The sequence below is a fragment of the Leisingera sp. SA32 genome (assembly GCF_056033425.1).
In genome coordinates, this window is record NZ_JBVYHB010000011.1 from 111,429 (window position 1) to 151,808 (window position 40,380).

Annotated in this window: 34 protein-coding genes, 1 pseudogene and 1 riboswitch (1 of these 36 cut by a window edge); of the genes and pseudogenes, 24 read left to right on the forward strand and 11 right to left on the reverse strand. The window is 63.2% G+C overall.

All coding sequences use genetic code 11. From position 1 onward, the window contains the following. A protein-coding gene (locus AC0IPL_RS15690; RefSeq protein WP_474275470.1) for a trypsin-like serine peptidase crosses the window boundary here: on the forward strand, positions 1-155 show its end. Its footprint begins 619 nt before the window's first position; the window shows 155 of its 774 coding nt (coding positions 620-774); the start codon falls outside the window, past its left edge; it ends in the stop codon at positions 153-155. Positions 156-288: 133 nt separating this feature from the next. Continuing rightward, positions 289-756 (forward strand): Hsp20 family protein, encoded by a 468-nt coding sequence (locus tag AC0IPL_RS15695; protein ID WP_474275471.1) that lies wholly within the window; start codon positions 289-291, stop codon positions 754-756. Positions 757-828: 72 nt separating this feature from the next. Here AC0IPL_RS15695 and AC0IPL_RS15700 read toward each other — a convergent pair whose 3' ends face one another. Together AC0IPL_RS15700 and AC0IPL_RS15705 are read right to left on the reverse strand one after the other, a co-directional pair. Next, the gene (locus AC0IPL_RS15700) at positions 829-3,012 is read right to left on the reverse strand and encodes an esterase-like activity of phytase family protein (protein WP_474275472.1); all 2,184 of its coding nucleotides are present in this window, start codon (positions 3,010-3,012) and stop codon (positions 829-831) included. Between the two features lie 120 nt (positions 3,013-3,132). Next, positions 3,133-4,605 carry an NAD-dependent succinate-semialdehyde dehydrogenase gene (locus tag AC0IPL_RS15705; RefSeq protein ID WP_474275473.1) on the reverse strand — a complete coding sequence of 491 codons (1,473 nt, stop codon included), beginning with the start codon at positions 4,603-4,605 and terminating at the stop codon, positions 3,133-3,135. Between the two features lie 192 nt (positions 4,606-4,797). On the opposite strand from AC0IPL_RS15705, the gene AC0IPL_RS15710 reads away from it, so the two are divergent. Further along, positions 4,798-5,583, forward strand: coding sequence for an alpha/beta hydrolase (locus tag AC0IPL_RS15710; protein WP_474275474.1), 786 nt, complete (start codon positions 4,798-4,800; stop codon positions 5,581-5,583). A gap of 190 nt (positions 5,584-5,773) precedes the next feature. Beyond that, complete coding sequence (locus AC0IPL_RS15715) at positions 5,774-6,982, forward strand: M24 family metallopeptidase (protein ID WP_474275475.1); 1,209 nt, start codon at positions 5,774-5,776, stop codon at positions 6,980-6,982. 96 nt (positions 6,983-7,078) lie between these two features. On the opposite strand, the gene AC0IPL_RS15720 is transcribed toward AC0IPL_RS15715, so the two are convergent. Continuing rightward, positions 7,079-8,296, reverse strand: coding sequence for a class I SAM-dependent methyltransferase (locus AC0IPL_RS15720; protein WP_474275476.1), 1,218 nt, complete (start codon positions 8,294-8,296; stop codon positions 7,079-7,081). Between the two features lie 222 nt (positions 8,297-8,518). Here AC0IPL_RS15720 and AC0IPL_RS15725 point away from each other — a divergent pair, with 222 nt between their 5' ends. The 11 genes from AC0IPL_RS15725 (at position 8,519) to AC0IPL_RS15775 (ending at position 20,117) form a co-directional block, all read left to right on the forward strand. Further along, complete coding sequence (locus AC0IPL_RS15725; protein WP_474275478.1) at positions 8,519-9,259, forward strand: CDP-alcohol phosphatidyltransferase family protein; 741 nt, start codon at positions 8,519-8,521, stop codon at positions 9,257-9,259. Between the two features lie 23 nt (positions 9,260-9,282). Further along, positions 9,283-9,906: a class I SAM-dependent methyltransferase gene (locus tag AC0IPL_RS15730; protein WP_474275479.1), complete on the forward strand. Its 624-nt coding sequence runs from the start codon at positions 9,283-9,285 to the stop codon at positions 9,904-9,906. Between the two features lie 173 nt (positions 9,907-10,079). Beyond that, entirely contained in the window at positions 10,080-11,162 is a 1,083-nt protein-coding gene (locus AC0IPL_RS15735) for a hypothetical protein (protein ID WP_474275480.1), read from the forward strand. A gap of 102 nt (positions 11,163-11,264) precedes the next feature. Further along, positions 11,265-12,386: a hypothetical protein gene (locus AC0IPL_RS15740; protein WP_474275481.1), complete on the forward strand. Its 1,122-nt coding sequence runs from the start codon at positions 11,265-11,267 to the stop codon at positions 12,384-12,386. A gap of 104 nt (positions 12,387-12,490) precedes the next feature. Next, entirely contained in the window at positions 12,491-14,425 is a 1,935-nt protein-coding gene (locus AC0IPL_RS15745; protein WP_474275482.1) for an AAA family ATPase, read from the forward strand. Between the two features lie 3 nt (positions 14,426-14,428). Continuing rightward, positions 14,429-14,788 (forward strand): hypothetical protein, encoded by a 360-nt coding sequence (locus tag AC0IPL_RS15750; RefSeq protein WP_474275483.1) that lies wholly within the window; start codon positions 14,429-14,431, stop codon positions 14,786-14,788. Between the two features lie 169 nt (positions 14,789-14,957). Then, positions 14,958-16,319 carry a DUF6638 family protein gene (locus AC0IPL_RS15755; protein ID WP_474275485.1) on the forward strand — a complete coding sequence of 454 codons (1,362 nt, stop codon included), beginning with the start codon at positions 14,958-14,960 and terminating at the stop codon, positions 16,317-16,319. 2 nt (positions 16,320-16,321) lie between these two features. Continuing rightward, complete coding sequence (locus AC0IPL_RS15760) at positions 16,322-16,588, forward strand: hypothetical protein (protein WP_474275486.1); 267 nt, start codon at positions 16,322-16,324, stop codon at positions 16,586-16,588. A gap of 9 nt (positions 16,589-16,597) precedes the next feature. Then, positions 16,598-17,242, forward strand: a complete 645-nt coding sequence (locus tag AC0IPL_RS15765) for a DUF1523 family protein (protein WP_474275487.1) — start codon at positions 16,598-16,600, stop codon at positions 17,240-17,242. 248 nt (positions 17,243-17,490) lie between these two features. Continuing rightward, a riboswitch (cobalamin riboswitch) is annotated at positions 17,491-17,687 on the forward strand. A 104-nt stretch (positions 17,688-17,791) separates the two neighbouring features. Continuing rightward, entirely contained in the window at positions 17,792-19,027 is a 1,236-nt protein-coding gene (locus AC0IPL_RS15770) for an aromatic ring-hydroxylating oxygenase subunit alpha (RefSeq protein WP_474275488.1), read from the forward strand. Positions 19,028-19,031: 4 nt separating this feature from the next. Further along, positions 19,032-20,117 carry an FAD-binding oxidoreductase gene (locus AC0IPL_RS15775; protein ID WP_474275489.1) on the forward strand — a complete coding sequence of 362 codons (1,086 nt, stop codon included), beginning with the start codon at positions 19,032-19,034 and terminating at the stop codon, positions 20,115-20,117. A gap of 67 nt (positions 20,118-20,184) precedes the next feature. Here AC0IPL_RS15775 and AC0IPL_RS15780 read toward each other — a convergent pair whose 3' ends face one another. Further along, positions 20,185-21,762 carry a DUF5928 domain-containing protein gene (locus tag AC0IPL_RS15780; RefSeq protein ID WP_474275490.1) on the reverse strand — a complete coding sequence of 526 codons (1,578 nt, stop codon included), beginning with the start codon at positions 21,760-21,762 and terminating at the stop codon, positions 20,185-20,187. A 142-nt stretch (positions 21,763-21,904) separates the two neighbouring features. Between AC0IPL_RS15780 and AC0IPL_RS15785 the strand changes: the two genes are divergently transcribed. Continuing rightward, positions 21,905-22,723 carry a sulfotransferase family protein gene (locus AC0IPL_RS15785; protein WP_474275491.1) on the forward strand — a complete coding sequence of 273 codons (819 nt, stop codon included), beginning with the start codon at positions 21,905-21,907 and terminating at the stop codon, positions 22,721-22,723. 417 nt (positions 22,724-23,140) lie between these two features. On the opposite strand, the gene ilvD is transcribed toward AC0IPL_RS15785, so the two are convergent. Together ilvD and AC0IPL_RS15795 are read right to left on the reverse strand one after the other, a co-directional pair. Next, a complete protein-coding gene (gene ilvD, locus AC0IPL_RS15790; protein ID WP_474275492.1) occupies positions 23,141-24,985 on the reverse strand; it encodes a dihydroxy-acid dehydratase in 1,845 nt (614 codons plus the stop codon). A gap of 80 nt (positions 24,986-25,065) precedes the next feature. Next, positions 25,066-26,298 carry a benzoate/H(+) symporter BenE family transporter gene (locus AC0IPL_RS15795; protein ID WP_474275494.1) on the reverse strand — a complete coding sequence of 411 codons (1,233 nt, stop codon included), beginning with the start codon at positions 26,296-26,298 and terminating at the stop codon, positions 25,066-25,068. Positions 26,299-26,420: 122 nt separating this feature from the next. Here AC0IPL_RS15795 and AC0IPL_RS15800 point away from each other — a divergent pair, with 122 nt between their 5' ends. The 3 genes from AC0IPL_RS15800 to smpB all read left to right on the forward strand — a co-directional run bounded on the left by AC0IPL_RS15800 (position 26,421) and on the right by smpB (position 28,449). Beyond that, complete coding sequence (locus tag AC0IPL_RS15800) at positions 26,421-26,981, forward strand: helix-turn-helix domain-containing protein (protein WP_474275495.1); 561 nt, start codon at positions 26,421-26,423, stop codon at positions 26,979-26,981. A gap of 84 nt (positions 26,982-27,065) precedes the next feature. Continuing rightward, positions 27,066-27,920, forward strand: coding sequence for a DMT family transporter (locus AC0IPL_RS15805; protein ID WP_474275496.1), 855 nt, complete (start codon positions 27,066-27,068; stop codon positions 27,918-27,920). A gap of 46 nt (positions 27,921-27,966) precedes the next feature. Next, positions 27,967-28,449 carry an SsrA-binding protein SmpB gene (gene smpB / locus AC0IPL_RS15810; protein WP_474275497.1) on the forward strand — a complete coding sequence of 161 codons (483 nt, stop codon included), beginning with the start codon at positions 27,967-27,969 and terminating at the stop codon, positions 28,447-28,449. 125 nt (positions 28,450-28,574) lie between these two features. Here the strand turns inward: smpB and AC0IPL_RS15815 are convergent, their stop codons facing one another. Continuing rightward, on the reverse strand, positions 28,575-29,783 hold the full coding sequence (locus AC0IPL_RS15815; RefSeq protein ID WP_474275498.1) for a leucine-rich repeat domain-containing protein: 1,209 nt from the start codon (positions 29,781-29,783) through the stop codon (positions 28,575-28,577). A 177-nt stretch (positions 29,784-29,960) separates the two neighbouring features. Here AC0IPL_RS15815 and sseA point away from each other — a divergent pair, with 177 nt between their 5' ends. Beyond that, a complete protein-coding gene (gene sseA / locus AC0IPL_RS15820) occupies positions 29,961-30,815 on the forward strand; it encodes a 3-mercaptopyruvate sulfurtransferase (RefSeq protein ID WP_474275499.1) in 855 nt (284 codons plus the stop codon). Next, complete coding sequence (locus AC0IPL_RS15825) at positions 30,815-31,999, forward strand: amino acid aminotransferase (RefSeq protein WP_474275500.1); 1,185 nt, start codon at positions 30,815-30,817, stop codon at positions 31,997-31,999. Before sseA ends, AC0IPL_RS15825 begins: the two co-directional genes overlap by 1 nt. 199 nt (positions 32,000-32,198) lie before the next feature. Here the strand turns inward: AC0IPL_RS15825 and AC0IPL_RS15830 are convergent, their stop codons facing one another. Together AC0IPL_RS15830 and AC0IPL_RS15835 are read right to left on the reverse strand one after the other, a co-directional pair. Beyond that, positions 32,199-33,533, reverse strand: a complete 1,335-nt coding sequence (locus AC0IPL_RS15830) for an ammonium transporter (protein ID WP_474275502.1) — start codon at positions 33,531-33,533, stop codon at positions 32,199-32,201. Between the two features lie 24 nt (positions 33,534-33,557). Next, the gene (locus AC0IPL_RS15835) at positions 33,558-33,896 is read right to left on the reverse strand and encodes a P-II family nitrogen regulator (RefSeq protein ID WP_474275504.1); all 339 of its coding nucleotides are present in this window, start codon (positions 33,894-33,896) and stop codon (positions 33,558-33,560) included. 303 nt (positions 33,897-34,199) lie between these two features. Between AC0IPL_RS15835 and AC0IPL_RS15840 the strand changes: the two genes are divergently transcribed. Beyond that, on the forward strand, positions 34,200-36,416 hold the full coding sequence (locus tag AC0IPL_RS15840) for a transglycosylase domain-containing protein (RefSeq protein WP_474275505.1): 2,217 nt from the start codon (positions 34,200-34,202) through the stop codon (positions 36,414-36,416). 295 nt (positions 36,417-36,711) lie between these two features. Here AC0IPL_RS15840 and AC0IPL_RS15845 read toward each other — a convergent pair whose 3' ends face one another. Together AC0IPL_RS15845 and AC0IPL_RS15850 are read right to left on the reverse strand one after the other, a co-directional pair. Next, entirely contained in the window at positions 36,712-37,308 is a 597-nt protein-coding gene (locus tag AC0IPL_RS15845; RefSeq protein WP_474275516.1) for an MlaC/ttg2D family ABC transporter substrate-binding protein, read from the reverse strand. 3 nt (positions 37,309-37,311) lie between these two features. Next, positions 37,312-38,073, reverse strand: coding sequence for an MlaA family lipoprotein (locus tag AC0IPL_RS15850; protein WP_474275507.1), 762 nt, complete (start codon positions 38,071-38,073; stop codon positions 37,312-37,314). A gap of 160 nt (positions 38,074-38,233) precedes the next feature. Between AC0IPL_RS15850 and AC0IPL_RS15855 the strand changes: the two genes are divergently transcribed. Continuing rightward, positions 38,234-39,967 carry a type I secretion system permease/ATPase gene (locus AC0IPL_RS15855; protein WP_474275508.1) on the forward strand — a complete coding sequence of 578 codons (1,734 nt, stop codon included), beginning with the start codon at positions 38,234-38,236 and terminating at the stop codon, positions 39,965-39,967. Next, positions 39,964-40,380, forward strand: a pseudogene (locus AC0IPL_RS15860) (HlyD family type I secretion periplasmic adaptor subunit); the annotation flags it as partial. The gene AC0IPL_RS15855 and the pseudogene AC0IPL_RS15860, both read left to right, overlap by 4 nt.

The following is a 40,380-nucleotide window of genomic DNA, read 5'->3' on the forward strand; positions in this document are numbered from 1 at the left end:
GCATGAAGCTGCCTGCCCGCGTGGTAGAGCTGAAAGCACAGTTGCGCCGCAATCCGGTGGCGCCGCCGGACCGGCGGATCAAGCGGATCCGGGTGGGGGGCGGAAGCGGTGCATCTTCTGCGGGCGGCGCAAAATTTGTGCGCCCTGGCGGCTGAAAACCCTCTTGAAGCGGCAATTTGCCTTCCTATCTCTGCAGCATCGGGCCGCCGCTGATCGGGGCCCGGTCGTGACCCGCCTGTCCCAAATGGGAAGGCACCCTTGAAATCGCTCAACTGATGAGGATGACACATGCGTACCTTTGATTTTACCCCGCTGCACCGGGCCACTATCGGTTTCGACCAGATCGCCAACCTGATGGATCGCGCGCTGAGCGCCGACGCCGCCCAACCCAGCTATCCGCCTTATAACATTGAGAAAACAGACGGCGACAGCTACCGCATATCGGTCGCGGTTGCCGGTTTCTCCGAAGACGACCTGAGCGTTGAGCTCAAGGAAAACGCGCTGGTGGTTGCGGCCAAGAAGGCCGACACCGATGACGAAGAGCGCACGTTCCTGCATCGCGGCATCGCCACCCGCGCCTTTGAACGCCGGTTCACCCTGGCGGATCACGTGCGCGTGACGGGCGCCACCCATGAAAACGGCATGCTGCATATCGACCTGCACCGCGAAGTCCCCGAAGCGCTGAAACCGCGGCGCATCGAAATCTCCTCCTCGCGTGCAAAGCACCCGGAGATCGAGGCCAAATCGGTCAACTGACCCCGCCGGAGCCACACGGAAAAGCCCGCCAGGAATGGCGGGCTTTGTTGTTCTCAGGTTTCTTCTGCGGGGTCAGCTCGGCTGGCCTGCGGTGCCGATCGCAAAAAACATGGTCTCGCCCGAGCTGTCATCCACACCGTCATTGTCGGTGGAGACATAGATCTCACCCGTAGGCAGGACCGCCAGACCTTCGACCTTGTCCAGCACATAGCCGCCAGTTGATTTCAGATCCGGCAGCAGATCGCGGACCAGCTCCTTGGAAACCACGGGCAGTGCACCGCCCAGCGGCGCAGGCACCATTTCCGACAGGGGGATGCGGTAGACCTTCTTGGTTACCGCGCGCATGTCATGCTGGTTGTCGCGTTCGATCACGTAGGCATAGCCATCATGGGCGGTGATCTCCGACAGGCCGACCCAGCCGGTCTGCGGCTCTGCCTTCTGGTAATGCACCGCGCCCCATTCCTTGGTGTCGAGGTTGTAGGCCACCAGTTTGACGTGGTTCTTGGGATCATCTTTCCATTCCCGCTGGACGGCCATCCAAAGGGTGTTGCCGACCTTGGTGATGCCCTCGAAGCCAAAGCGCCGCTCCACCGCCTGCAGTTCCGGCGGCAGGGCAATTTCGCCCGATTTCGCCTTGATCAGGCCATTCGCGTCCACGTGGTAGATGGCATGCGGGACGAGCCGGTCACTGCGCCCTTCCGAGGCCACGTAGAAACCGCCTTCGCCATCGAGGGTGATGCCTTCCAGGTCCAGTTTCTGCGCCGGGTTACCATCCGCGCGGTGGATGCGGATTACATCCACAATGCGGGCCGGTGCCTGGCTAGGATCAATTTTGAAGATAGAGGGCTGGAAGCCGTAAAAGCTGTCGTTCACCGCCCAGATCATGCCGTCCTGATCCGCCACCATGCCGGAGATCGCGCCCCAGCCGATCAGCTCCTCCGCGCCGGCGGAGGTCAGATGCGGATAGGCGGCCGGTGCGTTTTGCAGCTCGAACAGGCTGACATGCGCCCGCGCGCCGCCGTCTCCGATCAGGTCCTTTTCATTGGCAGACACCAGCAGGTTGCGTTCGGGGATGACGGCGTAACCTTCGGGACCAACGCCAGAGGGCAGCAGCTGTTTCAGCACCGGCGCGGCAGGGTTGCTCACGTCATAGACGCCCACAACAGATGCGCGCTCCGCCCCGACAAAGACATAAGGCGTGCCGCCAAATTCGCCAAAGGTGACGGATTCCGGCTCCACCCCCTTGGCGTCGGAGCGCTTGTCCGGGTAGTGGCCGATCTGCACGATGGCCTGTTCAAAGCTGGTGCCGCTGTCATAGACCACGGTGCCGTCCTTGTGGAAGATCGTCCAGCCGCGCGAGCCGCCCTGGTAGTCGCCCTCGTTGGCGGTGGCGAAATGGGTGTCGTCAATCCAGGTCACTGCATCGGGTTCACGCAGGCGGCCTTTCTGGGTCTCATTGAAGATCAGCGCGCCGCGTTCATCCGTGGCGTCGATGCCCTCCAGATCCACCGAACCGGCAGAGAAATGGCTGACGATGCTGCCATCACGCGCCACCACAACCATGTGGTTGTTTTCCTGCAGGGTGACGACAGTCTCGCCAAGGCCGTTGATCGAGACATATTCCGGCTCCGGGTCGCTGCCTGCGATCTCGGCCAGTCCGGTCAGATCGACCACCTTCATCGACGCGCAGTCCAGGCCGTCCTCGGCCAGATCCACCATCACCAGATTGCCTGCGGGCATCTGCGGGATCTGGCCGCCGTTCAGGTCCTCGTCGCGCTCGTTCTCGATCGCCACGGAGATAAAGCTGCCGTCGGGCGATTGGGCGACGCTGTCCGGCTGGCCGCCCAGATCGCAGGCGCCCAGCGTGTCGCCGCTGTCTAGATCGATGGCCATCAGCTGGCCCGAAGGCGCGGTGTAGCTTTCGGAGGTGTTCACCCCGACAAAAGCGGTCTGGCCCTTGATGGTCACCGACGTCGGCTCCCCCGGCAGGGCGATATTGCCCAGCGGTTTGGGATTGGCCGGATCGGTGATGTCGATGCGCCCCAGCACCTTCAGCGGGCTGTCGGTATAGGCCAGCGTCAGCCCATCCGCGGTCGCGGCGATGATCTCGGGCGAGGTCTCGCGGCTGGTGTCCTCGCCAGCCGCCATGTTGCTGACCACAGGAAAAGAGGCGATACGGTTGAAATTCATTTCGGCCAAGGCCTGCCCCGCGCTCAAGGCGAGAGCAGAGGTCAGGCAGATCATGCGCAGCGGCATCGGGTGTCTCCCAGTCAAAATTGATGGGCGGAGCAAGACCCGATGCGGATCACAGGCGCGTGACGTCGGCGTTGCGGTTTTGTGACATCGGAGGCGGCGGACCGCCCCCGTCCCGCACGGTCAGACGGACATGCAGATGTATTTCATCTCCAGATAGTCCTCGATGCCGTGGTGGCTGCCTTCGCGGCCCAGGCCCGATTGCTTGACCCCACCAAATGGTGCCAGCTCGGTGGAGATGATGCCGGTGTTGACCCCGACGATCCCGTATTCCAGCGCCTCGGCCACCTTGTAGACGCGGCTCAGATCCTTGGCATAGAAGTAGGACGCAAGGCCAAAGATGGTGTCATTGGCCATCGCAATCACCTCATCCTCGTTTTCGAACTTGAACAGCGGTGCCATTGGGCCGAAGGTTTCATCGGTGGCAAAGACCATATCTGTGGTGGCGCCGGTGATGATGGTAGGTTCAAAGAAGGTGCCGCCCAGCTCGGAGGGATTGCCGCCCAGAATGACCTCGCCGCCTTTGTCTTTTGCGTCGGCAATGTGCGCCTGCACCTTTTCAACAGCTTTCTCGTTGATCAGCGGGCCGAACTGCACGCCTTCCTTCAGGCCGTCGCCCAGGGTCATTTTCTCTACCGCGTCTTTCAGCTTGGCGGCGAAGGCGTCATAGACGCCGACCTGCACGTAGATCCGGTTGGCGCAGACGCAGGTCTGGCCGTTGTTGCGGAACTTGCACATGATCGCGCCCTCGACCGCAGCGTCCAGGTCGGCGTCGTCGAACACGATGAAGGGCGCGTTGCCGCCCAGCTCCATCGAGCATTTGGTGACGGTGTCCGCAGCTTGCCGCATAAGGATCCGGCCCACTTCGGTGGAGCCGGTGAAGGTCAGCTTGCGCACGGCGTTGTTTTCGCAGAACTCCTTGCCGACCTCCGACGCATTGGAAGACGGCACCACGTTGAACACGCCTGCGGGAATGCCCGCGCGGTCCGCCAGAACCGCCAGTGCGGTGGCCGACAGCGGTGTCAGCTCTGCTGGCCGGGCGACAAAGGCGCAGCCCGCCGCCAACGCCGGTCCGGCCTTGCGGGTAATCATCGCGTTAGGAAAGTTCCACGGTGTGATCGAGGCCGCCACACCAATGGGTTGCTTCAGCACGGTGATGCGCTTGTCGCGCTGGTGGCCGGGTATGGTTTCGCCGTAGACACGCTTGGCCTCTTCGGCAAAGAACTCGATAAAGGAAGCGCCATAGGAAATCTCGCCGCGCGCCTCGGCCAGCGGCTTGCCCATCTCGGCGGTCAGGATCACCGCCAGATCCTCTTGGTTCTCCATCATCAGGTCGAACCACTTGCGCAGCACGCCCGCGCGCTCCTTGCCGGTCCATTTGGCCCAGTCTTTCTGCGCGGTCTCGGCCTGGGCGATGGCACCGGCCACCGCGCTGCGGTCCAGATCCGCGACCTGTGCGATCACGTCGCCGCGGGCCGGGTTGGTGACGTCAAAGGTGCAGTCGCCCTCGACAAATTTTCCACCGACATAGGCGCGGGTCTCCAACAGGCTGGGGTCGTTCAGCAGCGTTTTCAGGTCTGTGGTTGCGTCAAGCATGGCGGGCCTCCCGGTTTCAATGTTGCTGGCATGCAAAGCAGCTGCGCCCAGTTATGTCCAGAAGCTTCGATAAGTCCAGAATTTGATCAAATTCAACCGTGCAGGTCGCCCTCTGGAAAACGCCGGGTCATTTGACACGGGCTGTGCGACACTGTCAGGTAGCCGCAAACAAGAACAGCAGGGAGACAAGGCATGGAATTGGATGATGCCTATGCCAATGGGGCGTATATTGAGAATGCGGCGGATTATCCGCCACGCTGGGCCGCGTCAGCCGAGGATTTTCGCAACAGCCTGCATGAACGCGCCCGGCTGGACATTCCCTATGGGGAGGGCGACCGGCACCGGTTTGATCTGTTTTTGCCAGAGGACACGCCCAAAGGGGTGCTGATTTTTGTGCACGGCGGCTATTGGCTGGCGTTTGACAAAAGCACCTGGTCGCATCTGGCCCGCGGTGCCCTGGCGCATGGCTGGGCCGTGGCGATGCCGTCCTATGATCTGTGTCCGCAGGTGCGGATTGCCGACATCACCCGTCAGATCGCCACTGCCGTGTCCCGGATCGCGGCAGAGGTCGACGGCCCCATCTCGCTGGCGGGTCACTCGGCCGGCGGCCACCTGGTGGCGCGGATGCTGGACAAGAACCTCTTGCCGGAAGAGGTCGGTGCGCGGATCAAGACGGTGATCCCGATCTCACCGCTGGCTGATCTGCGACCCTTGCTGCGCACCTCCATGAACCAAAAGTTCAAAATGGACGCCGCCGCCGCCACGTCCGAAAGCCCGGTGGAGATGCAGGACCGCTACCCGGCCGAGGTCACTGTCTGGGTCGGTGGAGAGGAGCGTCCCGCGTTCCTGGATCAGGCCATCTGGCTGGTCGAGGCCTGGGAGGCGGACCATGTCATTGCCTTTGGGAAGCATCATTTCAACGTGATTGAACCCCTGGCCGACCCCGAAAGTGATCTGGTGGCCCTGATCGTGAACTGAAAGACCTGTCCGGCCCCGCGGCCGGACAGCCTGTTCGGTCCATCCTTTTTCCTTGCCAGCTGTTCGATTTCTCGGCATCTTCGCCGCAAGGGCTAGGCGATGGCGTCGCCACATGGGATTCATGGGGCCCTAACATTCCAAAACTGTCCTGAACGCCGGGACCTTTCTTGTAAGAAGGAAGGGTCTGAGTATGACTTCACGTCCTGACATGTACCGTTTTCACAATGGCGTAAAGGCGCCGTTGCAATTTTCCGTTGCCGAATACGAGGCGCGCATCGCGGGCCTGCGAAAGATCATGGCCGAGACCGGGGTGCGCGCGGCTGTCTTCACCTCGATGCACAACATTTCGTATTACGCGGGCTTCACCTATTGTGCCTTTGGTCGTCCCTATGGCCTGGTCGTGACCGAGACCGAGGCGGTGACCATCAGCGCCGGCATCGACGCAGGGCAGCCGTGGCGGCGGTCGTTCTGCGACAACATCACCTATACCGACTGGCAGCGCGACAATTTCTGGCGGGCGGTCAAATCCGTCAGCGGCGAAGGCACCGTTGTCGGCTATGAAAGCGACCACCTTACCCTGCTGCAAAAGGACAAGCTCGAGACGTTCCTGACCCCCTCCAGGCTGGTCGACCTCTATCTGCCGACGATGGAGCAGCGGATGCGCAAATCCGCGGCCGAGATCGAGCTGATTCGCGCCGGTGCCGCCGTGGCGGACGTCGGTGGCTATGCGATTCGGGATGCCATCCGCGAGGGCGTGCGCGAGATTGACGTGGCAATGGCGGGCCGTGACGCAATGGAGCTGGAGATCGCCAAGCGGTTCCCGGATGCGGAATACCGCGATACGTGGGTCTGGTTCCAGTCCGGCATCAACACTGATGGCGCCCACAACCCGGTGACGGCCCGCCGTTTGCAGCGTGGCGACATCCTGTCGCTGAACACTTTTCCCATGATCTCCGGCTATTACACCGCGTTGGAACGCACCCTGTTCGTGGGTGAGGTCGATGACGCCAGCCTCGAGATCTGGGAGGCCAATGTAGCGGCGCATGAGTACGGCATCTCACTGCTGCAACCGGGCAACAGCTGCGCCGACATCACCCAAAAGATCAACGCCTTCTTTGAAGAACGCGATCTCCTGCAATACCGCACCTTCGGCTATGGGCATTCCTTCGGGGTGCTGTCGCACTATTACGGCCGCGAAGCGGGGCTGGAATTGCGGGAGGACATCGACACGGTGCTGGAGCCGGGGATGGTGATCTCGATGGAGCCGATGCTGACTCTGGCCGCGGACCAGCCCGGTGCCGGGGGCTACCGTGAGCATGACATCCTGCTGATCCAGGACAACGGCAACGAGAACATCACCAAATACCCCTACGGGCCGGATTTCAACGTGGTCGGCTGACGCCCGCCACGTGCTATCCCCACACGCACAAGGGACAGGGGGTGCGCTGCGCCCCCTGTCCCCTTACTGTGAGTGTCGCTGCCCGGCGATAAGACTTTAGTGGAGCGGCTGCACAGGCGAGCTTACCGGCGTGCCCGTGGGCAACCAGACAGGGTTTTCCGTAGCGACGGGAGGGGTGACCGTCGCCTGTTCGCGGTTGAGCCAGGCCTGGTTCATCCGCATGGCGGTGGTCTGGCCGCTGGCGGTTTCTTCATGCACCGACAGGCTGAGATTGGCCGCGTCATGCTGCGCGGTCACCGTGATGCGATCACCGGGCAGGGCTTGGCGGGGCTGGTCCAGCAAGATCGCCGTGCGCCCCCAGTGCCCGTCAGAGGTCAGCCCGTTGTCCACCGTGATCCCCGCGGCCAGCTGCATCTCGAAGGTGACCAGAACTGCCTGCAAGGTGCCGCTGCGCTCGCAGTTCAGTTCGCGGGTTGTCCGACCGGGATTGATGTCCGGACGGGTGAAGTCGAAATGGAACAGCGCGCCGTCCGGTCCCAAGGCGCGCATGCCGCTGGCGGCAAAGTCGCCCGGCGTGATTTGCGCCACGCGGGCAAAACGGTGAAAAGCGCTGAGATTGAACCCTTCGGCCTGCTGCGGCCGCCACTGGTTCGCCAGCCCGGCGCATTGCACCAGCCGCGCCCGCAGCGTGCCATGCTCCGGCACAGCACGGGCGCCCGGCTTGGCCAGCGCTGCCATCGCGTGCGTCAGGGTCGCCAGCGCGCCTTCTCCCAGCAGCACGGTATCAACGATTTCCGAAATCACTACATCGGCAGGCTCCGGCATGTCGATGCCGATCTGGATGTCATGGGACCATTTTGAAATCACCGTGATCCGGTCGCTGAGGCCATTGTCGGCAATGACCCGCCGTGCGGCCTCGGCGATCAGTGGTTGCTGTTCGCAGGTGTAGACATGCTTGGCCCCGGCACGCGCGGCCAGCATCGCGGTCAGCCCGGCGCCACAGCCGATGTCCAGCACCACATCGCCAGAGCGTACCTTGGCGGCAATCGCCTGCGCATAGGCGCGGTTGCGGGCGGTGTCGGCCAGCATCGGGAAATGCCAGCGCGGCACGAAGGTCTGGTGCAACCGCTCACGCAGCACCTGGGCCTCATGGTGGTGTGGATCCTGCTGCAACGCGCGGGACAAGAAGCGAGCGGTGCGCACACCGCCATCGGCCAGGGATTCGGACTTGGCCAGGGTGACGAACCCTTCAGCCTCCGAGGCCGCCTGAGGCTGGGACATGCGGGCTGGAGCGGGCGTTTGGCGGTCAGGCAATTTTTAGATTTCCTCATTTGAAACAAATGCTGCTGACTGGACTATTCACCATGTGGCTCTAAGAATTGGTAAAGGCGCCGACAGGGCCGCAGACGTTGCGCCGAGGCGCCTCTTGGGGCATATGTGCGCACAGGTCCCGAAGGGTGCCAGCTGCTTGCCAAGGGCAGCGACGGCCCCCGCGCCCGGCAGGAACAGCCCGGCGAGCAAGAGAGAGCCATCGCCATGTATGACGCCCCGGAGAAGAAGAAATCGGAGTTCGCGCTGATCCAGCTGATGCCGAATATAATGACCATCGGTGCCATCTGCGCCGGTCTGACGGCGATCCGGTTTGCCATTTTTGGCAGTTTCATGCCGGCGGTGCTGATGATCATTCTGGCCGCACTGCTCGACGGTCTGGACGGGCGTCTGGCCCGCGCCTTGCGCAGCCAGAGCAAGATGGGCGCAGAACTGGATTCGCTGGCGGACTTTCTCAACTTCGGGGTGGCGACCCCGATGGTGATCTACCTCTGGGCCTTGCAGGACGTGCGTGGCGCCGGATGGATCTCGGTGCTGGTGTTCTCCGTCTGCTGCGTGGTACGGCTGGCACGGTTCAATGTCAGCGCCAAATCCGAGGAAGACGCCAAGGGGCGCAGCGGATTTTTCGAGGGCATCCCCTCGCCGGCCGGGGCGCTGCTGGCGTTACTGCCGATGTTTGTCTCCTTTGCCTTTGACGGCGCAATGGTTTTGCCAGGGCTGCTGATCTGTCTGAACATGGTGGTAATCGGGTTGTTGATGATCAGTCACATTCCAACCTGGTCGCCCAAGGCGATGAAAATTTCGCGTGAACATGTAAAATACTTGCTGGTGGGCTTTGCCTTCATGGCCGCGGCGTTGTTGACCTATGCCTGGACCGTTTTGGTGGTCCTGTGCCTTGCCTATGTGGCCATCGTGATCTGGGGGCTGATTTTCCCGCCACGCAGCTGACGTTTTTTTTCAAGGAGGGACTATTGGATATCAAGGCTGTCGAAGACTCCTACGCGCGCTGGGCGCCGGTATATGACAGAACATTTGGCGCGGTCACACGCTCGGGCCGCCGCCGCGCGGTGAAATTCATCAACGCGCGCCAAGGCAGCGTGCTGGAGGTTGGCGTCGGCACCGGGCTTTCCTTGCAGCATTATGCGCCGCATCTTCAGGTCACTGGCATCGATTTCAGCCAGGACATGTTGAAAAAGGCGCAGGCCAAGGTGCAGGACATGAACCTCTCCCAGGTTCAGACACTGCGCCAGATGGATGCGCGCCAGCTGGATTTTCCCGATAACTCCTTTGACACGGTCGCGGCGATGCATGTGCTGTCGGTGGTGCCGGACCCGGGACAGGTGATGCAGGAAATCGCCCGCGTGTTGAAGCCCGGCGGCAAGCTGGTGGTCACCAATCATTTCAAAAGCGGCAAGGGCGTGCGTGCCTCGCTGGAGAGGCTGTCCGCGCCGTTGGCCAATGTGATCGGCTGGCACTCCGATTTCGAGCTGGACACCATCCTGCAGGACGACCGGTTGCGCGTCGAACAGCAAGAGAGCATCCCGCCGTTGGGCATGATGACCTTCCTGGTCTTGGAAAAGCATCAGAACAACTGAGCACTGACCGCAAGCCGACAGGCGCATGACTGCCGGACCGGCAGCTATCTTTTCTGCGACCTCTCTGCAACAGTGGTGACGAACGGGCGGGAATTCGACCGCCCAGGGGGATGTAAACTAAATTAACATCCCCATATCACGAACAGGTATTTCAGCAGGGAGGAGCGGTTTGGATGAGTGTTTCCCAATTTGAGAAAATGGTGGCGGACAGCCAGGAGAAGGTGCGCGAGTCGCAGTCAAGGATCACGGCGATGACCTCGCGGATCGAGGCGGCCCGCGACAAGATCGCGGCCGGAGAGGACGCCAGCATCGACATCGAAAACGCGACGTTGGAGGATGTGCACGCGCACACCGAGGTGATGAATGCGAACATCGCCGAGCTGATCATGGGGCTGGATGATGTGACGGCGGCCTTTTCGCGCGATTTCGACGAGATGCGCACCAAAACCGGCTGGGAGAGCTTTGTCGGCATATTCTCCAAGGGTAAGTCGGATTCGATGCGGCAGGAGCGGATGCGCACCGCCAATATCGACGACAAGTTGCAGGATCTGATCGCCAAATCGGACGTGATCGTCCAGCTGCTGCAAGGGCAGCTGGCCACGCTGGAGGAGCAGCGCGAAAAGGTGCAGGAAAACCTGACCGCCACCCTCGACGACCGCGAATTCACGGTGCAGGAGCTGGAGGCGGTGCGGGCGGAAATTACCGGTCTTGATCCGCAGATCATCACGCTGGAAAACAAGATCTCGGTCGAGCAGGACGCCGCCGCGCGGACCAAGCTGGAGACCGAACTGGCGGAGCTGAACGCCAAATACAACGCGCTGGTGCAGCAGGAGCAGGTGAAGCTCGCCAAGTCCCAGACGCTGGAGCGCTACATCGAGAAGGGCAAGACCTGGGTCGATTCCTTGCAGAACCAGGCGGCAACGCAGATGGTTCTGATAAACAAGTTGCAGACCGACACGGCGCAGCGGGTGGTGTTGTATGACGCGCTGAGCAAATCGTTGAAGACCGCGCAGCAGCAGGACGTGGCACACCGGATCAACGAGATCGGCGTGCAGACCGACAAGGAAGCCCAGACCGCGATGGCGGCAATCGGCACCGCGACCAACCAGAAGATGGCCGACATGCTGGAAAGCCACGAGGACAACATGGTGTTCGCCCGCGACGTGCTGGAGAAGAAGGCCAAGGCGGATGAACGCTTCGCCCGCCGGTTCGCCGCGATTGTCGAGAAGCACGACAAGAATCTGTATGGGGGGTGAGGGCCGCTTGCGTAATCCTTCCAAACCAAAACGCAGAGCGGTGCCGGGCCGCGGGTGGGCGCTGTTCGTGCCGCACCCCGCACGTCCGAAAGTGGGGGCGCAATGACCGAGATCGCCAAGGACCACGCTGGCCTCAGCGAGACCTTCGCCTCGCGCCGGTATTTCAAGAAATTTGAAACCATAATCCGACATCTGACCCGGGTGGCGGCGGCGATGCAGGCGGAGGGGCGGCTCTCGAAGTCCGATGTGAAGGTGCTGACCGCCTACCTGATGCGGCTGAACTTCACCTTCCGCGCGCTCTCGATGAAGTACCTGATGGCGGGGCGCGACACGGGTCGGTTCTTCGGCAGCCTGACCATGGACAAGCGCGACAGCGGCTTTCCGGTCGCCGCCGAGCTCATGACGATGGCCAATGATGCCCAGCAGGCGGAGCGGCATCTGGCGAACATGCCCAGCGAGGCGCAGCTGAAGGATGACATGGTGCGCAGCATCATCTCGGATCGCGTGGCGCCAACGAAGCTGCAATTCGCGCTGTCGCAGCGGCTTTATTATCAGGAATTGAGAAAGGGCGACCTGTTCTGGACGCAGAATGATCCGGTCTGCGAATGGCTGGAAAACATTACCGACCGGCGGCGGCGCTTCCTGCTGCATTGGGCGGCCTATGACAGCCAGCTGAACCTTCCGGTGATCTATCTGATGGAGCTGGAGGACAGCGGCAAGGTGGCGCTGCCCAAGGATGAACGTCGCTGGCCCGAATGCCAAGCGCATCTGATGGCGCAGGCTCTGGCGGGGCTGAAGCTGGTGACCATCGCCAAGGGGTTTGACGAGGATTTTGACGACCTCCACCCCAAGCGTCTGCGCCGGTTTCATGTGGGGCCGATGTATTCCTCGGCCTATACCGAACAGTCTGGGCCGTTGCACCGGGTGCTGGAGGAGGCGGAGGCGCCAGAGGGCCAGGACTGGGCACTGGCCTGGACGCTGGAGGAGCTGGAAAGCGAAGAGGTGCGCGCGGAGCGCGCGGGTTGGTTCGGCACTGTCGAGCGGGAGATTTTCGCGCTCGACCCCTTTGGCGGGCGCGGCGCCGATACCGGGGCGACGCGCACCCAACGCGCGATCATCCTGCCGCAACGCCCATTTCAGGTGCTGGCAGAGCTGAACCCGCCGGGGTTCGGCGATGTGCAGAAATTCGTGGTGAGCGAGGCGGGGCAGGTGCTGCAGTATTGAGCGCAGTTCGGGCTGCCGGGGCGGAAGCCCCGGCGGAAGTATTTCGGGAAAGATGAAGGGCGGGCGGCATTTTCGACCCGCAGCAGATGGAGTGAGAGGGCGAAATGAGCATGTCAGGCAATCAGATGGAGCTGCGGGAAGAGGACATCCGCAAGCACTACGCGGCCGCGGCGGCGATGCTCGCCGGCTTCGATCACACGCCGCGCATTGCCAAGCCTGCGGTGGAGAGCAAGACGCCGGAACGCTCCGTCGGCATCGGCACGCGGCGGCGGTTCCGCTCGACCACGCCGGGGCTGGTGACGCGCTCCACCGCCCGGCCTGACGGGGTGCATTTGATTGCCCGTATCGAAGCGGCGGACAAAGATGACCCGCTGACCTCGCCCTTGCAGGCAAGCCTGCAACATGGCCTGCGGCGGGCGCTGGCGATTTCTCTGGCGATGGGGGAGGCTTATGCGGATGTCTCAGGCCTGGCGGATCTGAAACGGGCCAATCTGGCAGGCACGTTGGATGCGGCACGCAAGGGTGAGTTCACCGAATTGCTGGCGGCCGAGGCCCTGATTGTCGCGCATGTCTTTGCCAATGCCACCGCCTATCTGCTGGCACCGCACGCGACGCAGGCGCAGGTCGAGGTCGGCGAGGCGCAGGAGCTGTTGACGGACAATGCCCCGCTGGCGCTGCATGGTGCGCTGTGGGAGCTGGACCAGAAACTGGCGCAGCATGGCATCGATGATGTGCATCTGGTGGTCGCCACCGCCGCCTACGCCGAACAGCTGATGGAGAAAGTGGCCTTGCGTGCGCAAACCGCGCCACGGCTGGACGCTTTCACCGCCGCGGCCTGGCGGGTGGAGGCGGATGATTTGACGATCAGCGGTTTTGAACCCGCGGCCAAGGCAAAGTCCACGACCCTGTCGATGGTGTTCAAGAAGCCACATGAGGTGGTCGGCAACCACATCGCCAAGTACCAAGCGATGCGGCTGGCCAAGATGCTGATGGCCTATGATTTCGACCGCCGCCTCAACCCCTTTGCCGAGATGGGCGGCTTCATCTTCACCTTCATGGGCGACGGCAAGCCGGGCACGGGCAAGACCACCCTGATCCAGATGATGGCAGGTTTGATCCATGAGTACTGCCAGACCGCGGGCTACACCTTTCGCTACCAGAACTTCGGCATCGACAACATCGACAGCTACCAGGGCAAATCCGGCCAGAACGCCAAGTCGTTCATCCAGAACGTGCTTGACCCCGGCGTGATCGGTTTCGGCACCATTGACGACATCGACCAGATCGCGGGCAAGCGCGGCGACCGACAGTCCAGCGCGGGCCAGCAGGAGGTGACAGCGGTGTTCATGGAGGCCTTTGCCGGGGCGAATACCGTGGTGCGCGGCAACTGCACCTTTGGCATGTTCTCGAACTATCCGGAAAACGTGGATGACGCCCTACGACAACGCGCCGGGGCGCGGTTTCTGGTGGACGGGCCGCAGACGCGCGAGGATTACATCGACATTCTGACACTCTTGATGGGCAAGAACCATGAGATCCCGCTGGGGGAGCATGACCTCTACGGCGCGCAGGAGATCAAACAGGCGGTGGCGCGCTCGTTCGAGGCGCACAACCGCCCGCAGGAGCCGGGGCTGGCGGAGGTCTTTGGCCGGGTGCATGACCAGATTGGCGCGCTGGATGATCTGGCCAAGCTGGGCACCTATCTGAAGGCCATTCAGCAGGCGGATGCGCGCTTCACCGGGCGGGCCATCAAGAACATCACCGATGCGGTCAAGGTTCGGTCGATGGATTTCGAGCTGCCGGATGAATGGATGGAGAACCCGGAGCTGTTCCTGTTCAAGGATTATGACACGAAATCCGCGATGATTGCGGAGCTGCGGGTGCCCATCACGGTCGACATGGTGGTGCAGGAGATCAACCGCTACGCCGACAGCGAGTTCCGCTATGCCGACAAGTCGGATGAGGTGGCGATTGAAAACATGGTGCGCGACTTCGGGCGGCAGGAAGAGGCCAAGCGGCGGTATCTGGAGGGGAAGTGACCTTTGGGAATTTTCTTTGGATATGTTGCCCTTGTGGTTTCAGTCTTTACCGCAGCTTACGCGGTGGTCGCCGGGATCGTGATGGGGCGCAGGTTTGGAAGAAAAGAGGTGACGATGAAACGGGCTCTCTCTGTTACATTCATTCCTACCCTCATTGTTCCAATGGTGATTTTTCTGATCGTGGCAGCTTTTCAGATTGATGAGATGGGACAGGGCGTAGTCACCCTTTCTGGCATTCTTGGCGCTGCTATCTTTATGGAACGGCTCTCTATGTCCTTGCTGATGCCGCTTACTGCCTCTGTTTTTTCGTTTGCCGTGATTATCTCCAGGCTACGTCGGCAAAACTTTCATAGGGGGCTATGATGACAGTCTTGCTCGACATGAGGGCAGTGGCTGTCCGCGGGCGGAAGCGCAGCGCCCGCCCAGGGGGGCGGACGGGCGCTGCCCGAGCCGCAAGCGCCTCGGGCGGAGAGTTTTTGCAACTGCTCTGGCAGAGAACGCAGCACTCGCGTGATGCGGAAAGGAGGGATAGATGAAACGCCTCATCCAGCATGGCCTGATGTTCGGCAATCTCTTCCATGTGGCCTCGCCCGCGTTGGTGGAGCGCTATAATCGCGCGCTGAAACATCTGACCGGCAAGACCACGGCTCTCACGGATTTCCACGTCGATATCTCGGGTTTCTCGCCAGAGATCGGGGAGGAGCTAGGAGATGATCACTATCTGAACCATGCAGGCGTGAACCGGCAGTTCATACTGCTCAGCACCGAACAGAAGCGCTGCCCGCTGCTTCACGTGAAATTCTCCACCAGCCGGGATATTCTGCGCCGGTTCATCGAAGTCAACGACCGCCAGCTGTTTGCGCTGACCGCGACCGATGCCGTCGCCGGTGAGCTGGTGAACTCGGTGTTCGAGGTCTCCAGCCCCGCCAAGCTATTCGATATCCGACAGGTTCGGATCGAGGCCGACACCACCCGCGGCACGCTGCGCCATGCCGACCGTCTGGCAGCGTTGGTGCAGCAGTTCGAGACCGGTGAAGATGCCTGGTTCGATGATGATCTGATCGCTGAGATGATCGCGACCGCAGAAAAGACCGGCGATGTGACCCGCAATCCGGTGCATCTGGAGCATGAGGTCTTCGCGCAGACGAACTTCTGGACCGCGCATTTCGGCGGGTTGTATCTGTTTCAGGACGTGGAGCACCCGGCGGTGATTGCCAGCGGCAAGAAGCCCGAGGGCGTGCCGCTGCGCCATGTGTTCGACCTGAGCGATCGCAATGCGATTGCCAAATTCCTGGAGCTGAACGGCCTGGCGGAGCCGGTGATCCGGGCCCGCGGCGTCGATGGCGCAGCAATCCTGCGGCAGAGGATGGGGTTTCTGGCAGTGTCCGTGCTGGCGGAAAAGGGCCATGATCTGTCCGGCCTGTCGCGGTCCGATCTGCGGCGTCTGGCAGCGCGGCATGCGGCGGACCTGCCGCAGGAGTTCGAAGGGCTGGCGGCGCTGGTGCGCTGGGCCGAGGGGGGCGCAAAATGGCCCATGATCCGTTCCGACCATCCGGCCTATTTCTATTCCTTGCGCGCGGCGGACACGCCGGACCGCGATCTGGTCAACATGCTGCTGGCGGAGCTATGCCCGCATGATTTCCGCCAGATGTTCATCTGCCACAAGGAAGAATTCTACCGCCGGTACCGGGGCTGGTCGCAGACCAAGAAAACCTATGCGGCAGAGTTCCTTGCGCGGGAGTATGCGGCCGACAAGGCAGGCGCGCGCGCGGCCCTGTTTGGCCACGAACCGGACATGGAGAACCGCATGCCGAGGTTGCCACGAAACCGGCGCAAGGGATTGGTGGCACAAGTCGGCCCCTGGGGCGCGCTGAGCCGGGCAAAAGGGCGATAGCAATGTTTGGTTTCATCCGCCTGATCCTGATCCTTTTGGTGGTGCTGACCGTGGCCTATGGCGCGGTGTCGCTCTACTCCCGCGAGGTGCGCCGGGCGAAGCTGAAACGGCGCTGGAAAGACAAGGGCTTGACCGGCGACCGTGCGGCCTTCATCCAGCGGGGGCTGAAACAATACGACCACTCGTTCCGGCGCAGGCTGATCCTCTTGGTCTATATCGTTCCGCTGGGGGCGCTGGCGCTCCTGATCTACGTCATTAACTTCATGTGAGGTTCCCCCGTGCGTTTCATCAAATGGGCATTCCTGATCACCTTTTGGGGGCTGTTCGCCGCCATCCTGCATTACACGCTGCCGCAGTATGATGTGGTGCGCATCGTCAACACCTACGAGGAACGCCAGGAGCTGACCGACTGGACCCGGATCTTCTGGTCGACGCCGGACGACCAGTCTGTACAGCTGATCAACCGCGATGTGCAGTTCATCCAGGGCGTGCGTCCCAATGGCCGCGCCATTGTCTATCGCAACGAGGATACCGGCTGGAACTGGCCACCATATTTCAAGTTCGACACCGCCAATCTGTACACCGATGCCAATGACAGCATCTCCACCAAGGCCAACCCGGAGTGGGTGGCGGTGATGCATTATGGCTGGCGCAACGAATTCCTGTCGGCCTTTCCCAATGCTGTCTCGATCCGGCCGGTGGCGGGGCCGGAGGACAAGCCCACCAACTGGTTCACCATCATCTTTCTGGTGCTGCTGGCGGCGCTCCTGTGGGCGATTTATGTGCGCTGGCGGCGTTTCCGGCGGGCGCGGATTGATCCGATGCTCGAGGGCGCCGAGGACAGTCTTTATGCGGCGGGTGATGCTTTTGCTGAGCGCCGCAGCCGGTTCCGGCGCTGGCTGGAGAGCTGGAAATCAAACTGATCAGGGGCCGCGTCAACCGCGGCCTTTCTGCTGTCGGGGCGGGGCTTTGTCAGTCAGCGATGCCGGGACAGGATTCGCTGCACGCCAGCCGCGCAAAGCACTGATTCATCCGCCGCTTGCCGCATTTTGAAAGCGCCGCACCTTTTGCGGCACTGGACAGGTTTGTCCGCACTGCGGGATTACGACCGCATGTCTTTTTCCGGTTTTTCCGGGTCGGTTTTGGTTCCGATGGCGCCACGCAAATCGGGCAGTTTCCGCATCAGCAAGGTGCCGTCCTTCGGGGCGGAGAATTGGGAAGCTGGTGAAACTCCGGCACTGCCCCCGCAACGGTGACCCCGTGTCGGGCCTGGCGAAAACCACTGAAGGCAACTTCGGGAAGGTGCCACGCCCCGCCGGTCAGACGGCCGCGGACAGTCCGGAAACCAGCCTTGCCAGAAACGTCAACCGCGGGTGGCGGCAGGGCGGTTGCGGGCGTGTGGTCTGCAATCTCTCCCGTCGTGCCCGCCCCCAGCCAATCCGCCGCGGGGCTGCGGCGAAGGAGAGAGACAGATGCTTCAGGACAGCGACATTCTGGCCAAGCTGATGGCCCGTCAAGAGAACCATTCTCTGGAACAGGCGTTCTACACCGATCCGGGTGTTCTGGATCTGGACATGCGGCAGATTTTCTACCGCGAGTGGCTGTTTGCCATTCCCGCCTGCGAGGTGCCAAAACCCGGCAACTACGTGACCCATCAGGTCGGCAGCTACAATGTCATCATCGTGCGCGGCAGCGATGGCGTGGTGCGCGCGTTCCACAACTCCTGCCGCCACCGCGGCTCGGTGGTGTGCAAGGCCAAGAAAGGTAACGCGCCCAAGCTGGTCTGCCCTTACCACCAGTGGACCTATGAGCTGGACGGCTCTCTGTTGTGGGCACGTGACATGGGGCCGGATTTCGATGCCTCCAAACACGGGCTGAAGCCGGTGCATTGCCGCGACCTGGCGGGGTTGATCTATATCTGTCTTGCGGAGGAGGCCCCGGACTTCGACGCCTTCGCCGACGTCGCCCGTCCTTATCTGGAGCCGCACGGCCTGGCCAATGCCAAGATCGCCTACGAAAGCGCGATCATCGAGAACGGCAACTGGAAGCTGGTCTGGGAGAACAACCGCGAGTGCTATCACTGCGGCGGCAACCACCCGGCGCTGTGCCGTACCTTCCCCGAAGACCCCTCTGTCACCGGGGTGGAGGGGGGCGAGACCCCGCCGCATCTTCAAAAGCACTTTGACCGGATCGAAGCGGCAGGCTGCCCGGCGCAGTTTTGCATCGACGGGCGCGGTCAGCACCGGCTGGCGCGGATGCCGCTGAACGAGGGCGCCGAGAGCTATACCATGGACGGCAAGGCGGCGGTGGCCAAGCCACTGGGACGGGTGCCCTTTGCCGATGCGGGCACGCTGTTGAAATTCCACTATCCGACCACCTGGAACCATTTCCTGCCGGATCACTCCATCGTGTTCCGCGTGACCCCGATCAGCCCGACAGAGACCGAAGTCAGCACCAAATGGCTGGTGCACAAGGACGCGGTCGAAGGTCAGGACTATGACCTGAAGCGGCTGACCGAGGTCTGGATCGCCACCAATGACGAGGATCGCATCGTGGTCGAGGACAACCAGCGTGGCATCAATTCGCCCGCCTATCAGCCCGGCCCCTATTCGCAGACGCAGGAAAGCGGCGTGATCCAGTTCTCCAATTGGTACGCCCAGCAGCTGACCCGCGCCCTGACCGGTCGCCACCTGATCGCGGCGGAGTAAGCCCATGGGACTGCAAGCCAACTTTGAAACACTGGACGAAACAATGGCGTGGAAGGACGACGAGATGCTGGAATGCGTCTCGGTTGTGCCGGAGGCGCCGAACACCGCCACCTTCAGCTTCCGCGCACCCTCCGGCGCGTGGTTCAAATACCAGCCGGGCCAGTTCCTGACGCTGGAGCTGCCGGTGCCGGGGGAAACGGTCTGGCGCACCTATACCATCAGCTCCTCGCCCTCGCGGCCGCTGTCGATTTCGGTCACGGTCAAGGCGCAGGCCGACAGCATCGGCACCCGCTGGATGCTGGACCATCTGCGCCCGGGCATGATGCTGCGCGCCTCTGGTCCGGCGGGGCTGTTCACCCTTCCCAAGCGCCCGAACGGCAAGTTCCTCTTCATCTCGGCAGGTTCCGGCATTACGCCCAGTCTGTCGATGACGCAGTATCTGTTCGACCGCGGCCAGTTGCCCGACATCTGCTTTATCAACTGCGCCAGACGCCCCAGCGAGATCATCGCCCGCCAGCAGCTGGAAAGCATGGCGTCCAGGGTGCCGGGTATCAAGCTGCACTTCGTGGTGGAGGAGGACGACCCCTATCAGGTTTGGACCGGCTACCGCGGCCAGCTGAACCAGATCATGCTGGGCCTGATCGCCGGCGACTACCTGGAGCGTGAGGTCTATTGCTGCGGACCGGACCCCTTCATGCAGGCGGTGCGTGACATGCTGAACGGTCTGGGCTTCGACATGGAGAACTACAACCAGGAGAGCTTTGGCGCGCCGGTGGAAACCGCGGCAGACGCACCGGAGCTTGACGATGTCGTGCCGGAGGAAACCGCCGCGGCAGAAATCCTGTTTGCGGCCTCCGGCGTGACCTCGACCTGTTCGCAGACCGATACGGTTTTGGCGGTGGCCAAGGCGTCTGGGCTGAATATCCCGTCGGGCTGCACCTTTGGCATCTGCGGCACCTGCAAGGTGCGCAAAACCGCGGGCGAGGTGCATATGGTCCACAACGGCGGGATCTCGGACGAGGATGTGGAGGCGGGCTATATCCTGGCCTGCTGCTCCAACCCCATTGGTCGGGTCGAGGTGGAAATCTGACGCCGACAGCGCGCGCCTTTTTTTGGTGCGCGCTGCCACATACGCGCCGCTGGTTCCGGCGCGTATTTCAGTCTGTGAACAGGTGGTCCGCGCCAGCGATCTGCAACGCCTTGTCGTGCGGCAGGTTCAGGAACTGGGCCAGCTGCGCGGCGTTCTCCTCTGGTGCCGCGCTTTCGCGCAGCTGCAACAGATGGCTGAACCCGGCGTCACGGATGCTGTCGGCCTCGTGCAGGATGTCGTTGCGGATCGCCGGCAACAGCCGTTCCAGGGCTTGCGGCGGGGTGCGCTCACCTGCCAGCCCGACCCGCTGGGCATGGCCGGTCAGATAGGTATCACTGAAATCGCAGTCGATGTGCAGGAACCGGGTGGCGGACCGGTCGGAATGAAAGTCGTTCATCAACTCGATCGCAGAAGGATCGAGGCAGATGATCAGCTTGTCGGTCTCGTAATACTCAAACAGCATCCGCAGCAGCGCACGACGGTGGCGGGCGCGTTTCAGCAACGCCGCCTGGATACCCCCGAGGTCCGGCAGTGGCGTGTCTTCCTCGTGAAACAGGTATTCGACGGCGGGAATGGGGCACGCCTGTCGCACGTGCTCCAGCAGGCGCTTGGCGACATGCCACTTCTTGCAGACCACGACCAACAGTTCGCGGTCACGCCCCAGACTGCTTTCGGTCTCCCAGAACCGCGGTGCAAACCGCCGCCCGACGCGGCCGCGCTGGGTCAGGAAATCGTAGAGGCTGCGACCTTCGTTCGAGATCTGGAACGCCTCTCCCTCGGCTGCATACAGCCGCCCCAGCCGCGACTTCAGCTCGCGCGCTGCGGGGCTGATCTTGCGCGCAAACAGGAAATCCTGGCTCAGCAGAAGGTCATAGTGGTCGTTGTAGAAATTCACCGGCATGCCGTAGTCGGTGAACATCAAAAAGGTCAGGGTCCGGGGCGCGATCTCCGCCTCCGGGATCAAGTGCCGCACCAGCGTCTGAAAGAACGTCTCGTCCGGGATCCAAGTGGTGCGGAAGAACCGGACCACGTCGCGCCGCTGGGCGACAAAATCCAGCAGCGCCTCGACGGTGCGTCGGCGCAGGCACCACCACTGGCTGCCGATCTGCACCTGAATGTCGGCCGGTATCCGGCGTTGCAGCCCCAGCCGCTTTTGCAGATCATGACAGAAGTAGAACAGACGCTTGTGCTTGCGTTCATTGAAATAGTGCCGGTAGATCAGCCGGTCTTCCTTCATGCCGGTCTTGATCCAGTTGCTCTCGAAAAAATCGAAACTCTCGATGAAATCCGTGTCGTGACTGTCGAGAAAGCGATGCGCGTATTCGGCGGTCTTGATCGCCATGCAGTCGCCCGACATCATATAGAAATGGGTGGCGCGAGGAAAAGCCGCAATGGCACTGCGCAGCGCCTGCAGCGTGGCTTCCACAAGCGACCATTCCCCCCAGCCGCATTTGATCCGCTTTTCGGCAAAGGTCACGTTGGGGTTGTCGTCCAGCGCCGCGCGGATCTGCTGATAATCCTGCGCCGCGGCGCGACCATCAAAATGGATGGCCATGCAGTCGCCGACCGCGGTCAACCGCTCAGCCTGCTGAATGATGGCCTCGGGGTCTTTGTGGCACAGCAGGATGTATGCGATTTTTGCCATGCGTGCGACGGTCCGCCTTGTCTTGCCTGATTGTATATCTTGATAAGCGCGCAATTCCCGCGAATAAACCAGATAGTTCCGGTTTTTGTAATCTTGTGTCATTACTTCGGTGATTGGCAGCTCAACAGAAAGAAGGCAGCGCATGGGGTTTCCCGGCACTTGGATGACGGAAAGTGAGAGCGTGGTGTACCGGGTGGTGCCCAAGTGCGCCTGTTCGACCATCGGGCAGATCATGTTCTACTCCGATCATGGGCGTTTCTTTGACGGCGACATCCACGATTCCACGGATGGGCTGCACAAATGGGCGCAGGAGCACAGCCAGGAGCCGATCAGCCGCAACGTGCAAGGCCAGCAGTCTTACGCCTTCACCTGCGTGCGCAACCCCTATACCCGCATCCTGTCGTCGTTCTTCGACAAGATCTGCGGCATCCAGCGCAACGGCAAGCGCTACCGCGGCAATCTGGTGCCCAAGCTGACCTATGACTACGGCATCGAGGTCGGCGGCGAGGACGGCAAGCAACCGTTCGACCAGATCGCCAGCTTTCGCCGGTTTCTGCTGTTCGTGCGCGACACCATCCGCTGGCGTCGCCCGATGGATCCCGACATCCATTGGTCGGCAATGTCGGGCCATGTGTCGACCTTCATCCGCAACGGCGGGCGCTACAACCGGATCTTCTGGACCGAGGATTTCAACACCGGCATGCAGCAGGTGCTGGACGCGATCGAAACGCCAAATGCGGTGGACCTCGCCACGATCCCGCGGTTCAACGAAAGCGAAGGCCACGGCCCCAAACGCGCGCATCCGGTGGAGGATTATTTCGACGACCTGTCGATGCATCTGGTCTACGAGATCTACAAACGCGATTTTGAACTGTTCAAATACGACGTCCAGAACCCGGCCAACAAGATGCCGGTCGGGGAGATCGACCTCGACGAGGTGCACGCCAAACTGGGCGAATGACCCCGACCCGAGCCGCGCTCTCCCGCGCCTGAGGCGCCGCATCAGAGATGCGTCACCCAGCCTTGGGCCCAGCGCCGCTGACGCGGCGCCGTGGCGTTTTGAGGGCGCGGCCGCGCGGTTCTTTCTGGTCGGGAATACTCCCGCCGGAGGCGCAGCATGCGTCAGCATGCTGCCACGCCAAACGCCGCGAGGGTGTTCTGGCGTCAGCCAGTGCACCACAGCGGGGGGGGGAGCGTATGGCGGCACCGGACTTCTGCTGAGACGCGGTTCAGGGGCGGGTCTGCCCCCCCCGGCGGGCCTTGCCCTGTGTGTGGCCCGTGATCCGGTTTGGGGGGAGCAGTTGCAGATGCGGCGCGGCGGAAGAAAACCCGCCGCTGTGGGAGCGGCGGGGTCTGGGTGTTCCGCAAGGCGCCGGGCTCAGTCTTCGTCGGGCAGGGCGCGCACCGCACCTTTGGCGGCGGAGGTGGCCAGTAGCGCATAGGCTTTCAAAGCTTTGGACACCTTGCGCTTGCGCGGCTCGGCGGGTTTCCAGCCCTTGGCGTCCTGTTCTTCGCGGCGCGCAGCCAGTTCGTCGTCGGACACCGCCAGGTGAATGGTGCGGTTGGGGATGTCGATCTCGATGGTGTCGCCATTGCGCACGAGGCCAATCTCGCCGCCCTCGGCCGCCTCGGGCGAGACATGGCCAATCGACAGCCCCGACGTACCACCGGAAAAACGCCCGTCGGTCAGCAGCGCACAGGCTTTGCCCAGCCCCTTCGACTTCAGGTAGGAGGTCGGGTAGAGCATCTCCTGCATGCCCGGCCCGCCGCGCGGGCCCTCGTAGCGGATCACCACCACGTCGCCTTCCTTGACCTTGCCGGTCAGGATGTCGTTCACCGCCTGGTCCTGGCTTTCGCAGACGTAGGCGGAACCGGTGAATTTCAGGATGTGTTCATCCACGCCCGCGGTTTTCACGATGCAGCCGTCCCGCGCGATATTGCCAAACAGCACCGCCAGCCCGCCGTCCTGGCTGAAGGCATGTTCCTTGGCGCGGATCACGCCGTTTTCGCGGTCGGTGTCCAGCTCCTTGTACCGGTTGGCCTGGGAGAACGCCTGGGTCGTACGTACGCCGCCCGGCGCCGCCTTGAACAGCGCCTCGGCCGCCGGATTGTCCGCCACCTTGATGTCCCACTTGGCAATCGCTTCGCCCATGGTCGGGGTGTGCACAGTGTGGCAGTCCTCGTGCAGCAGCCCTGCGCGGCTCAGTTCACCCAGGATCGAGAAAATGCCGCCCGCGCGGTGCACGTCCTCCATGTGAACGTTGTGGATGTTCGGCGCGACCTTGCACAGGCAGGGCACCCTGCGGCTGAGACGGTCCATGTCGGCCATGGTGAAATCCACCTTGCCCTCGTTGGCGATCGCCAGCAGGTGCAGCACGGTATTGGTGGAACCGCCCATGGCGATATCCAGGCTCATCGCGTTCTCAAATGCCTCGAACGTGGCGATCTCGCGCGGAAGGAAACCTTTTTCTTCGTCCTGATAGTGACGTTTGGTGATCTCCACGATCTTGCGCCCGGCCTCCAGAAACAACTCCTTGCGGTCGGCGTGGGTCGCCAGGGTCGAACCGTTGCCCGGCAGCGCCAGCCCCAGCGCCTCGGCCAGGCAGTTCATCGAGTTGGCGGTGAACATGCCTGAGCAGGACCCGCACGTGGGGCACGCATTTTCCTCGATGTGTTTCACTTGCGCGTCGGTGAACTTGTCATCCGCCGCTGCGACCATGGCGTCCACCAGGTCGATCTTCTTCATGTCGAGATCGGCGATGTCGATCTTGCCCGCCTCCATCGGCCCGCCGGAGACGAAGATTGCCGGGATGTTCAGCCGCATCGCCGCCATCAACATGCCGGGGGTGATCTTGTCGCAGTTGGAGATGCAGACCATGGCGTCCGCACAGTGGGCGTTGACCATGTACTCGACCGAATCCGCGATCACCTCGCGTGAGGGCAGCGAGTACAGCATGCCGTCATGGCCCATGGCGATGCCGTCATCGACCGCGATGGTGTTGAATTCCTTGGCCACACCGCCGGCCGCCTCGACCTCGCGGGCGACCATCTGGCCCAGATCCTTGAGGTGCACGTGGCCCGGCACGAACTGGGTGAAGGAGTTGACGATGGCGATGATCGGCTTGCCGAAATCATCATCTTTCATGCCGGTGGCGCGCCACAGTCCGCGCGCGCCCGCCATGTTGCGGCCATGGGTGGAGGTTCTGGATCGGTACATCGGCATGAGAGCGCTTCCCTTTGAATTTGGCCCTAGGGACACGATTTGCGCAATAAAGGCAACCGGTCGGGGGTGTTTGGCGTAATTTATGGCGCAGTTTGCGCCGGTTTTGGAGTGTTCGGTGTTTTTTCTTTGGTGCTGTCAGACCCGCGCTGGGTTGGAGCGGGGCTGTGCAGCCAGTGATTCACGGCAAGCCCCAGCAACAGCGCCCAGAACGGAGCTCCGATGCCGGCAAAGCTGATACCGGATACGGTGGTCATGAAGGTGACCAGCCCCGCCTCACGGCCCTGCGGGTCTGCCACTGCCGCCGACAGGCTGTTGCCGATGGTCGACAACAGCGCCAGCCCCGCCACGGCCGCGATCAGCGCCGCTGGCGCGATCAGGAACAGGCTGATGACGGTGGCTCCGCCCAGCCCCACCAGAATGTAGACGAGCCCTGTCATCACCCCGGCCAGATAGCGGGTCTTCGGGTTCTCATCCGCCTCCGGTCCGGCACAGATGGCGGCGGTGATGGCCGCGAGGTTGAAGGCAAAGCCGCCAAAAGGCGCCAGCAGCAGTGAGGCCAGACCAGTCACCGTGAGGCTGGCAGAGACGGGCGGTTCATATCCTGCGGCACGCAGGGCTACGATTCCGGGCATGTTCTGCGAGGACATGGTGACGATGTACAGTGGCAAGCCGATGCCGATCAACACCGGCAGCGAAAAGGCGGGCATGACAAATTCCGGCCGCGCCAGTGTGAGATCCAGCGCCTCCGAACTGCCGAAGCTGCCGCTGGCGGCGCAGTACAGCACCCCGGCTGCCAACACGGCGGGGATGCAGTAGCGGGCGAACAGGCGGCGACCGATCAGGAACGTCAGACCCATGACTGCCACCAGCGCGGTGTCCGTTTGCAGCGCGGTGAAGGCTGACAGGCCGAACTGGAACAGGATGCCCGCCAGCATCGCGCTGGCCAGGCTGTCGGGAATCAGTCGCGAAAGCGCGGCAAACCAGCCCGTCACCCCCGTCAGAACCAGCAGCGCTGCACAGAACACGAAGGCGCCCACCGCCTGCTCCATCGGCACCCCTTGCAGGCTGACCGCCAGCAGCGCCGCGCCCGGCGTCGACCAGGCGGTCAGGATCGGCATCCGGTACAGCAGCGACAGGGTCAGACCGGTCAGCCCCATGCCCAGCCCTAGCGCCAGCATCCAGCTGTTGGCCTGGGCCTGGCTGGCGCCCACGGCCTCAATCGCCTGAAAGATGATGGCAACGGACCCGGTATAGCCCACCAGCACCGCCACCGTGCCGGAAACGAGATGCGAAAGCTTCAGATCCTTGAGCATGCGGGTTTTCCTTGGCTGCCAGCTCGCGTAGGGTGGCTTGTGCGTTATAGCGCACATTGGCACGCGTGCGCTATAACGCACAAGCGTTATTTGACGGCGAAGGCACTGGGCGGGCAACGACGATGAGCGATGACAACATCCCCCTGAATCTGCGGGACATTCGCACCGCGGCGGGGCTGAGCCTGTCGAAGGCGGCCGAGGCCACCGGTGTCAGCAAGGCGATGCTGGGGCAGATCGAACGCGGCGAATCAAGCCCGACCATCGCCACCCTGTGGAAGATCGCCAAGGGTTTCCACCTGCCGCTGACCGCGCTGATCGGTCAGGCGACGCGGCCTGCCGGGGCGGCGGACGGGGTGTATGAGACGGTGCAGTTCCCGGGCAGCATCGCGGTCAAGATGGTGTTCCCCTTTGATCCCCTGCTGGGCGCAGAGACCTTTCAGGTGTCGCTGCGCCCCGGTCAGTGCCACCAGTCGCAGCCCCATGACGCGGGCGTCACCGAAGAGGTCTATGTGTTGCAGGGCCGCATGGAGGTGCTGCGCGATGACAGCTGGACGGCGCTGGAAGCGGGGCAGGGGCTGCGCTTTGCCGCCGACCAGCCGCACGGCTACCGCAGCGGCGACAGCGGCGCGGTGTTTCTCAACATGCATCACTACCGTCAGGCGGTTCTGCCGCAGCCCGGGTAACATCCTTCACTTGTGCATGAACGGCCTGCGGCCTACCAAGTGACCGTGACACCGAATTGAAGCGCTCGCCGGGAAAGGTTTTGCATGGATACGCTACGCGGTAGCCTGTTGATGGTGCTGGCCATGGCCGCCTTTGCGCTGGAGGACATGTTTATCAAATCGGCTGCCCGTGGCCTGCCCGTGGGGCAGATCCTGATCCTGTTCGGACTGGGGGGTATGGTGATCTTTGCTGCGATGGCGCGTGCTCAAGGTCATGCCCCGTGGCATCCGGGCTTTGGCACGCGCCCGATGCTGTGGCGCTCGGGTGCGGAGGTGGTTGGCCGGCTCTGTTTTACGCTGGCGATTGCGCTGACACCGCTGTCGTCCGCGTCGGCCATCTTGCAAGCCACACCGCTGGTGGTGGCGGCGGGGGCGGTGGTGTTCTTCGGCGAGACGGTGGGCTGGCGGCGCTGGCTGGCGATCGGGTTGGGGTTCCTGGGCGTGCTGCTGATCCTGCGTCCGGGCCTGAGCGGATTTGAACCCGTCTCCCTGTTTGCTGTGGCAGGCACGTTGGGCTTTGCGGGCCGCGATCTGGCCACCCGCGCGGCACCTGCGGACATGCGCAACAGCCAATTGGGGTTTCTGGGCTTTGCCATGCTGGTGGTGGCGGGCACCTTGGCGCTGGGTTGGACCGGCGGGGCCACCTGGCCCGCACCGCGACAGTGGTTGGACCTTGCCGGTGCCACGGTGATCGGGGTGGTCGCCTATAACGCCCTGTCGGGCGCGATGCGCGCGGGCGAAATCGCGGTGATTGCGCCGTTCCGATACACGCGGCTGATTTTTGCCATGGTGCTGGGCGTGTTGGTTTTCGGCGAGCAACCGGATGTGCTGACGCTGATGGGCAGCGCGGTGATCGTGTGCAGTGGTGTGTTTACGTTGCTGCGCAGCGCCAAGGCGTGATGCGCCACCTTGCGCCCGCCGCCCAGCCGCCTTACATCTGCCTCCCATGGCCAAGAAAAAGCAGACATCAGACCCGAACTACAAGGTGATCGCCGAAAGCCGCCGCGCGCGCTTCGATTATGCGATCGAGGACGATATCGAATGCGGCATCGTGCTGGAGGGGTCCGAGGTCAAGGCGCTGCGCGGCAACGGGACCAATATCGCCGACAGCTATGCCGCCGTGGAAGATGGCGAACTGTGGTTGGTGAATGCCTATATCCCGCCCTACGCGCAGGCCAAGGTGTTCAAGCATGAGGAACGCCGCCGCCGCAAATTGCTGGTGTCGCGCAAGGAACTGGCAGACCTGTGGAATCTTACCCAGCGCAAGGGCATGACGCTTGTGCCGCTGGTGATTTATTTCAACCACAAGGGTCGTGCCAAGATCAAGCTGGGCATCGCCAAGGGCAAAAAACTGCACGACAAGCGCGAAACCCAGGCCAAGCGCGACTGGGGCCGCCAGAAGCAGCGCCTGCTGAAAGATGCGCGCTGAGGCTGCATCTGCGACAGGGAGGGCGCTGCCCTCTTGGCCTGCGGCCAATTCAATTCACCCAGAGTGCTTTTGACCAGAAAGAGACACGGCCGGGCTGCGCGCGGTGCCTTTTGGGTCCGTAATGGTCAGGGTGCCGCGGCGAAAAAGCTGCGTATTTGTTCCCGCCCCAGCAGACGCCTGTGATTGGCCTGATCCGCCCCGGTAAGGACGATGCGCAGGCTCTCGAGGTCCGCCACAGGCCTCAGCGTCTGGGGCGATAATCCGACGGCGCGCAGAATCGCCAGGTGTTTCAATCCTGCCAAGGGTGACAGGTCGGCAACATCGGTGCCGGAGATGTTGAAATCCCGCAAATACGGCAGGTTCTGCACACCCGCGAGACTGCCAAGGGCACTGTCGGTCACCGAAAGCTCTTGTATGCCGATGCCTGCCAGTGGAGCGAGGCTGGTCACCGGGGTTCCGTTCAGTTTCAGTTTGCGCAACGCGCGCAGCTGGGACAGCGGCGACAACTCCCGCACCTGCGTGTCCTCCAGCGCCAGTTCGCGCAAGGCACTAGCCCCGGACAGCGGGCCGAGATCCGCCACCGGGGTGCCGGAAAGGATCACGGTTTGCAAACCCGCCTTCCCCTCCAGGCCATCCAACGTCTGCAGTCGGGTGCCGTCGGCCCGTAACATCTCCAGACGGGAGGAGGCCGCCAGCGGTGTCAGATTGCGCACCGGGCAGTTAGAGATCCAGGCCACCCGCAGATTGGACGCCGCCAGGGGGGACAGGTCGGTGATGCCGGTGTCGAATGCCAGAAAAATCTCCAGCGTGTCGAGGCCTGAGAGGGGCGACAGATCGGTGACACCGGTGCCAGCGATGTTCAGACTTTGCAGGCGGCGCAGACCACGGGCAAAGTCCAGATCGGTGACCGTGTCGACGCCCCAAATCGACAGATGCTCGAGGTCGGACAGGGTGGCCAGCGGCGTGAAATCCGGCGCGGAAACGGAGTCGAGGCTGAGGCGCTTCAGCGTCGTCAGCTGAGCCAGCGGCGCGAGGTCGGCGGTGTGAATGCCAACCAGTGCCAGCTTTTCCAGATTGGGCAGGTCCAACAGGGGGGTCAGGTCCAGCGGTTGGTCGTAGCGCAGTTCCGCCATCAGTGTCAGATCTTGCACGTCGTGGAGCTGTTGCAGGCTGTCGAGCGTCGGGGTCTGCGGGCCGATCCGCAGCTGGTACTTGTGGTCGCTGGCCGGGATGCAGGTTTCTCCGATCCGCGCGCAGTCCTCATGGGCCGCGAGCTGGCCGCTCAGGGAAAAGGCTGCCGCGAGGCTCGCAATAAAAATGCGCAAACTTACCATCAAAGACGCCTATGCCCTGGCCGTTATAAAAGTGGCCGGTGAATGAGTGCACATGTTATCGCGTGCTTGCTTCATGCTCGCAACATTTTTGTAACAGAGCGTAAAAGCCGCGGATGGCTTGCACCGCTCAGCTGGCAGCTGTACGCATGGCGCCAACGCTGACAGGGAGACGCTTCGATGCTGGATGATCCGAAAACGCTTGTGTCCACAGGCTGGCTGGCTGCTCATCTGAAGGACCCGGATTTGCGGATCCTGGACGCCTCGTGGTATCTGCCGCAGGACGGCCGCGACCCGCGGGCGGAATACGAGGCCGCCCACATCCCCGGCGCACGTTTTTTCGATATAGAAGACATTTCCGACCATCGGTCCGACCTGCCACACATGATGCCGCCGGTGGAGAAGTTCATGTCGCGACTGCGCGCCATGGGCGTGGGCGATGGCCATCAGGTGGTGATCTATGACGGCAAGGGGCTGTTTTCTGCCGCCCGTGTCTGGTGGATGTTCCGGCTGATGGGGCAGAGCAATGTCGCGGTGCTCGACGGCGGCTTGCCGAAATGGCAGGCCGAGGGCCACCCGGTCGAAGACCTGCCACCGGTGATCCGCGACCGTCATATGACGGTGCGGGTGCAGAACCAGCTGCTGCGTGATGTCACCCAGGTGTCGGCCGCGGCCAAGCTGGGCGATCATGAAATCATTGACGCGCGGTCCGCGGAGCGCTTCCGCGGCGACAAGCCAGAGCCGCGGGAAGGCTTGCGCGCGGGCCATATCCCCGGCTCCAAGAATGTTCCCTTTGCGACCCTGTTGAGAGCGGATGGCACCCTGAAGGACGCCGACGGCATCCGCGCTGCCTTTGCCGCGGCCGGGGTCGATCTGGACAAACCCGCCATCACCACCTGCGGTTCGGGCGTCACCGCCGCCGTCCTCAGCCTGGCCATGGAGCGGATCGGCAAGACCGATCACGCGCTTTATGACGGCTCCTGGGCGGAGTGGGGTGCCTTCCCGACCCTTCCCGTTGCAACCGGAGAGACCTGATGTTCGAAACCCTGAAATCCCAGCCAGCCGACAAGATCCTGGCACTGATGCAGATGTACCGTGACGATCCGCGCGCGGACAAGGTCGACCTTGGCGTTGGCGTGTACAAGAACGCCGAGGGCGTCACCCCGGTGATGCGCGCGATCAAGGCGGCGGAGCACAAGCTGTGGGAAGAGCAGACCACCAAGGCCTATACCGGCCTGGCTGGCGATCCGGCCTATGCGGATGCGATGATCGGGTTGATCCTGGGCGATGCGGTCGCGCGGGAGACCATCGCCGCGGCCGCCACCCCCGGCGGCACCGGCGCGGTGCGCCAGGCGTTTGAGATGATCCGCATGGCCAACCCCAAGGCGCGGGTCTTTGTGTCGGACCCGACCTGGCCGAACCACATCTCGATCCTGAAATATGTCGGTATCGAGACGGTCACCTATCGCTATTTCGACCGCGAAACGCGCGGCGTGGATTTCGATGGCATGATCGAGGATCTGAAGGGCGCGCAAAAGGGCGACGTGGTGCTGCTGCATGGCTGCTGCCACAACCCGACTGGCGCCAACCTGAACGAGACCCAGTGGAAAGAGGTCATCGCGCTTCTGAACGATCGCGGTCTGATCCCGATGATTGACATCGCCTACCAGGGCTTTGGCGATGGTCTGGACGAGGACGCCAAGGGCGTGCGCCTGGTTGCCGCCGGCTGCCCCGAGGTGCTGATCGCGGCCAGCTGCTCGAAGAATTTCGGCATCTACCGTGAGCGCACCGGCCTGCTGATGGCGGTGAGCCAGGACAAGGGCGCGCAGGCGCTGAACCAGGGCACGTTGGCCTTCCTGAACCGGCAGAACTATTCCTTCCCGCCGGACCACGGCGCGCGCTTGGTGACCATGATCCTGAACGACGAGGCGCTGCGCGCCGATTGGGCCGCTGAGCTGGAGGAAACCCGGCTGGGCATGCTGGCCCTGCGCCAGCAACTGGCCGATGAACTGCAGCGCCTGACCGGTTCGGATCGCTTCGGCTTCATCGCCCAGCACCGTGGCATGTTCTCGCTCTTGGGCACCACGCCGGAGCTGGTGGAGAAGATGCGCGTCGACAGTGGCATCTACATGGTGGGCGACAGCCGCCTGAACATCGCGGGCCTTAACGCGCAGACCGTGCCGGTGCTGGCCAAGGCGATCGTCGACGTCGGCGTCTGAGCCGCGGCCTTCAGATCTGTAAACATGAAAACGCGCCCCTCTGCCGGGCGCGTTTTTTTGTATCCCGCACAGAATTTTTACCGAAAAATCTCGCCAAAAGTTCTCCAAAACCTTTGGCGCTGCGCCGCAACTGCCAGGACGAAAAAACGCGGCGCCTGAAACAGGCGCCGCGCGGAGCGTTTTGCGAGGACCGTCAGTCTCAGCTCGGCGAGAACTCGGGGTAGGCTTCCATGCCCAGCTCCGCCATGTCCAGGCCGTTGACCTCGTCTTCCTCGTCGACCCGGATACCCGTGGTGGCCCGCAGGATCAGCCAGACAACCGCGGAGGCGATGACGGTGAACACGCCGATGACCACGATGCCGGTCAGCTGGACCATGAGCGAGGCATCGGGGTTGGACAGCACAACCGCGATGGTGCCCCAGATGCCGCAGATCAGGTGGACCGGGATGGCGCCGACCACGTCGTCGATCTTCAGCTTGTCGAGGAAGGGCACCGCGAAGACCACGATGATACCGCCGATGGCGCCGATCAGGGTGGCCACGCCCAGGGTCGGGGTCAGCGGCTCGGCAGTGATCGACACGAGGCCGGCCAGCGCACCGTTCAGGATCATCGTCAGATCGGGTTTTTTGAACAGCAGCTGGGTCAGCACCAGCGCCGCCACGGCACCGCCTGCGGCGGCCGCATTGGTGTTGGCAAAGATCCGGGAGATGTCGGCCACGTCACCGACGGTGCCCATCGCCAGCTGCGAGCCGCCGTTGAAGCCGAACCAGCCCATCCACAGGATGAAGGTGCCAAGTGTCGCCAGCGCCAGGTTGGAGCCGGGCATCGGGATGGTCTTGCCGTCCTTGTACTTGCCGATGCGCGGGCCGAGGATCAGCGCGCCGGTCAGGGCTGCCCAGCCACCGACGGAGTGCACGACGGAGGAGCCTGCGAAGTCCAGGAAACCCATCTGGTCCAAGAAGCCGCCGCCCCATTTCCAGCTGGCCTGCAGCGGGTAGATGATGGCGGTCAGGATCACGGTGAAGATCAGGAAAGGCCAGAGTTTGATGCGCTCGGCCAGGGTGCCCGACACGATCGAGGCGGTGGCCGCACAGAACATCAGCTGAAAGAAGAAGTCCGAGCCGGTGGAGGCGTAGGAATAGTCATCCGCTGCATCCGCGGTGATGCCCACCGCTTCCAGCACGCCGGGGCCGAAGACGCCGGACAGAACCCCGTCCATCGCCCAGTTGCCCAGCGGATACATCAGGTTATAGCCGATCAGGTAATAGAAAACCGCCGCCAGCGAAAACAGTGCCATGTTCTTGGTCAGCTGCATGGTCACGTTCTTGGAGCGCACCAGCCCCGCTTCCAGCATGGCAAAACCGGCCGCCATCCAGAACACCAGGCAGCCGCCGATCAGGAACAGCAGCGAATTCAGGATGAACACAGTGTCGGTGGCCGGGTTCACCCCTGGTGCCGGGCCGTCCTGGGCCAGCGCAAGGCCCGGCAGGGCGGCCAGCGCCAGCGCCGCAAAGGGGAGTTTCAGGTTCTTCATAAGTCTTTCCTCCATGGCGGGCGCTTACAGCGCCTCGAGGTTGGTTTCGCCGGTGCGCACCCGCACAGCCTGTTCCACATCCAGAACAAATATCTTGCCGTCACCGATCTTGCCGGTGCGGGCGGTTTCCGCGATGGCGCTGACGGCGGGCTCGGCCAGCTCATCCGGCACCACCAGTTCCAGCTTCACCTTGGGTACGAAATTCACTTCGTATTCCGCCCCGCGATAGATTTCGGTATGGCCCGCTTGCGCGCCGAAACCCTTGATTTCATTCACCATCAACCCGCTGACGCCCAGTCCGGTCAGCGCCTCGCGGACCTCGTCCAGCTTGAAGGGCTTGATGGCGGCTACGATCATCTTCATCTCAGTACCCCTTGGTCTGCCCAGTTATCGTCCCGTGTTTGCCCCCAGGTGCTGTCCGTCTGGGGGCAGCTGTCAGGCGCGTTTGCATCTGCAGAAAAGACGCTGGGCCGAGTCGTGCCTATAAATTGGGAGCAGGTTTCCGCGTGAACCGCGCCGGGCGCACAAAAATTTCGCGCCTTTTGGGGCGGTCGCCTAAAAACCGGACATCTGGAAAAGGGGTGCGGCGCGGCCCCTGCCCCCTCTACATTCCCGGTCGGGCGAGGTATGGTCGGCGCAAACGGGAAAACCGGGCAGGACATCGACATGGCACAAGGATCCGGGCGCAAGCCTTTGGTGGCAGACAAGCGAAATCTTGCGGGCGGCAAGCGCAAGACGGCCGCAAGCAAGACTCCTGTGCGCAAGAAGGCGGCTGCCAAGCGCGGGGGGGCGTTCAGCCTGCTGCGCCTGTTCGGCCGCAAAAAGCGCGCGCCGAGGCCGGTCAGGAAAAAGCGCGGGGTCATCGGCCTGTTGTTGGCGCCGTTCGTCTGGGCGTTCCGCTTGGTCTGGGGCTTCACCTGGCGCATCGGCATGGTGGCCTGTTTGCTGGTGGGGCTGGCGGTGGCGTTCCAATACGCCAAATTGCCCGCGGTCTCGGCCTATCTGGATGGCCGCGCCCGCGGGTCCGTGACGCTGCTGGACCGCAACGGCGAGGTCTTTGCCTGGCGTGGCGATCAGTTCGGCGGCGTGGTGCGCGCCGACACGGTCTCGCCACATCTGAAAAACGCCATCGTCGCCACTGAGGACAAGCGCTTCTATCGCCATTTCGGCATTTCGCCGCGCGGGGTCGCCAGTGCCATCCGCATCAACCTGCGCGAAGGCCGCGGGCCGCTGTCGGGGCATGGCGGCTCCACCATCACGCAACAGACGGCCAAGCTGCTGTGTCTGGGGCGGATGTATGACCCAACAGAATGGAAGAGCGAACGCGCCTATGAGGCGGACTGCCGCAAGAGCTCGCTCTGGCGCAAGGGCACAGAGGCGATCTTTGCACTGGCGATGGAGGCGAAATACACCAAGGACGAGATCCTCTCGATCTACATGAACCGCGCCTACATGGGCGGTGGGGCCTACGGCGCCGAGGCCGCGGCGCAACGCTATTTCGGCAAATCCGCCAACCAGCTGAACCCGGCCGAGGGCGCGATGCTGGCGGGGCTTCTGACCGCGCCCTCGACGCTGGCCCCGACCAACGACCTGCGGCGCTCGCAGGACCGGGCGGCAACAGTGCTGCGGCTGATGCGGGAGCAGGGCTACCTGACCACCGCGGAAATGACCCAGTTCCAGAACAACCCGGCCGGGCTGAGCGAAGCCGCGGCCGCGCGGGCGGGCGGGTATTTTGCCGATTGGGTGATGGACAGCATTCCCGATTTCCTGGGCGACCAGACCACCGAGGACGTGGTGATCCGCTCGACCCTGGACCAACGCTTGCAGCGCGCCGCAGAGGAAGCGCTGAAATACGTCTTTGAGAACAAGGTCCGCGAAGGCTCCAAGGCGCAGGCCGCCATCGTGGTGATGAGCGCCGACGGCGCGGTGCGCGCGATGGTGGGCGGTCGCAAGACCCGCGTCAGCGGCGTGTTCAACCGTGCGACCCAGGCCAACCGGCAGACCGGCTCAGCCTTCAAACCCTTTGTCTATGCCACGGCGTTGGAACTGGGCTATTCGCCGTATGACCGGGTGCTGGACGCGAGATACTGCATGAAGATTCCCGGCTCTGGCCAGTGGTGCCCGGAAAACTATACCCGCAAGTTCTATGGCGAAGTGACCCTGGCGCGGGCTTTGCGGGACTCGCTCAACGTGCCGGCGGTCAAGCTCTCCGAGGCGGTGGGCCGTGACAAGGTCAGCCGGGTGGCCCGCGATTTTGGCATCGACAGCGATCTGGCGGCGGGACCGGCGCTGGCGCTCGGGGCCTCGGAAAGCACGCTGCTGGAGATGACTGGCGCCTATGCGGGTATCCTGAACGGCGGCTCTTCGGTGACGCCTTATGGCGTGAACGAGCTGAAACTGGTGGCCGACAGCGAGGCGCTGATGGGGGCCAGCGGCGGCATCGGCGAACGGGTGGTGCGCAAGGAGGCGGCGCAGCAGCTGGTCTGGATGATGGAAAAGGTGATCGCAGAGGGCACCGGCCGCCGCGCGCAGATCCCGGGCTGGCAGGCCGCGGGCAAGTCCGGCACCACGTCGGCGGCCAAGGACGCCTGGTTCATCGGCTTTACCGCCGATTACGTGGCGGGCGTCTGGATGGGCTATGATGACAACACGCCGCTGACCGGGGTGACGGGCGGCGGCCTGCCGGCCGAGATTTGGCGCGAGACCATGGTGCGGGTGCATGAGGGGCTGACACCAAAGCCGCTGCCGATGCTGGAGCCCGCGCCGATCGCACCGCCGCCGCAGCCTACCCGCCGCGAGCGTCGCCAGCGGCAGGGGCCGAACCTTGGCCAGGAACTGGGCCGCGCCGTCGACAACATCCTGCGCGACATACTCGGCAACTGATTGTCCGCGCCCGCCTCGTCAGGGGCGGGCAGGGGGCAGGCAGCGGCTCCCGCCCGGCTTGGCGCCCCTGCGGGACGCTGTCGCCCGTTGGGCCCGGCGCCGCACCTGCGGTGCGGCGTGCGCCTGAAACGCAGGCAGAGCGCAGTCCCGTGCAAGCTGCTGTGCTGCGGAGCCGTGCGGAATTGCCGCCATCGTGGCCAGCAGGTGAAAAGGGCTGACAACGAAAAAGGCTCCGCACCGGGAGCCTTCCTCTTAGCCTGTGTCGTGCCGTCAGGCGCGGGGCCGTGGTGACGGCTCATCCCTGGCGCTTCAGCTCAGCGATCAGCGCGTCGATGTCGCCGCCCTTGCTGTCCAGAATCGCGCCGATTTCGGTGCGTTCGGTCAGCAAGAGGTTTACGCCCTCGATGAACATGTTGAAGAACAGATCCTTGCCGGAACGGTCCGAGACCAGAAAGGTGACTTCAAACGGCGACTGACCCTTGAGGTAGGCGATCGTGCTGACCTCATACCACTTCTTCACCTTCTTGACGCCCTTGACCTCCAGCTTGCCGCCGATGAATTCGCGGAATCGTTTGCCGTATTTGCGCGCGATGTAGCTTTGGAACGCGTTGGAGAACGCCCGTTTCTGGGCCGTGCTGGCGCGGCGGCCATCCACACCCAGCGCGTAGGCGGCAATGTAGGAGGTGTCGCTGTAGCGCGCGAAGATCCGTTCGAACTCGCGGAACATGGCGCTTTCGCCCTTGCCGGACTCGATCACCCGGTTGATGTCACCGACCAGGCTGTTGATCAGCGTGCTGGCCCGGTTTTCGGTCAGCGCCCACAGCGCCTGCGGGGCGGCCAGAACCGCGACGGCCCCGGCGGGCAGGGAGGACAGGAAAGTACGGCGGTGCATCATTCAGAATCCTTCAGTATCCAGGTCGAACGGGTCGATTTCCTTGATCTCAGCCCCGTCGCCCAGCTCAAAGCGGCGGTTTTGCAGGTAGATCAGGCGCGACTGGGCATAGCTGTCGGCGCTCTCGTAGAGAATCGAGTCGATGGTGTCGGAATAATTGCCACGATCCCCCATCCGCCGCACGATCTCAGCGTAGATGCTGACATTTTTGGCGGTATTCTGCTCGACATAGCCGAGGGGGTTCAGCACGAAGTCCACCGCGATACCGGCGGCATCACGGCTGGTCGAGGGGCCAAGCAGCGGCAGTTCCACATAGGCGCCTTCGCCGACACCCCAGGCATGCAACGTTTCGCCAAAATCGGTATCCACGGCGGAAATGTTGAAATCCGAGGCCGGATCCCCCAGCCCGCCGATGCCGAAGATCGAATTGATGACGAAGCGCGACAGGGCCACGCCCGTCGTTTTCAGATCGCCCTGCAACAGTGCGTTGACCGCCTGGCCCGGCATGGACAGGTTTTCGGCGAACAGGCCAAAGCTGGTCACCATATCCGGCGGCACCACGGCCACATAGCCTTTGGAGGCGGGACGGAACACCAGCCGGTCGACACCGCGATTGAAACCGTGGACAGCGCGATTGGTGCCCTCGTAGGGGTCAAAAACCTCCCCCGCGCTGCGGGCCACCGGATCCTGGGTGGCGCAGCCGGCGGCAAACGCCGCCAAAATCAGCGCCGCTGGGAATTTAAGTAGTCGCAACGTGAAGGGCATTCGGATAAGTGTCCAATTGGTGCGGAACCGGCGCAACAGAGGCTAAATAAGAGCTTTTCGGCCGTTTTCCAGTCTGATTACATTTTTTTACCTGCCTTCCGCCAGAACTGGTACAAATAGCCCTGACCTGAGGCCAAGGAACCACTATTGCAGTCTGACCATGATTAAAAGCATTTATAAGAACGGCTATGACGAGCTGCGAAGCGTGCGGCGGCAGAGCCGCGGGCTCTATTGGTCTGTCGGGATGTTCAGCTTCTTCGTGAACTTGCTGATGCTGACCGGCCCCTTGTACATGATGCAGGTCTATGACCGGGTGCTGGGCAGCCGCTCGGAGGCGACGCTGCTGGCGCTGTCGCTGCTGGTGGTGTTTCTCTACGGCATGATGGGTCTGCTGGACTACGCCCGTGGCCGGATCATGGCGCGGGTCGGGGCGCGGTTTCAGGCGGCGCTGGACCGGCGGGTGTTCGATGCGATGATCCGCCGCTCTGCGGTGGCGCAGGACCAGACCGCGCAGACTGGCCTCAGCGATCTGGAATCGGTGCAACGGCTGATATCCTCGCCGGTGCTGGCCGCGGCGTTCGACCTGCCCTGGACGCCGGTCTTCCTGGCGGGCATTGCGCTGTTCCATCCCTGGCTGGGAGTGCTGGCGGTGGCGGGCGGCGCGGTGCTGGTGCTGATTGCGGTGATGAACCAGATGTTCACGCGTTTGCCGATGCAGAAGGCCAACATGACCGGCCACAAGGCCAACCTCATGTCCGAAGAAATTCGCACCGAGGCGGAGATGATCCAGTCGATGGGCATGCGTGGCGCCTCCTTTGCGCGCTGGAAGCAGGCCCGCGATGCGGCGCTGGCGGACAGCGTGACCGCCAATGACACCGGCGGCGGTTTCACCACGCTGACCAAGACGCTGCGGCTGTTCCTGCAGTCGGCGATGCTGGGGCTGGGGGCCTATCTGGTGCTGCAGGGCGAGGTGACGCCCGGTGCGATGATCGCAGGCTCCATCCTGATGGGCCGTGCCCTGGCGCCGATCGAGCTGGGCCTGGGCCAGTGGGGGATGGTGCAGCGGGCGCTGAAGGGCTGGCACAGCCTGGCCGAGCTCTTGGACAAGGTGCCGGAAGAGGCCGCGCGCACGGCGCTGCCCAAGCCCAAGGCGCTTCTGGAGGTTCAGGGCATGGCGGTGGTGCCGCCGGGGGGCAAGACACCCCTCTTGCGCAACGTGAATTTCCGGGTCCAGCCGGGCCAGGCGATCGGCGTGATCGGGCCCTCGGGCGCGGGCAAGTCGACCCTGGCGCGGGCGCTGACGGGCGTCTGGCGGCCGGCGGCGGGCTCGGTGCGGCTCGACGGGGCGGCGCTGGACCAATATGCGCCGGATGTGCTGGGCGGCCACATCGGCTATCTGCCGCAGCGCATTCAGGTGTTCGACGGTACCATCGCCCAGAACATCGCCCGCCTGCAACAGGACCCCGATCCCGAAAAGGTGGTCGCCGCCGCGCGCAAGGCCGCCGCGCATGAGATGATCCTGAAACTGCCCGAGGGCTATGACACCCGCGTCACCGCTTCCGGGGGGCGGCTGTCGGGCGGGCAGATGCAGCGGGTGGGCCTGGCGCGGGCGCTCTACGACGATCCGGTGATCGTGATCCTGGACGAACCCAACTCGAACCTCGACAACGAAGGCTCGATCGCGCTGAACCAAGCGATCAAGCAGATCAAGGCCGAGGGGCGCTCGGTACTGATCATGGCGCACCGTCCGGCGGCAATTCAGGAATGCGACATGCTGCTGGTGGTCGATCAGGGCACCCAGACGGCCTTTGGCCCCAAAGACAAGGTGTTGCAGGAAATGGTCGCCAACCATCAGAACATCCGCCAGTCCACCGGCACCGGAGGTGTGCGATGACCCCCGCAAACCAATGGTCCGCGCGGCGGCCGCTGATCTTGGGGCTGCTGACCCTGCTGGTGCTGGTCGGCGGCTTTGGCACCTGGTCCGTGATGTCGTCGATTTCCGGCGCGGTGGTGGCCTCGGGGCGCATCGAGGTCGACCGCAACCGTCAGGTGGTGCAGCATCTGGACGGCGGCATCGTGGCCGAGATTCTGGTCGACGAGGGCGACACCGTGGCCGAGGGCGACACGCTGATCCGGCTCGACGCGACCGGGCTCGCCTCGCAGCTGGTCATCGTCGAAGGCCAGTTGTTCGAATTGATGGCACGCCGCGGGCGGCTGGAGGCAGAGCGCGACGAGGCGGCGCAGATCACCTTTGAGCCGGAGCTGCTGGCAGCGGCGGAGACCCAGCCGGACGTCATGGATCTGGTC

Bases quoted from the DNA above. Each gene is read 5' to 3' on its own strand.
- AC0IPL_RS15695 (WP_474275471.1), top strand. From the start codon at position 289: ATGCGTACCTTTGATTTTACCCCGCTGCACCGGGCCACTATCGGTTTC.
- AC0IPL_RS15700 (WP_474275472.1), bottom strand. From the start codon at position 3,012: ATGCCGCTGCGCATGATCTGCCTGACCTCTGCTCTCGCCTTGAGCGCG.
- AC0IPL_RS15705 (WP_474275473.1), bottom strand. From the start codon at position 4,605: ATGCTTGACGCAACCACAGACCTGAAAACGCTGCTGAACGACCCCAGC.
- AC0IPL_RS15710 (WP_474275474.1), top strand. From the start codon at position 4,798: ATGGAATTGGATGATGCCTATGCCAATGGGGCGTATATTGAGAATGCG.
- AC0IPL_RS15715 (WP_474275475.1), top strand. From the start codon at position 5,774: ATGACTTCACGTCCTGACATGTACCGTTTTCACAATGGCGTAAAGGCG.
- AC0IPL_RS15725 (WP_474275478.1), top strand. From the start codon at position 8,519: ATGTATGACGCCCCGGAGAAGAAGAAATCGGAGTTCGCGCTGATCCAG.
- AC0IPL_RS15735 (WP_474275480.1), top strand. From the start codon at position 10,080: ATGAGTGTTTCCCAATTTGAGAAAATGGTGGCGGACAGCCAGGAGAAG.
- AC0IPL_RS15740 (WP_474275481.1), top strand. From the start codon at position 11,265: ATGACCGAGATCGCCAAGGACCACGCTGGCCTCAGCGAGACCTTCGCC.
- AC0IPL_RS15745 (WP_474275482.1), top strand. From the start codon at position 12,491: ATGAGCATGTCAGGCAATCAGATGGAGCTGCGGGAAGAGGACATCCGC.
- AC0IPL_RS15755 (WP_474275485.1), top strand. From the start codon at position 14,958: ATGAAACGCCTCATCCAGCATGGCCTGATGTTCGGCAATCTCTTCCAT.
- AC0IPL_RS15760 (WP_474275486.1), top strand. From the start codon at position 16,322: ATGTTTGGTTTCATCCGCCTGATCCTGATCCTTTTGGTGGTGCTGACC.
- AC0IPL_RS15770 (WP_474275488.1), top strand. From the start codon at position 17,792: ATGCTTCAGGACAGCGACATTCTGGCCAAGCTGATGGCCCGTCAAGAG.
- AC0IPL_RS15775 (WP_474275489.1), top strand. From the start codon at position 19,032: ATGGGACTGCAAGCCAACTTTGAAACACTGGACGAAACAATGGCGTGG.
- AC0IPL_RS15780 (WP_474275490.1), bottom strand. From the start codon at position 21,762: ATGGCAAAAATCGCATACATCCTGCTGTGCCACAAAGACCCCGAGGCC.
- AC0IPL_RS15785 (WP_474275491.1), top strand. From the start codon at position 21,905: ATGGGGTTTCCCGGCACTTGGATGACGGAAAGTGAGAGCGTGGTGTAC.
- ilvD (WP_474275492.1), bottom strand. From the start codon at position 24,985: ATGCCGATGTACCGATCCAGAACCTCCACCCATGGCCGCAACATGGCG.
- AC0IPL_RS15795 (WP_474275494.1), bottom strand. From the start codon at position 26,298: ATGCTCAAGGATCTGAAGCTTTCGCATCTCGTTTCCGGCACGGTGGCG.
- AC0IPL_RS15800 (WP_474275495.1), top strand. From the start codon at position 26,421: ATGAGCGATGACAACATCCCCCTGAATCTGCGGGACATTCGCACCGCG.
- AC0IPL_RS15805 (WP_474275496.1), top strand. From the start codon at position 27,066: ATGGATACGCTACGCGGTAGCCTGTTGATGGTGCTGGCCATGGCCGCC.
- smpB (WP_474275497.1), top strand. From the start codon at position 27,967: ATGGCCAAGAAAAAGCAGACATCAGACCCGAACTACAAGGTGATCGCC.
- AC0IPL_RS15815 (WP_474275498.1), bottom strand. From the start codon at position 29,783: ATGGTAAGTTTGCGCATTTTTATTGCGAGCCTCGCGGCAGCCTTTTCC.
- sseA (WP_474275499.1), top strand. From the start codon at position 29,961: ATGCTGGATGATCCGAAAACGCTTGTGTCCACAGGCTGGCTGGCTGCT.
- AC0IPL_RS15825 (WP_474275500.1), top strand. From the start codon at position 30,815: ATGTTCGAAACCCTGAAATCCCAGCCAGCCGACAAGATCCTGGCACTG.
- AC0IPL_RS15830 (WP_474275502.1), bottom strand. From the start codon at position 33,533: ATGAAGAACCTGAAACTCCCCTTTGCGGCGCTGGCGCTGGCCGCCCTG.
- AC0IPL_RS15835 (WP_474275504.1), bottom strand. From the start codon at position 33,896: ATGAAGATGATCGTAGCCGCCATCAAGCCCTTCAAGCTGGACGAGGTC.
- AC0IPL_RS15840 (WP_474275505.1), top strand. From the start codon at position 34,200: ATGGCACAAGGATCCGGGCGCAAGCCTTTGGTGGCAGACAAGCGAAAT.
- AC0IPL_RS15845 (WP_474275516.1), bottom strand. From the start codon at position 37,308: ATGCACCGCCGTACTTTCCTGTCCTCCCTGCCCGCCGGGGCCGTCGCG.
- AC0IPL_RS15850 (WP_474275507.1), bottom strand. From the start codon at position 38,073: ATGCCCTTCACGTTGCGACTACTTAAATTCCCAGCGGCGCTGATTTTG.
- AC0IPL_RS15855 (WP_474275508.1), top strand. From the start codon at position 38,234: ATGATTAAAAGCATTTATAAGAACGGCTATGACGAGCTGCGAAGCGTG.